This window comes from Ruegeria sp. C8, assembly GCF_056537565.1.
Genome location: NZ_JBQFRV010000009.1, coordinates 1 through 57,671 on the forward strand (window position 1 = coordinate 1; position 57,671 = coordinate 57,671).

Genomic DNA, 57,671 nt, shown 5'->3' on the forward strand with positions numbered 1-57,671 from the left:
ACAGACCTACGATGATGACGTAGAAGCTGTTGAAAACCTCCAGAATCTGAGAGTTCCAGCTGCCCAGAGTGCTGTTCGCGTTCGCCGGAAAAATCAGCGCCCAAAGCACTAGCGCAACCATCACGCCTTTACTAATCAGCGCAATCGGAACGCTGTTATTCTCATAAAAACCGCTATCCGCGGTCTTAATGTCCAAATCCGTAAACGGTTCTTTAATCGACATCAATTTCCTCCGTGTTGTCGATTTGATAGGGTGGAAGGCCGTTCTTTTTGCTGGCTCTTCTCTTATGTTATTGCGGTGATCGCACCGGTCGTTCAGGCGCGTGGCTTTAAATCCTGACCCACTCAGGTTCTGTCGCGCCTTGAATTTTTCCTTGTGATTTCGATGTTAAACGGACACTGAAAAGGCGTCTTTGGTTATGTGGGTTGGTTGGGAAGGCTAGACACTCTTTGCGTGTGTGGTGCTCCGGATTCCGACCTTTTCGGTCGCAATGACGACGGATTCTGCGAGCCTTATTGCCAAAAAGGGGCGTTTTGACTGATCGAATTCGTCGAAAACGACATAGTGGCACGTCACACTCAGCGTATGCGAGTGCTAGTTTGGCGGCATTACCCAACGGGACGCTGTTCAGGGCGCCGCCTGCGCTTATAGTCTTTGCCAATACACTCTGGTCGTCTTGAAGAGGAGTGAGGGCGTGGATCACAATGTCGATATGCTGATCATCGGGGCCGGGTTTTCCGGGCTGACCATGGCGCTTGAGGCGCGCAAACGTGGCCTCCGCAACATCGCTATTCTGGAAAAGGCTGGTGATATCGGTGGGACATGGCGCGAGAATACCTATCCCGGTGTTGCCTGTGATATCCCCTCGCACCTCTATTCGATGGCCACACACCTAAACCCGAACTGGAGCCGCGCCTATGCGGAAGGAGCCGAGATTCAGGCGTATCTACAGGATGTTGCGCGCAAGGAAGGCCTTTACGACCTCTGTCATTTTCAGCAGGAGTTGAAGTCGGCCAAATGGGATGGCGCGCGCTGGCAAGTCGAGACGGAGTCGGGGCAGAGCTGGTCGGCGCGGTTTCTGGTCTCGGCCATCGGTGCGTTGCATCATCCCAGTATTCCGGGCATCCAAGGGGCCGACAGTTTTCCGGGCCCGACGTTTCATTCTGCGCAATGGGATCACAACGTCTCGGTCGCGGGTAGACGCGTGGCAGTGGTCGGAACGGGTGCCTCGGCGGTGCAATTCGTACCAGAGATCACCAAGACGGCCCGCCATGTAACGATTTTCCAACGCAGCGCGCCTTATGTTCTGCCGCGTCCTGACGGCCCGATCGCGCCATGGGTTCGCAGGCTGTACGCGCGGATTCCGTTGTTGTCGCGACTGCGGCGCAAGCTGATCTTCGCGGTTTTTGAATACCGCCATCGAGTGTTCCGCGGCGATCCGAAGATGGTTCAATACGCCATGAAACTTTGGCGTAAAGAACTGGAGAGCGCAATTTCGGACCCTGCCGAAATCGAGAAGCTGACGCCAGATTACCGCATCGGCTGCAAGCGGATCCTCAGTTCGAACGATTGGTATCCGGCGCTTGCGCGCGACAATGTCGACGTCATATCGCAATCAGTCCGTTCGATTGAAGGAGACAGGATCATCGCAACCGATGGTGGCGAAACGCAGGCCGACGTTCTGATCTGGGGCACCGGATTTCACGTCACCGATATGGTCGAACGCCTCGATATCACCGGGACAGATGACCAGACTTTGCGGAATGCATGGGCGGAGGGTATGCAAGCCAATCTGGGCACTGCCATCGCAGGGTTTCCGAATTTCTTCATCCTGCTCGGGCCGCATACGGGCCTTGGCCACAACTCGGTCGTGCTGATGATTGAGGCTCAGGTCGGCCATATCGGTCGCGTTCTGGACGGGATGCAAAGCCAAGGGCTGGAGGTGGTTGTTCCCGACCCCGCACGGCAAGCCGCATTCACAAAAGAAATGCAGGACCGTCACACCGATAGTGTTTGGCAGGTCGGAGGGTGCTCGTCTTGGTATCAAGACGCCGAAGGGCGCAACACAACTCTGTGGCCCGGAACAGTTGCAGAATTTCAAAAACGCATGGCACAATCCGGGTTAGAGCAATACGCCCCGGTTCCAGCCGCAGGCAGCGAGGTTTGATATGACGACGCTTCTTATTCTATTGGCCGTCTTCGCGGTGTTTCTGCTGGCGATGAACCTGTGGACCCGCAGCCTGATGCGGGAGGGGCTGAAAACCGTTCCGCAGATGGGGCAAATCCTGCCGGTGCGCGGTGGGCGCATTCACTACGTCGAAAAAGGCGACCCGAATGCGCAAACCATCGTGATGATCCACGGACTCGCAGGGCAATTGCAGCACTATACCTACGCGCTGGTCGACAAACTGGCCGAGGAGTACCACGTGATCGCGCTTGATCGGCCGGGATGCGGGTATTCCACACGCGACAGCGCAGATCTGGCCCTTTTGCCAGAACAGGCGCGGATGATTGCCGAGTTTCTTGAGGCGAAAGAGGTCTCAGGCGCAGTTCTGGTTGGGCATTCGCTGGGCGGAGCGGTGTCGCTCGCGATGGCGCTCGACTTTCCCGAAAGGGTAGGCGGGCTGGCGCTGCTTGCCCCGTTGACTCAAAAACTGCCGGGAACGCCAGCGGTCTTCAAACCGTTGGAGATTCGCACGCAATGGCTGCGACGCTTGATTGGCAACACGCTGGCCGTTCCCATCGCAGCAAAAACTGCACCGCATACACTGGGCGCGGTGTTCGACCCGGAAACGCCTCCTTCGGATTTTCTGGATCGTGCAGGCGGCGCCCTTGGCCTGCGCCCCTCGGCCTTTGTCACGGCGTCCGAGGATGTGATCGGCGTTGATCTCAGCATCTCCGAGCAAGTCGCCCGCTATGATGCGCTCCGGACACCGGGCGCCATTCTCTATGGTACTGAGGATGCAATCCTGTCGGCGCCTCACCATGGCCCTCCAATGGAGCGCTTCGGGCTGGGATATAAGGTGATTGACGGAGCAGGGCACATGATCCTGATCACCGAGCCTGACCGCTGCGCCGCTTTCATCGCCGGTGTCGCCTCTGGCATTGCGGCGAGCGCTGCTCTGCCGCAGGAGGGGCAGCCGACGAACTGAAAGAATCCGCTAATTGGGGGTGTTTTCCCTCTTGACCCTCCCTGACCGCTCCCTTAAATCGCCTCTCACTCATGGCGGAGTAGCTCAGTTGGTTAGAGCAGCGGAATCATAATCCGCGTGTCGGGGGTTCAAGTCCCTCCTCCGCTACCAAATACCCCTCTCAATGCATTGTTTGTACTCAGGTATTTTGGGAGTTCCCTTAACCTTGCCATATTTTGCGCACACAGCGCTCTAAGTTGAACGTCGGAGCGTTTGCAACTTAATCGATTGTCTTTCTTCATCCAAAGCTGCCCAACTTCGACGAATGTTTGTATCTTTTCGAGTAGGTTGCCTCGAATGCGCTTCTAGTAAAGTGCCACAATACTGATCTTAAGTATTCTCTGCAGATCCCAAGGTGATTGTGGTGTCCGAACCCCGTTCGCTTAGCTGACAGGCATATTGGGGACCTCTGCGGCAATTGTGGGCTTTCCCTATTCGTAAGGCGGTGGAGCAAGTGGCCGCTGCAAACCCCTTTATTGATAGGGGCAGGCCCTTGCTGAACGGGCCGGTAATTCCGCGTACTACTGGGCCTCTTGAACGCAGATTTCGCGCTGCATAAGGTGCTACATGGGGTCTTCGTTAAAGTGCGAATGTAAATTTAGATTCCACTTTTTCGCCCACAAGTCCGCAAATTCCTTCATTAGTTCCGGCCTATCTTCAAGCAAAGCCATGAGTTGACAAGCGGCCCACATCGCCGCGTAGCCGTCGGCGTCTTCGCTTTCTATTTGAAATGCGTTCATTGCAGCGGTGTAAGGGGTTGAGGGCTCGTGCATCTGCCTAAAAGTTCCTTCAAGTCAATAAAAAAGAAAACCCTGACAAGAAACCAACGGCAACCCAAACTGAAGTAGCTGAAAAGGTCAAAGCAAGGTCCAACATCCATTCACCCCCTGAATTTCATTGCGTATCTCAGCCATCAGACTTTTCAGGCAAGGATTCACACAGGAGTATGAAAGAACACGGTTGAACACGCAGAAAACAGGCCGTTAACATTCGGTTCACGAATGTAGATCCGCAACCCAGCCGGGTCTGACCTTGCATCACCCTTGAGGCGATCCAGAACGACCCAGTTGTTTAGTGAGCAGCCTAATCTGACTGGTCCAAGTTGGTTGTTAGTGGATCATCGGCCTAAGATCCATCGGTATGATGGTTTCGGGCGCCGGTGGGCGATAGCCCAATGCACTGTGGGGGCGTTTTGTGTTTTAGTGTCTCCTTCATTGTTTTATCGGGATTTGTTCGTCGCGCAGGCTGTAGGAGATTCCACCGTTTAGTAGCTCGTCCCTGAACCGGCCATTTAAGCTTTCGAAGTGTTCGTTCTCCCACGGGCTCCCTGTTTCAATGTATGCCGTCTGGCCGCCAACGGCGGTAAAGGTGACATTGATCGCCCGAATTCGCTCTCAAAGGGTCTAAGGCCCTGGAGAACTTCGTGCTTTAGTTTGTCCATCCCGAGACAGACGCGTGGCCATTTAGCTATAGAAAACAGGTCGAGAGAACCCCGCCGCGGACGCGGCAGCAAGCGCGACGAAAATTTTTTAGAGAGGGCCCACTTTTTTATCTGAATCCTCTTGAACCCTGCCAGCAACAATCGTAGACAGCCGCTCACCGATGGGGTGTAGCCAAGTGGTAAGGCAGCGGTTTTTGGTACCGTGTATCGTAGGTTCGAATCCTACCACCCCAGCCACCATTCTCCGAAAGATCAACAAAATAAGGGGAATTCCGCCCCTTCAAGCAGACATGTATCTCATGCCTCCGAAGGTGGGATACAATGCGGGATACACGATCGCCACTCCAAGATCGGATTTTGACCCAAGCGACGCGCTCGCGTCGGCCCCTATCTCATACGTCGCGGTCGCACCTATTACTTCATGAAGCGTCTGCCGAAAAAAATCTTAGGCAGCGCATCAAACCGATTTCTGCGCTTTTATCTGCAGACCGACCTACCGCTCGACGCCGTAGTGCGGGCCGGATGCCTGCTCGCTGTTTACGAGCAGAGGGAACCGGAAATCATAAACGCAGTAATTAAAAACGAAATAACACCTGAACAGGCACTTGCCTTGCTGAGAGAGATGCTCCGCGCTGAACTCAATCGTATTTTGGTGGAACAAAATTCCGATTGCACGCTTTCGGATCAGGAAGCATACACCCGCATCGAAGCACTGGAAAACGAAAATAAAGCTCTCAAAGCAGCGATGCGGAAGCGCGACTGGTCCACCATCGAACCGGCGCTGCTTGCGGCAGGGAAACAATTTCCATCCCGGTACCAACGCCGGTTTCGACAGATATTGGACGACGGGCGGTCGCTCAACAGAGACAAATCAATGAAGTCGAAATCGATGTGCTTGATGGCGAAGATAACCGCTCCTTTGCTGGACGTGTCTGCGAAACTCGCGTCGACCAGTGTGCCGGTTGGGCAGATTACGGCTGCGCGGTTTGTGGTGCAATGCGCGTTAATGGCGCCTTTCATCTGGATAATGGGACTTTCGTTGCGCGTGGCGAAAGGTCAGGTGATGGTGCTGGTTTTTCGCTCATTGCTGTTGGTGTTCGCAACATTTTGCTTCATTGCCGCGATCCGGGTGATGCCCCTTGCCGATGCGCTGGCAATCGTGTTCGTTGCCCCTTTCATCGTCTTGTTGGTCGGCAAGTTCTATCTTGGTGAAGACGTCGGCCCGCGTCGCGTCGGCGCGGCGCTTGTGGGGTTTGTCGGGGTGTTGTTCGTCATCCAGCCCAGTTTCGCAGCTTTCGGCGCGGTTGCCATTATTCCGCTTGGCACGGCAGTTGCCTTTGCTTTCTACATTCTTTTGACCCGTGGGTTGTCGCGTCGGGTGCACCCCGTGACCCTGCAATTCCACACTGGCCTGATCGCCAGCCTGTTTTGCATTCCAGCTCTAATTGTTGCGCAAGGTTCCGGCTCTGATTTGTTTGATCCCGTGTGGCCGACAGACGTCGCGTTGTTGTGGCTGTTGGGCGCTGGCTTTTTTGCGACGGTGAGCCACATGATGATGACCTATGCGCTGTCCTTTGCGCCTTCCGCCACGCTGGCACCGCTGCTGTATTTTGAGCTGCCGGTCGCGACCTTGTTCGGCTATCTTGTCTTCAATGACTTCCCGAACACGCTTAGTCTGCTTGGCATTGCCATCATCATCGGTGCGGGGCTGTATATGATACATCGTGAAAGGGTGGCGGCCAGACAGTTGGTCGCCGTGCGTGCCGTGCCTCCAATCTAAGGCTATACGCCCGGCCCTTAGCGGACACCGGAAGTGTTCGACCTATGACAAACCATTTCCGCTCAAGTCGGACATTCACCGCGCATGGAGAACAGGGCAGCTGATTTCGTGCTTGCCATTTCTCCTCAGCCAGAAAAATGGCAGGTCCAGCGTCAGAACCAGTTTGAAACCGAAACTCAGAGACCGGTAGACGGTTCAAAGCTGTGCAGCTCGAAAGTTCTCTTTCCGTCGGCACTGAACTTATGGACCGTGTCCCCGACACGTAGAACTGTCATACAGCGATAGCGCCCCTTGTCGGCTGCCATGGAAACGCAAACCTTATCCGTATCGGTGATGGCAAATGCGCCGGCACCGTTCCATCCACCGTTCGTAAGTTCTCCGCTCACGATATTGTTGGGGTCATAGAAAAAGCGAAATCTCTTCTCTCCAGAGGTGGCTGTGACAGTATTTCCGATCAAGAGCTCTGCGATCTGATCGGCATTGAGGCGCTCGGCACCGTTATCCAACGCCGCCTCAAGATCCGTTTCAGCCAATGCAGTGCTCCCCGCCAGAGCGACCGAAGCCGCGATGCAAAGTTTTTTCAGTTGGGCCATATCCAATCTCCTTATTATTTTGAGTAATGCTACGGAACGCTAACCCCCGGAAACGTTACGCCGGGCGAACGCGCCGGGCTTGATCGGAATCTGATTTTTTCTGACATTCATCTGACAATCCGCAAACTTCGTTGAGCCAGGGACATGGCGGAGTGTAGGTTTCAGTATGTACCGTTTCATAGAGTTCCAACTTGAACCGACACAGGGATTGAACCGCAGTGGCAAACCGGTTGCTTTGGAACCTCAGGCCCTGCAATTGCTGGAATTTCTCGTCAGGAACCGAGACAGGATTGTCAGCAAGCAAGAGATCATTGACGAGATTTGGGGCGGCGCAGCGATCACGGATGCCGCGTTGAACACGCGCATTCGATCCGTGCGCAAGGCCTTGGGCGATACTGCGGCAAGCTCAGACTACATCAAGACCTTTCCAAAGCGCGGGTTCCAATTTGTGGCACCGGTTACATCGGATGAGCCGCCTGAGCGCATTACTCAAGCTCCCAAACGCGGCGTTCTTGTTGCGGGCGTTCTGTTGGCTTTGGCAATCGCTTTGTTGTCGCTCTCTATATTTGCTGAATGGCAGCGATTGCCGGACACCGGGAAACCCTCTTTGGCCGTTGTGCAGTTTGACAATCTCGGGGACGAAAGAACGGGTCAGTATTTCGTCGATGGTCTCACCGAAGACCTGATCGCGCATCTGTCGCGGAACCGGGAACTCTTCGTTGTGTCCAGCGCAACGATGTTCTCGTACGCGAAGGATCAGGCAACCCCGATCGAAGTCGCGCGCGACCTTGGGGTTGGCTTTGTGGTTCGCGGAAGTGTCCGCCGGGCCGATGGTCAAATGCGCATCAGCGGAGAGCTTATTGATGTCGACAGCGCCGAAACCATCTGGGCCGAGGTTTTTGATCGTCAGGTAACGGATGTCTTTGACGTTCAGGACGAGATCAGTCGAGCCATCGCGGGCCAGTTATTGCCTGAGATATATCAGTCCGGCGAAGAACGATCGCAGGAAAAACCGACCGAGGACATGGGTGCATGGGACCTGTATTTACGCGGTCGGGCGCGGCAGGCCGTGTTTTCGCAAGAGGCCCAGCAGGACGCGGTGACGTTTGCACAGTCCGCCATCGCTGCGGATCCGGAATTCGCGGCAGCGCACAGCCTGTTAGCCCGCGCGCTGGGAACGATATTCTTCTTTCAGTGGTCAGATACGCCTCAGCACACGTTGATTGCCGCGACTGAGGCGGCCAAGCGGGCAATTGAACTGGACGACCAGGACGCGCAGGCACATGCGGCGCTTGGTTATATTTACCGATTTACCGGAGAGGCCGATCCAGCCATCGCAAATCTCGAACGCGCTGTCACGCTCAATCCCAATGACGCGCGTATCCGGCTGGAATTGGCGCACACTTATGACTGGTTCCGTATGCAGGACCTTGCCCTGCCCGAGATAGAGATGGCAATCCGGCTAAGTCCACGCGATCCGATGTTGCAAAACATGTACTTCTACCAAGGGCACATCCTGTTTCATCTGGAGCGCTACGAAGAAGCGCTTGACGCAGCCCGGCAGTTGGGCACGGTGGCAACAAGCAATACTTGGCGGCTGTTTCATCACTTGTTGAGCGCGGCCACTCTTGCCGAGATGGGCAGGCAAGACGATGCCCAAGAGGCAGTTAACGATGCGCTCGGGATTAACCCTAAACTGTCAATCTCAGCGATGCGCAGGCAATTCGCAGGATCGAAGAACCATCCAGAAAACCGGCGGATCTGGTTGGCAAGTTTGCAAAAGGCGGGCGTGCCCGAATAAAAATCGGTGCCAGACTTGGCACTATTCTGTGCCGTACCGCGCCCCGTCGGTCAGCCTGCACTATCCTGAAGCGGGGCAAACCGCCCCTCGGGCATGTCCACAGCTCTGTAGGCTTCGACGAAAGGCAGGATGTGTTCATCCGGGCGCGCAAAGCGCCGATACATCCAGACAATGTCAGCAATTTTTATACCCGGACGGATTTTGTTCAGCCTGTCCCGTGCTGCAATGGCGGCGTCGCGCGGACCCAGTTCAGCCAGAATTGCGACTTCGATTGAGACCGACCACCAAATGTCCGGCTGTGCCCCCTTGCGATAAGTGCTCAGCGCTGTTTCATAATCCCCGTTCAGGAAATGATACTCGGCCAGCGCCTGATACCAGTTTGGGTCTGCTGCATTTGGGTCTAGCGCGATTGCATTTTCGACGAGCGCGGCCCCCAAATCCAGACGCCCGGACCAAATGAACTCATAGCCGATCTGCCCTTGCAGATACCGATCTGTCCCCAATGTCAGCGCCGTTTCAGCAGACGAGAAGAACCCGTCGAGATCGCGTTGAATCTGAAGCACAAGCGACAGAAGGAAGTGAGCGCGGGCAGAAAGCGGGTTCAGCGACACCGCATTCCGAGCCGCCTCTTCCGCGCGTTGGATTTTCTCATCCTGTGTCCCTGGATACAGCCCGGTGAAAAGCTTCACATCCGTTAGCAGTGCCTCGGCCAATTGCGCCCACCCGCGCCAATACTCGGGTTCGTCTTCGACAACCCGCAGGATACAGCCGCGGACGCGCTCTTGCACATCCCGTCGGTTCAGGAAACCAACGCGCAGCAGGGAACATTCATAAGACGAGAGATGTTCCGGAGGTTTCGCACGCGCATTACCTGCGTGAATGCGCTTGATTGCTCCGCCCGCGTCACCCACAGCCGAGGCCACTTTTTCGGTTATGTTCAGCTGTACGTCCAGAATATTTGAAGTCGTGAGGCTTTCGTCATACGCGTCCGACCAGACCTGGAACCCCGAGCTTGTGTCTATCAGTCGCGCTGTCACGCGCAGACGATCTGCAACCTGACGGACAGAACCTTCCAGCACATAGTCAGCGCCGAATTTCTGCCGGATACTGCGCGGGTCACTTTCGTCCGGTCCAACGGAATGGGTGGATTGGCGGGACAGTACGTTGAGGTCCTGGTAGCTCCCTAGCTCAACGATGATGTCTTCGCCAATACCAACAGCCAATAAATCGCGGGCGTCCGTATTGCTAAGGTTTTGAAATGGTAGAACCGCAACGGTCGGACCTGTTGGCTCTGACATCAGAGCAGATTCATCAAAGGTCATGGCATCGGGCGGCTCGTTATCAATGCCGATCCACCACGTTATTAGGCCGACAGCCCCAAGACCAACTAGCACCGATGCACCGGTTATCAATGGAAGCTTGTTCGATCGCCGTTTAGATGCGGGCGCTCTGCCGGACATGACGCGGAAAACCCGAACCGGTTCAGCGATGTTTTTCAGGTTTTTCAGGCCGAGATCCTCAAATTCGGCATCTACTTTGCCCATTGCCTGACGTGCGACACTCTCAGACACCGCGACGCCACCCGGGTCAGCCAGACCTTCAATGCGGGAGGCAATATTCACCCCGTCACCATAGAGGTCACCATCAGCGATCATGACATCACCGAGGTTTACACCGATCCGAAGCCGCAACTGCGATCCGTTGGCCAGGGTCGGAGTAGCCTCAGCCATTGCCCGCTGGATCTCGACGCCACAGGTTACGGCATCGACAACCGAAGCAAATGCGACAAGGGCACCATCCCCCATCACCTTGACGAGGCGCCCGTGATGTCTTGCGATTGCGGGATCAAAAATCTCTGAACGCAGAGCTTTGAGAGCGGACAATACCCCTGCCTCGTCGCTGCCCATCAACGACGAATACCCAACGACATCGGCAGCCATGATCGCGGCGAGTCGGCGCTGCATGGAACCCTCCTGCTCGCAGTCTAACGGATGTCACGAAATCTCGACAGTGCGTGCACTTCTGGTAGTCCAACCAATTTGGCTGTCATGGCACAAACTGGATGTCCGCTTCCCCGCGACGAATCCTACTCTTTGCAGGTGCTGCGAAAGTCCGCTTCCCGCCCGGACGTCCGAAAGAAGTAACGGCCTAAGGCCGTCGTTGGCTACCGCCTTTCGCGAACGATCTAAGCAAGTTTCTTCGCAAGAAAGCTCCCTTCGAAATCGGCTGCGAAGTTATCGACTAACTTCGCACTGTCGAGAGAAATACCCAAAATATTTTCACTGGTGAAACACTCAAAATGAGTAATGTTAGTCGGACGATCAAGGCAAGCGGGTGGGAATTCAGTGGTGGCTTTTCTTGCCTTAAATTGTCCAAGATAAACGCAAGACTCCAATTATTAATATAAATAACAAATCACTAAGAAGGTTTAGAAAGTTCGAAACCTGCACTATGTTTGCCGACTTCAAGGTCGGATCAGGCACCCAAACAATTCCTTATTCGCTCCAGGGAAAATACCTATTGACGCTTTGCCAATGCTTATGGTTTCGTATATGAAACCGTTTTTATGGTGAATCGTTTAGATCGGCGAAGGGAGGCGCTGGGATGGCGAAACAAGAATCCGCACTGCGTGCGCAACAAGGAACCGAAAGCCAGATCACAGTGTCCCTCAGCGGGATTGGCATGTCGTTTTCAGGCGTATCCGTTCTAAGGGATGTCGACCTCGTTTTCGACGGCGGCGAAATCCACACTTTGATGGGCGAGAATGGCGCAGGGAAAAGCACGCTGGTCAAAATCATCTCTGGTGTACAAAGACCCACGTTTGGGAAATTCCAGATTGATGGTGAAACCGTAGAATTCGATGCACCGCGCGATGCCGAAAAGCACGGTATCGTCATCATGCATCAGGAACTCAGCCTGATCCCGGAAATGACAGTGGCCGAAAACGTCCTGCTTGGGCATGAGCCCCGGAAATTTGGCACATTCATCGACCGCAAAGCGCTGCGGGAGAAGGCGAAGAAGGCGTTGGCTCGTTTTGGGTTCACTTTGGATATCGACACCCCGGTCAAAGACTTGCGCGTTGGCGAGCAGCAACTTGTCGAGATTGCTCGCGCTTTGCTGATGAACGCGCGGTTGCTGATTATGGACGAGCCCACCTCGGCCCTCTCGCAGGCCGAAGCTGACATTCTGATGGAAGTTGTGCGTGACCTGGCTCTGCAGGGGGTTGCCGTCGTCTACATCTCGCACCGAATGGATGAAGTGTTTGAAATCTCGGACCGGGTTACGGTTTTACGTGATGGTGACCTGATCGGCACGCGGTTGGCCTCCGAGACAACATCAGCCGAACTGATACGCATGATGGTCGGTCGCACGGTCGAGATAAACGCCGTTGAACGCCAGAACCCGGCGACAGATGAAACCGTATTGCAGGTCGCCAACCTGTCGGCCTGGGACGGCAAACGCAAAGTGCTGGACGACGTTTCATTTGATCTCAAGCGCGGAGAGATTCTGGGTATCGGCGGACTTTTGGGTGCGGGTCGGACTGAGTTGCTGGAGACATTGTTCGGCGCAAGAGGAGCCAGCTATCAGGGTGAAGTAACGCTGGAAGGCAATCAACTGCAGCCCATCAAACCTCAGGACGGGGTGCGCAACGGGTTGGCACTGATCACCGAAGATCGCAAGGGCAACGGCCTGATCCTTGATCGCTCAATCTCATCAAACGTGGCGTTGCCGTTGATGCCTTTGCAGTCCCGTTTTGGGCGATTTTCCGAGGCTGAACAACGCAAACAAGCACTTAAGGCCATCGAAACACTCAAGGTTGCGGCAACCGGCCCCGAGCATCCGGTTGGCAAGCTCAGCGGGGGCAATCAGCAAAAGGTGGTTCTGGGCAAATGGCTGGCAACGCAGCCCCATGTCCTTCTGCTGGATGAGCCCACACGTGGTATCGACATCGGCGCCAAGGACGAAATTTATGCCTTGGTCGGACGGCTGGCGGATCAGGGTATCTCGGTTTTGTTCGCAAGTTCTGAGCTTTCTGAGTTCATGGCCGTCTGTGACCGCATGATTGTGCTGTGCGAAGGCCAGATGGCCGGAGAGTTGTCTCGAAAAGAAATGTCCGTGGATTCAATCAAGGCCCTGGCGATGCAGTTCCGCTAACTGCCCCGGCCCACAAAAGAGAAAAGACATGACCGTTATGGAACCCAACAGCCCGACAGTGAAACAAGACCGCCCAGGTGCGGCAATGTTCATGCAGCTCTTGAACAAAACCAAACTGTATTGGGGACTGTTCGCCCTGATCCTGTTTGGTGCGCTGACCTCGCCCCTCTCCTCGAAGGGCAACAACATCTTTCTGTCATTGGGGAACCTGACGGACATCCTGCGTCAGGTTTCGGTCACCGGAATTGTCGCGGTTGGGATGACGATAGTGATTTTCATCGCTGGCATCGATCTGTCCGTGGGCTCTGTCATGGCTTTGGGTACGGTGATCTGCGCCATGCTGCTCACACAGGAAGGTTGGACCGCCGCAAGCTATTTCGGCGTTCCTGCGACCGGGATTGTCCTTTTTGTGACCATCGCGGCCCTGATTTTTTTCGTGCAAAGCAACCTGAACCGTACTTCTGAAACAGCAGCGACAACAAGCGCGCCGTCGCGGATGCTGAGCCGTCTGATCGCGGCTGCAATCGCAATTGGCGTGATGGTCTGGCTTGCCGGACAGGTCATGCCGAAATTCGGTGTTCTGGCCGTGCTGATCGTGGTGCCTTGCATCGGGGCCGTCATGGGCACGGTGAACGGAGCGCTGATCGTCTATGGCCGTCTGCAACCATTTATCGTGACGCTGGCGATGATGGTGGGTGCGCTGGGTCTGGCGCGCGTCATTGCCGGGCAAGATACGGCTGTTTACCCGGTCTACACCGGCAGCAATGCGACGGAAAGTTTCGAAGTGCTGCGTGAGTTGCTGTGGGGCGTCCTGCCCGTACCCGGGCTTTTCTTCCTTGGCGTCCTGTTGGTCTTTTTCCTGATCACACGGTTCACCACTTTTGGCAGCTACCTTATGGCCATCGGCGGCAATGAAGAGGCCGCACGTCTGGCTGGTATCAATGTGGGTCGCAACAAGATCATCACCTACGCGTTGGCCGGGGGCCTGTCGGCACTCGCTGGGGTGCTTTATGTGGCGCAATTCCGGCAGGGTAAACCGGATGCCGGATTGGGACTGGAACTGGATGCGATCGCAGCCGTTGTGATCGGTGGCACCAGCCTCATGGGCGGTCGTGGTGCCATCATGGGGACTTTTGTTGGGGTGCTGATCTTTGGTTTCCTCAGCAACATCCTGCAACTCAACAACATCGACAGCAACACGCAGCTGGTGCTCAAGGGCATCATTATCGTGGTCGCCGTCCTGCTTCAGGAAGGGCGATTTGAAGAGATCTTTGTCATGGCGAAAGAGCGCCTCGGCAGAGGGAGGAGGCTCTAACCTCAGATCTTGGCGGACCAAGGTTAGAGCAATCAGAACGCGGGAATTTGGAGAAACCCGCATCATGACTAAGGAGTAGACTATGAAAAGAAGAACATTTGGCAAGGGCCTGATGGTCGCCACCGCGCTCGTAACCTCGTTTTCGGCCTCGATGGTACTTGCGGCTGACAACTATGTGATCGGTTTTTCGCAGGTAACTACAGTTGAGCCCTGGCGTGTCCAGTTCAACAAAGACCTGCGTGCCGAAGCTGACCAGCACAACAACGTCGAACTGATCATCGCGGACGCCAACGACCGCACTGAAAAGCAGGTGGCGGATGTCGAAAACTTTATCCGTCAGGAAGTGGATGCGATCCTGATCTCGCCCAAGGAATCCGCTGGTCTGACCGGTGTGGTCGAACAGGCCTCCGACGCGGGTATCCCTGTTTTCGTTCTGGACCGCAACGTGGACACCGACAAGTTCGTCCAGTGGGTTGGCGGAGACAACGAACTGATCGGCCGCGAAGCCGGTAAGTTCGCGCTGGACCAACTGGGCGGCGCAGGTGTGGCCAAAGGCACCATTGTTGAAATCTGGGGTGGTCTGGGCACTCAGGCCGCGCATGACCGCGCCAACGGTTTCCACGAGGCCTTTGACGGCGAAGAAGGCGTGACCTTCCTGCTCGATCAGCAATCGGGCGATTGGAAACAAGATCAGGCGTACGACATCATGTCGACCGCCCTGCGCAACTATGAGGACATCACCATGGTCTATGGCCACAACGATCCGATGGCCTATGGCGCTTATCTGGCCGCCAAAGACGCGGGCCGCGCAGATGACATCATCTTCATTGGTGTTGACGCCCTGCCAGGTGAAGGCGTGACCTGGGTTGCCAACGGCGAACTGTCAGCCACATTCCTGTACCCGACCCCGGGCGCCGAAGGACTGCGTCAGGCCCTGAAGCACCTGAAAGGTGAAGAAGTGCCAAAGTCGGTCGTTATGGGCACCGAGGCAATCACTGCCGATAACGCAGGTGAAATCCTGAAGAAGAACGGACTGTAAAAAAACAATCAGACCGGTTTCCTTTCTCCTCCCTGTCGGGGTGGCCGGTCGGACACGCAGGGGCTTGCGCCCCTGCCGTCTTTTTTGAGAAAGCTTCGAAAAAAGGTGCCGCGAATGTCCGAGCAAAAAACGAAACTCCAAAAATACTCCGCTCCCGCTTTGGAGAAGGGATTGGATATTCTTGAGTTTCTTTCTCTGTCGGACACTGCCCCTACCCTGTCTCAGCTTGCTCAAGGTATTGGCCGTTCGAAAAACGAAATCTTCCGCATGATGATCGTGCTGGAGGAACGCGGTTACATCGATCGTCAGGAAGGTGACCTGTTCAAACTAACTGGAAAGCTCGCTTTGCTGGGTGGAGACCGCACAGATAACAGCAAACTCGCAGAATTGGCTGAACCTTACATGAACCGTTTGGCCGAAGAAATCGAACTGTCCAACCACCTTTGGGTGCCAAATGGCAAAGACGAGCTGATTGTGATCAACAGTGTCTCGTCGTCTCAAAACTATGGTGTCACGGTGCAAGTCGGTTACACAACGCCTGTGTTTCCGACATCCGCCGGGGCGTGTTTTCTTTCGGAAATTGCATCACGCGAAGATCGCTTGGCCTATCTTCGCAAAATAGCATCAGGTGAAAATCCGGTGTCGCTGCAAGAGTTTTCTGATCAAGCGGAAGTCTGCGCCGATCAGAACTACATCTCGCTCGGCAGCCCCGAGAGCAACGCCATAAGCGAGATTTCAACTCCCATTCGCCATGGAATGGGTCAATCGGTCATCGCGTCGCTGACGATTCCGCATTTTGCTTCCGCCCTGATCGACAACCGGCGCGAATTTGTCATTGATGCGCTGAAAACGACGGCGGCTCAGTTGCAAGCCAGCGTGGCGACCCGAATGCCCTTGCCCCGCACGCCTTGGTATCAATTCACCTGACAATCTGCAGATGAAACCATCCGGCCCACCCAAAGGGCAGGCCGGACTGCGTGAGTGGTTGTACTTAGTCGTACAGAACGGCCGAGATTTTCGAAGCGACGGCTCCTGCTCTTTGTAGGCGCAGCGAAAGTCAGCTTTACCGCCCAAACTCGTCAGTGCTGTGCCTGCTGCTCCTATTAACCGGAGTTTTGCCATGGCCCTGGGACTTCAAGCGTTCGCGCCGGCGTGCAAAGTCTTGCTCGAAGTGCAAAGCTATCCCTGAACCTACACCCGCTAAGCAGACCCTGATGCCGACAGCATTGAAGTTCCGCTGGCCTCCCAAATCCCGCGCAAGTCGTATGACCAGCGAACTCTCTAACATCTAAAAAGTCAAAAGCAGAGCAGTGAGGCACAATGCTGGACTCAAACCAATTTCCTAACACTACCCATTGACCCCATTTCCTTGATTTTGTTAATTTTCAATATGTTGACAAAAAATCCTACCACCCCAGCCATATTCCTCAGCAACAACTATCCCGTTTTGTCCAAGCCGACAGCATGTACCCAATCTGCGCTGTGTAAACGATAAATCCTTGCGATAGGTTCGACACAAACAACCGCGTTTAGCGAATTGTTGCCGCCGAAAGAGCTACGCGCCGATCGCAAAAGCCTCAATTTTCTTCTGCAAGCCGCGGATAGAATGATAGCCAGCTGACTGTTTGCCGCCTGTCACATGCTCTGCGACGCTCCGAGTCACCAGTATCTTTTCGTCCAGTTTCTTGCACAGTTCCTGAACGCGACTGGCCACGTTCACAGCCTGACCGACGACGGTGAAATCCAAGCGATCAGGGCTGCCGATGTTGCCAAAGGTGACGCAACCGAAATCAATGCCGACGACGAACTCGATTGGCTCGTGTCCCTTTTCGGCGGCCGTATGGTTGTAGTCGCGCAGGTTGGTCAGGGCGTGTTCTGCCGCCCGCACCGCAGATCTACACGAGGCTTCCGCGTCGTCATCAATGTTGAAAACGGCTAGTATGCCGTCCCCCATGAATTTGAGAACGTCACCGCCCTCTTCCTGGATGGGCGACACAACCATCTCGAAATACTCACCCATCATGGCAAGCAAATCGCCCTCGGACCAGGTTGAGGCCTTTTGGGTAAAGCCGCGCAGATCCGCAAACAGGATTGCGGCAGAAACTGTTCTGTGTTCTCCGCGCTTTATGTGCCCCTGATCAATTTCTTCGGCGGGGCCGTGCCCCAGATAGGTCTGAAGAAGGCTCTTTTGCGATTGGCGCATCGCAATGGGTTCCAAAGCCGCGGCAAGTGCGTATCGCGTGTCTTCGATGTAGCGGATATGCGCGTCTGAAAACCCAGTATCTGCGTTTGAAGTAAAGCTGGTGCCCTGAACCGAGCCATTGCCATGCTCCAGCGGGATGGCCAGAAAATCGGTGGCGCCTGCTTCGGCCAGCTCGGCATAGACCGGATGTTCCTCCAGAACTTCCGGATCGGTCAGGCGTTTGCGCAATGGGCGCCGCTGGGTGACAACATATTCGAACGGGCTGCCGTGCCACGCACTGGTCGACAAAACCGTCGTCGGCACGGTGTAGCGGCGGGTTTCCTCGGGTGTCCAGATGATCCCCCAAGCGCTGAGCAAAGGGTTCGAATAATTCTGCGCGATCCTTGCGCGGGCGAGGGGGACGCCAAGCGCGGTCAATCCTTCGCAATAGCCTTTGACGATAAGCCTCTCGTCGCCCAACAGTCGACCATCAGAAATCAACCAGTGGTTCAGGTGATCAGTCTCGGCCATCGTTGTCTCACACTCTTGTTCCGCGCTGATAGTCTACCTTTCATTGGGCATCGGAGAACCCGCGCCGACTGAAAACCTGTTCTTTTCTGCCGGGCGCAGGATAGGTCGACCTCAGCTTACCGCCGCTGCCAGTGAGGGGTCGTCTTCCAATTGTTTGAGCAAACGGGCCTGTCTCACCTTGGGGTCCAATTCGGGATCGCTCAAATAGGCCAGCATATGGGGCACGTTCTCTTCAATCTGCTCTCGAGTTGCTACGGCCATGCCATGGGCCACGAAAGGCCTTAGATACGTCATACCGGCCAGGTTCGCCGTCTGTTGGAACGGTTTCAGAAACTCTGCCATCGTAAAGTTGTTGTATCCGCCCGCGTGATAGCTGTGCTCGGGACCTCCGGTAGAAACAAGGATGAGGAACTCACGTCCTTTCAGTTGGTCACCGCCCGGCCCGTAGGCGAAACCATAGTTCAGCACCTGATCCATCCAGGCTTTCATGACCGGAGGTGCGGAATACCAGTAGAATGGAAACTGGAACACGATCCGGTCATGAGCCAGCAAGAGGGCCTGTTCGGCTTCGATGTCAAAGCGCATCTCGCCGCCGCCAATGGCGGTCAGATCGCGAGTCGTCACGTCGGCGGCTTCTGAAAGTGCGTCAAACCAGGCGCGGTTGATGCGCGATTTGCTCAGGTCCGGATGGGCGGTGAGGACGAGGGTTTTCATGTATCTGCCTCTTGCAGGAATGTTGCGGAATAATGGGTGATTAGCGGGCGGCCATCGGGTCGGGTTTCAAAGCGCCAGTTTTCCTTAACGCGGGCTTCAATGTGGTCCCCCGCAACGGTCGTGGCACGAAACAGAACTTCGAACTGGGCGGCACCGGCTGTGATCTCGATCTTGCTAACGTGATGTTCCGTTGGACGTTGCAAGGTTTCAAGCACACCACGATACCAAGCACGCACGCGATCATGCCCGTTGAGAATGGTATCGACGTCAGGCATGTCCCAGTCCACATCTGGGTGGAGGTCAGGCAGGAACGCGTCGATCGGATCCAGCCTGTCGAACCGGGCAAACCAGTCGGTGATGAAACCGCGGATTTCGGGGAAATCGGTCACTTGGATCACCTGTTGATGGTTTACTTGGCCAGTTGCTCCGGGACAGGAGCCAGCGAGTATTGGGACCAGAAAAACGTGTTTGCCGCGTCCTGATCGGCGGACAGGTTGGTTGCCTCGACGATCTTGCCATTCTCGATCCGATAGACGAGCGCCCAGGTCGTATCGACATTTGGTTTGCCATCGGCGTTCGACCAGCCACGGTGGATATCAACCACATGGGTCTCGTCGGCCCCGAAATAGATGGGTTCTGCCTGAAAACCAGCGGTGCCCAGTTGTTCGAAAAAGGCCAGAACTTCGTCCCGACCGGTCTTGGTTCCCGACAAGGGGTGGCGGCCCGGAATGTGCCATTTGACGTTCTCGTCCATCACGGCTGCGATACCGTCCAGATCACTGGCACCATAGGCTGCGAAGAAGTCCTGTACGACTTTAATATTGTCTTCGGGGGATGCGGCCATGGCGGCCTCTCCTGTGATCAGAGCGGCGGTGAGGGCAGCAACTTTGGTCAGAGTGTTCATCTTGTGTCCTCCTGAATACGATGACACGAAGATAATAATCCCGATAGAGCGTGATAATTCACCCTGTTGGCACTTCTTTCATGTATGATGTCGAATAATAAGTTTGTTCGGGAACTCTATGCGCCTGCCACTTGCCACGCTTGAAATCTTTACCGCCATCGCGCGCCACGGATCGCTGCGTGCTGCGGCCGAGGCGCTAGGTATCAAACCGTCGACCGTTAGCCATCAATTGAAAGCGTTGGAAGATCAGCTTGGCACCGCGCTCTTCATTCGGACAACACGCTCGATCAGCCTGACCGAGGCCGGGCGGGCCCTGATCCGCGGCGCGGGGCCTGCCTTTGATCAACTCTCCGAGGCGGTCGAAAGCGCGCGCAGCACCGGTCACGCCGCGCGGGGCACGTTGAAATTGGCGATGCCGGAGTTTGCCTACCACCTTTACGTGGGTCCGATCCTCAAGAGTTTTTGTGCCGCGTATCCCGAGATCGAACTGGAACTGTCGTTGACGGATGCGCTTTCAGACATACTCGGCGAGGAGCTGCATGCTGGATTCCGTCTGGGGGATCGTGTGGCGCAGGACATGGTGGCTGTGCGGTTGACGCCGCCGCTTCCAGTGACCGTCGTCGCCAGCCCGGATTACCTGACGGCACGTGGCATACCGGAAACGCCGCCTGACCTGCTGGGGCATACCTGTATCCGCTACAGGTTCCAATCCTCGGGCCAGATTGCCCCATGGAGCTTTCAATCGAGCGAGGAGGAATATGCCGTAGATGTGCAAGGTAACCTGATCGCGAACGCCCTTCCTGCAACCGTCGATCTGGCGAAAAGAGGGTTAGGGTTGGCCTATACCTTCAGGGCCTATGTTGCCCCACTGATTGATACCGGAGTATTGACACCAGTTCTTGAGGACCACTTGGGCCCCACCCCCGGTATTTTCATGTATTTCCCACGCGAGTATAAATCCATGATGCCCCTGAGGCTGTTCATCGACCACATAAAGCGCCAGCAAAGCGTTTGACCCTGCGCGCGCAGACCCCACATATCGAATATTGCCAGCAGGAGCCGTCCTTGCCCCTAAGATACGCTGATATCTACCCGTCAGAACCGTTGCTGAACAGCGATGCAATGCAGCGCCCTTCGGCGGCGGGACTGATGTCGGTGCGGTATTTTCGGGCCGAACCTGATCGGATGCCGGAAGAGGTCTTTTCGGAACACCACGTCCTTCTGAACCTGCAGGAGAAGGGACATCGCGTGCAAAACTGGCGGGACGGCACGCTGCGGGATTTCACCTTTTGCAAAGATGAAGTCATCGTGACCCCGGCAGGCATGCGGTCGGGGTGGCGATGGTACGGGCAGTCCGACGTGATTGTGATCACCTTGCATCCGGACAAGGTCCAGCACTTTGCGCAGTCTGAGCTGGGTATGCTGCTGGCACCTGAACAGTTTCGCGATCTGCCGCAGTTTTCCGATCCTGACCTATGCGCCGCAGGTGTCATTCTGCGCGATGCGCTGGCAACCGACGACATGTCCTCAGCCGTGATGTTCGAAGCCATGAGCCGGGTGTTTCTGGTCAAACTGCTGCAAAAATACGGCAAACGCCGCGCCGAAGAGGTCGAGCTGTCCGCACGCTTTTCCTCTCAGCATTATCAACGAGTGCTGGCCTATGTGCAGGACCGTTTGGACCAAACGATCACGGTCGATCAACTGGCCTCTGAGGCGGGCATGAGCCCCTCGCATTTTGCGCGGGTTTTCAAGGAAACGCTGGGCTCGACCCCAATGCAATATGTCATGGCCTACCGGGTCGAGCAGGCGATGAAGATGATCGAAGACCCCACGCGCCCTCTGGGTGATATCGCTTTGGCCTGTGGATTTTCGGATCAGGCGCATTTCACGCGCAGTTTCAAACAGGTGGTAGGGCAGACCCCGCGCGCGTTCCGCGCAGCAAATGCCGTCTAAAGCAGGATCTTTCAAAAACGGGGCAGTCCGGTGCAAGTATCCCTGCTGACCGCAGCATATCTCAGGTGTCATCGGGCTTGTGCCCATCCAGACAGATTTTGGGAGATATCGCTATGAATACCCTCGCTCTGAACACCGCCGCAGCGCTTATGGCTTCGACAGCCGCTGTTGCGCAGGTCGAAACCCGCACCGTTACCTTCGAGAACGAAGGCGCTATGCTGTCCGGCACGCTGTACCTGCCGGAAGAGCGCGGAGCCGAGCCTCTGCCGACTGTCGTCGTGACCGGGGCCTGGACCTCTGTTCAGGAACAGATGCCCGCAAACTATGCCCGAGAAATGGCCGAGCGCGGCTTTGCCGCCTTCACCTTTGATTTCCGCGGTTGGGGCAAATCGGGCGATCTGCCGAACAACGTGCGCTTCGTTGAAAGCCCCGAGGCCAAGACATCGGACATCAAAGCGGCCATCGCATTCGTTGCGACCCTACCCGAAGTAGATGCCGACCACATCAACGGTCTGGGGATCTGCGCCTCGGCCGGGTACATGGTCGATGCGGTCTCTGGCAATCCGCTGGTTCAGCGGCTGGGTCTGGTTGCACCGTGGTTGCAGAACAAAGAGATCGTCGAAGCGGTCTATGGCGGCGCAGAAGGTGTCGCCGGGCTGATTGAGGTGTCCCACGCTGCCGAGGCCGCTGGTGGCCAGATCATTCCTGCGGCAGGACCCGAGGGTGCCGAGGGCGTTCTGATGCCAATCGGCGGATACTACTATGAGGCCGACCGTGGCGGTATCCCGGAATATGACGACAAATGGAACAATGCGGGCTGGGAAGGCTGGCTGACCTATCATCCCGCCGACAAGCCGCAGCGTTTGGATAAGCCACTGGCAATTGTGCACTCGGAAAGCGCAGCGATCCCACAGGGCGTGCAGACCTTCCTTGCCGGTTTCGCAGGCGACGCGACAGCTCAATGGCTGGAGGATGTCACGCAGTTCGACTTCTACGACAACCCCGAGGATGTCACCCGCGCGGCCGATACCGTCGCTGACCACTTCCGCGCCGGTTCAACCAACTAAGCCCTGTCTGGACGCCGAGCAATCTTTCGGCGTCCACCCTCATCTATTCGGAGCATCCTCATGCGTAGAAAACTCACATCGACCCTTGCGGCCGTCTCTATGATCGGAACCGCAGCTTTTGCTGAACAACAGGCCGATATCTCGACCGCAATCACCGATATCGCGGCGGGCGCGGACCGCCACGACTGGACCCGTGTGCGCGACGCGTTTTCCGATACTGTTACAGCGGATTACACCAGCCTCTGGGGCGGAGACCCGGTCACACAACCCGCTGATGAGCTTGTGGCGGGATGGTCCGCCTTTCTTCCTGGTTTCGACGCGACGCACCATATGGTGACCAATCACACCATCACCTCTCTTTCCGAAACATCCGCCACGGCACAGGCTGATTTCACAGCGACCCATCGCCTTGATGACGGTCTGTGGGTGCTGGGAGGCCGCTATGATTATGAGCTTGAGAAATCAGACGACCGTTGGGTTGTCACATCCATGACCATGACGGCAATCTGGGAATCCGGTGACCGTGGGCTTGTGGCTCTTGCCGGCCAGCGCGCTGCCGAGGCGAATTGAAGGAGTAACCATGACCAGTCAGCGTATCGCACTCGTGACAGGCGCCAATCGCGGTATTGGTAAAGAAGTCTCTCGTCAATTGGCCCGAGACCATGGGATGAAGGTTCTGATGGGTGCGCGCGATCTAGCAAAAGGGCAGGCTGCTGCGGATGAGATCGGATATGGAGCGGAAGCGTTGCAACTGGATGTTTCTAGTCCGGATTCTGTCGCGGCTGCCTTCTTCTTGATGGTTGAATCGGCCTATGGCCGCCTTGATGTTTTGGTGAACAACGCTGGCGTGGACTACGACACCGACCAACAGGTCCACCTTGCCGATTTGGACCGGGTGCGTCGCGCGTTTGATACGAACCTTTTCGGCCCGTGGGAGACCACGATTGCGGCGGTGCCACTGTTAAAACGAGGAACGGATGCCCGGATCGTCAACGTGTCCTCTGGGGCAGGGTCGCTGACCAGCATGTCCGCCGGAACGCCTGGCTATGGCGTGTCCAAAGCGGCTCTGAACGCGCTGACCCTCAAGACCGCTGCCGCCTTGAAACCCCAGGGCATTCTCGTGAACGCCGTGTGTCCCGGCTGGGTTGCCACGGATATGGGCGGCGGGGGACGTCCGATTTCTGAGGGCGCCAGGGGCGTTGTCTGGGCGGCGACCTTACCGAATGGTGGCCCGACCGGAGGGTTCTTCCGGGATGGCGTCGCAATTGATTGGTAGGTTCAACCGGGTGTCATGAAATCAATAAGCTTCCTGACCCGCGCGGGCAACAGGCGGCGGCTGGGATAGACGGCGAACATGTCCCGCGTCATTGGTTGGGCATCCGTGACCTCAAGCCGTTGCAGTTCGCCGTTTACCATATCTGAAGGCAGCATCGCGACACCTAGGTTGCGACGGGCGGCCTGCGCAATGACATCAAGGTCGGTCAAACTGTGGGCGATGTGCTTCGGGTGCAGTGTTTCCCCGCTCTCCAGCACCCAGGGTTGACCAGCATTCAGGGCGGGCAAAGCAAGAAAGTCTGGTCTGGATATCGACCCGTCCAACCCATGCTCTCGAATGAAGCCCTGTCCTGCGCAAAAGCAGTAGGGAACGGACCAAAGCCGTTTCGCGACAAGGCTGGAATCCGTCAAGGGGCCGAGGCGGAAGGCCAGATCGATATTGTCGCGAAAGAAGTCCAGCATGACATTGGTTGTGGTCATCTCAAACGACACATCCGGGTTCTCTGCTGCGAAATCCAACAACCGAGGGCCAATGGTCGTGCGCGCGGCCAGCGGAGGCGCCGTGATGCGGATGCTTTGGCGTCTGGTATCGTCCTTAAAACCTGCGACACCTTGCAGAGCCTCGATCGGGTCCTGGCATCGATCCAGAAGGCGACGACCCTCCTCCGTCAAGCGCACCTGGCGCGTCGTTCGCTCAAACAGTTTGGTGCCCAGATGGTCCTCTAACTCTGCAATCCTTCGGCTGACACGGCTGAGCGGGATCCCCAGACGCTCCGCAGCTTTGGAAAAGCTGAGATGGTTTGCGACGACGGTAAACAGGGCAAGGTCGTTGTAGATCATTATTCTATTTTTGGGATTATTCCTTCCGATATCAACTATTATCATTCGATAGCGTGACTACTACCTTCTGCGCAACAGAAGGAGACAGATCATGCCTTTCGCTATTGAAATCACCCAGACCGGTAAACCAGATGTTTTGCGCGAAACCAACCGTGCGACCCCGACCCCGAATGCCGGGGAAATCCTGATCCGCAACAAAGCCGCGGCAGTCAATTTCATCGACACAATCATCCGTCGAGGTGAAATGCCCGAGGGGATGATGCCTGAGCTACCTCATGTGCCCGGGGTCGAGGGAGCCGGAGTGGTTGAGGCGCTGGGCGAGGGGGTCGAAGGATTCTCTGTCGGGGACCGCGTGGCGTGGATGGGGCCGATTGGTGCCGGTGGATACGGCACCCATTCCTTGATCGGTGCGCCCTATGTTTCCCGGTTGGCCGATACTGTCGAGTTCGAAACCGCAGCCGCAATTCCCGTCAATGGGATGACCGCCCACCACATGCTGGTCAATCTGGGCGGCGCGGCAGCTGGCAAATCTGTACTGGTTCACGCTGCGGCCGGGGGTGTTGGCACCATGGCGCTACACATTGCCAAGCAACTGGGCATGACAGTGATCGCTTCGACCAGCACCGACAAGGTTGGGTATGCAAAGGATCAAGGTGCCGATCACGTCATCGACTATCGCACCGAGGATGTCACCGAGCTGGTGATGGACCTCACCGAAGGGCGCGGCGTTGATCTGACGCTCAACCCGATCTCGGGTGAAACCCTCAAGTCAGACCTCGACGCTCTGGCGCCTTTGGGCACTGCAGTTCTGTTTGGTTTCCTTGCCGGTCCGCCCGCAGGCAGTTTTGCCGAGGATTTGGCGAAGCACTTTCAGAAGTCGGTCTCGGTCCGGGTTAGCGACATATACAGCTATTTCGTCAACCGCCCCGATCAGTTCAGCGCAGATATGGCCACGGTGTTTGAATTGTTGCAAGCGGGTGTTCTGCGCCCGCAGGTGAGCATCCTACCCATTGCCCAAGCCGCCGAGGCGCACCGTCGTTTGGAAGCCGGTGAAACCACCGGCAAACTGGTTCTAAGCATAGAGTGATCGAGCCCGGCAAGAACGAGGCACGGAAAGGCGTTTGGATCTAATTGAAAAAGACCTTTAGCCCCACATAGGGCCCTTGCTGCGTGACATCATAGGCGAACGGGCCGGTTGACGTTGAATCACTGTAGTCGACACTGAAATATCGATAGCCAAAGGTAATCGCGGTTCGATCCCACGGCTGATAGTCAAAGCCGATATTTGCGCCGACTTGCAGATCGTTGCCTCCGGCTCCGAACCCGCCAAGTTCCAGCGATGCGATGGTGGTCCACCGGTCGTTGAGACGCCACATGCCCCGGGCACCCACAACGGGCTCAATCCAGCCTTCGTCACCGCCTTGGGTGGGCGGGTTCGTCGGCCCCGGAGTCGTGAACCTGATTTCCTGCCGGATCGAGTTGTAGCGAATGCCGCCTTGCAGATCGACGGCGTATCGCTGGTTGTTGGCACCATAGGTCCCATCCGCCACGCGATAGGCACCCATGACCGCAAACCATTTTTGGCGCACATCTACATCCACTGCAGTGGCGGCGGGGCCGGGGAGAGTGGTGTCCTCTCCGATGCCTACATAGTTGGCGTCAACGATGATCCCAAAGTCTCCGTTCCAGGCCTCATACCGCCCGGCCGCTGCGAAATCGAGAACATCCAGCACGTCGCCAAGATCGAGGTCGATATCGGCTGAAACGCCCGAGACGGTTGACGTTCCATGCGTGCGGAGCGGGGTGAACAGGTAAAAGCCAAGAGTGTGTCGCCAGCCCTCTTCGGTCTGACCCGGTGCAGGCAGGGACTGAGCGTATGCTGCGCTCGACAATAGACAGGACAGGGCCGTGGCGCCCGCTATCGCGGCAGTGGATCTGATTGCCATAGGTGAATCTCCTTACTTTCAAATTTCGCGACGACCTTGCTTCAAGGCGTCAGTGTCCGGATATACGATCATCTGCCAACAGAAGACTGTTTGAGCAGAAAGGCCTCGACAGCGGCTTCGGTTTCAGGTCGCAGGTTTTCGATGCCTTCATAGGGAACACCACGGGCTGGTTCGATGTCTGGATACTTTTCCTTGCGTTTTAGATGACGCCCCAGAATGCGGACAAACTCTTGCCCGCCCCAAGCTCCAACCTCGGTCGACACCGGGTATTTTTCGTGGGTATCGCGGTAAACATCGAAGAAATCGGCTAGAATCGCGCTCTCTCCGGCTCCGGGAATGCGCAGCTTTAGTTGATCCTTGATGACCGCGCGGGGTGTGTGGACGGAATAGACGATCAGATGATCGCGCCGTCCTTTTGTCTCGCCCAACAGCAGCAGCGAGGATTGGTCGACCCCGTCCACCAACCGATCCCGAGGAATACCGCTCTCGGCCCCGGCGAACCGCGCGAGCGTGGTATAGAGATCCGAGACGTGTACGATATCTCCTACGATGCCGTCGGCCTCGATCATGCCGGGCCAGCGGATGAAGCTGTCGACCCGAATGCCGCCCTCGGACACATCACCTTTGCCACCGGCGAAAACCATCGGGGTGAAGCCTGATTGCGGCGAATACTTGGTGAAATGGCCGTTGTCGCCCATCACGATGACAATGGTGTTGTCGGCCAGGCCAAGCGCCTCCATCTCGTTGAAGATATCGCCGAGCCAGCTGTCGAGCTGCTGCATCTTGTCGACATAGAGCCCTCCGTTCGGCGATTGCGGCCCCGAACGACCTGCGCGCGTGTTGTCCAGCGGAATGAGTGGCCAATATTGCAGGAAGAAAGGCGCGTCCCCGCCAGCCAGCTCGCGCATTTTTTCAAGCGTCTGGTCCTGGTAGCGCTGGTTCATTTCGTCATATTTTTCGGCGGTCCAGCGCTCGCCCGCGGTCATGTCAACTTCGCGCGCAAGACCCCCGCGTTCAGCTTCAAGGCCGGTGACCATCGCGGCAGGGTCGGGGCGAAAGAAGTCGTCCAGAACGAAACGGTCATCGAAATCCGCGATCCCGACCGAGACCTGTTCCTTGATCGCATCGTCGTTGTAGATGGTCAGTTGGCCCTGCTGATGAACCGGGAACCCCGCCCAATCGAAGCCTTGGTTATGGGGCCAGGCCTCGGGGATATCGCCCATGTGCCACTTGCCCACATGCACAGTCGCATAGCCCGCATCTGACAGGATCTCGGCCAGCGTAACTTCGTCGGCGGGCAGGCCGAACCCGGCGATATCCACGGTGGTGTCGCCCATGCCCATCCGAACCGGAAGCCGCCCGGTCATCATCGCAACCCGTGTGGGTGTGCAGGAGGGTTCGGTATACATGCGCACCATGCGCATCGCTTCGTCCGAGAAGGCGTTGATATGAGGCGTGGAATACCCGCGAACTGCGTTGAGTTCAGGGATACCAAGATCGCCAAAGCCGATATCGTCAATCAGGATATTGATGATGTTGGGTGGCTTGCCGTCGTTCGAGCTTCGGAAGTCTTCGAGCAACTGGTCAACCTCGGCATTGTCCTCGGCCCATTGTTCGGCATTCTGCGCTTCGAGGATGTAGTACTCTGCATCATGGATGATCGGCGCGTCCTGAGCAGTTGAGATCGTGGCCGATAGACAGAGCAGCACCGACATTCTGGATAGGGTTTTCATTTCAACAATCCTCATTCGCTTTGGGCGGGGGTCTGGCGGGGGTCAGGTGTGGTGTGGGACGGGCCGGAGCGGTTGATATCCGTGCCGGGGAAGAACTCGACCCAGACATGCCAGAACATGCCCGATCGAAGGGTCTCAACGCGGGTCAGTTGACCGCAATCCGCGTTTCCGAAGAAATCGACATGGGTGATGGGCGCGCCGCTGTCATTGTACCAGACGCCAACGCTTTCATAGATTGGGTCGTAGGAAACCACGACGTCACGCCCGCCAACCGTGGCGTTGATCAGCCCTTTATTTTCGGCCAGGAAATCATCGGTCCAGCAAACTGCGTCGTCACCGATCGTGATGCCCCAGACATAGGTTTTGTTGGGCAGACGGTTGTCGCTGTGGCTCATGTTGTCCATGACGGGCGCTTCTTCTTGGTGCTGCTTGGCGATGCCCGAGGAGAAAACGGTTTCAGTAAAGGTGTCGAACAACCTGAGAAGCGGGTTCGAGGAGGGCTTGTTCAGAAAGACCTCACCATCTGGATAGGCCTTTTGAAATCCCCGAAAGCTCATCCGAAAGGTGGGCCATGGCTGCATTGCCGCTGTTCTCGAGGCGTCGCTGTCGAAGCGGCCATAGATCTGCTGGATCGGCTCTCCGGTGGTGTTGTCGCGCAGTATCAGGTTGTTGCCGTGCTGGGCCATCACCTCAAGATCCAGACGTTTGCCGCGGATCTCGGGTTTGTAGGCCTGCCCCAGATTGGCCATGGCACAATAGGTCATGACGATGTCATCGCCGCCCAACCCCTTATCGTTTCCGGCCAGATGAGGGCGCATCAGTTGGGCGTCGGAATGCGCCCGCGCGTGGCCGTTGTTTTCGATCACGAGAACACTGGCGGATGGGTTGATGAATTGTTGCGCTTCGGAGATCGGATAGTAGCGGGCGGTGTTTTGCTGGTTGCGCAGGCCGATATGGACCCAAACCCATGGAAACACGAACAGGAATACGATCACCAGAGTCACTGCAGGCACGCCGAGGAAAAACAGCCAGCCGGGACCGCCGCCAAAAAAATGCCCGACAAGCATCAGCGCAAGCCCGGCGAATCCGGCGGCAAGATAAGTGTTCTCATTCCGGATAAAGCGGATCATGTTATTGCGCTTGACCTTCAGCACCATCTGGCTGACGTCACCGAGATCGCGGAAATACATGAACCCGATGGTCAACGACATGATGAGCCCGACGTAGAATAGAAGATTGGCCAACATTTGAATCGCCTTTTTTGCGTCTTGATTAGCCCTCGGGCGGGGTCGAGTGGGACGAAAGGTAAGTTTTTATTTCGTCCTCGAGCCCTCGGAGGCTGTCGATGAGATCAGAATTTCTTGGGTCACTTGCATCGCAGGGAAGAAGAGCAGCCAGGCTTTCAAAGTCAGCGCAGATTTGCGCAAAGACCGTGTCCGCGCTTCGCAGGCGCCGGATGTCATTCGCCTGATCAGGAAAGTGTATCGACAAGCAAGCCATCATAAGCCTCACGGTGTCTGAACCCAGTTGTGCCCCCGCGATGAGGTCCGTTCCCCTCCTTTGCTAATCATTGTGTCCGAAATTCATTTACACATTCAGGTATCTTAACGTATGTTACGGGGTAACATGTTATTTTTCAAAGACTTGAAACCAGTCAGCGGTTAACGAAAGCGATGTCAGACGCCAGCGTAAAGTCAGAACCAGCCCAAAAAACGCTCTCGGATGAAGACATTCAGCGGGCACTGAAGGCGGTCCTGGACAGCCCGGAATTCGATGGGGCCGAGCGACTGCAGTCTTTCCTCAGTTACGTTGTCGACAAGCTTCTGGCAGGCCAGTCCGAGGATATCCGCGCCAAGTCGATCGCCGAGGATGTTTATGGAAGGGCGCTGGATTCTGGGGGTGACCCCATGGCCGTCGTGCGGGTCGATGCAGGGCGCATGCGTCGGCGATTGGCGAGCTTCTATTCGAACTCCGGCAAGGATCAGAGGCTGCGCATCCATGTAGATCCGGGTGGTTATGTCCCCCGGTTTGAGGTTTTGGACATCGATATACCCTCGGACCGAGCGCGTCCCTCCAAGATGGTCTGGGTCTCAGTGGCGGTTTTGGGCGCGTTGGCTATCGCAGGCGGCTTGATGCTCTTCTCCCGATCGCCCCAGTCACCGCCCAGCCCGGTCGCCGTCTCAGCAAATGCCAATCAGGAACAAGCCATCAGAGAGGCGCTGTTCTCGACAAACCCGACCAAGCTACAAGCCGTTAATCTGGCGACTGAGGCGCGCCTGCTGATGTTCCCGGTTCTGGACCGCGATAGGCTGCAAGCCGTGCGCGGCATGTTCGAACGCGCCATGGCGCTTGATGAGACGTATTTTGGCGGCTACGCCGGTTCGGCGCAGGCGATCAGCATCCTTGCCTTAACAACCCCGCCCGGAGCCGAAAAACAGGCGCTTTTGGTCCTTGCTAAAACTCGCGCGCAGCGGGCACTAGAACTGGCGCCAGACGAAGGTTGGAGCCATTCCGCCCTTGCCCTGGCTTCATTTTGCTCGCGCGAGCATGAGGCAGCACTTGCACAGTCCACGCGCGCAACACGGCTTGCCCCTGATGATATCCACGTCACGAATTTTGATGCCCTGTTCGCGCTGTTTGGTGGGGATTTCCAGCGCGCTATAGCGTCCGCCAATCGGGCGCGGGGTGCCAATACGACAAACGGTAGATTTCCCTATCGCAGCGTGTTGGCCTCCTCCAGCTATCACTTGGGGGATTACCAGGCGTCGGTAGACCAGTTCAACGAGGCGGTCAGGCTGGGTGATCCGGTCAGCGCGATCTCGATCGGTTATCTGGCGGCAAGCTATCAAAGGCTCGGAGACGATGAGCGCGCGCGGGCCACAATTCTGTTGTTGGACGAAGCCTGGCCCGGCTACCCTCTGGCGGCGCTGTTCCGGACTTTGTTTGCCGATCCGGATCATGCCGAAGACATCATCAGCGCGCTTGACGAAATAGCGGCTTTGCAATCCGACTAGGGTACGGGATTAGAGAAAGAGGCTATTCCCGGATTTCCGACGGATCGACGCCCCAGAGGTTGGCTTTCAGCGTCCACCCCTTGTAGCCCCCCGCCGAAATGCGACACCAGTCCAGCGAGCACGCGCCAAGACGGGCGACCACTCCGGTTTCGAAATGCGCGTTGACGGTCGAGTTCGGATCGGGTCGGGCATAAACGGGCAGCATCTCGGATTCGATCAGCACCGTGCGCACGCCAGACAGCAGGGCGTAGTGAACCCAACCTCCGGCCCCGTCGCGATCCTGTACCTTGCGCCAGTTGCCGTATTCCGCAGTGATTTGCAGCGGCATACCGCGCCGCTTGAAGACCCAATCGATTCGGTGGGTCAGGGACGGACCGCGGCGCACATTGCCTTCGGCTGCCTTCATCGAGACATAGCGCGGAAGGGGCAGGTTGGTGACCGGGCCGCGCACGTCTTGGGCTGCGACCGGCGCGGAGCCGAACGCAATGAGATACGCGGATAGGATCGCCAAACAAAGGCGTTTCACCGGTAGAAGACCACTCACTGACTGCCTGCTCTTGTGCCTGTTGATCTGCTTTCGAAAAAAGGTCGACTCAATGCCTTTGGGGTTCTTGTGCCCCGCCTTATCCTGCGCCACGATGCCATGACGCAAGCGCGTTTGCAAAGCAGTGGGAGGGCGGAAGTGCCAAGAGAACGTCTGAGTGTTGTTGTTACGCGACGGTTGCCGGAAGCAGTGGAAACGCGACTGAGTGAGCTGTTTGATGTTCGCCTGCGCGACGATGACACCCCCATGACTCGTGAGGAACTGGTCGCTGCGGTGCAAGAGGCCGACGTGCTGGTGCCGACGGTGACCGACACAATCGACGGTGGTTTGCTGGGGCAAGCTGGTGAAAAGCTGCGCTTGATAGCCAATTACGGGGCAGGGGTCGACAATATCGACGTCTCAACCGCGCGTCAGCGTGGCATCCTGGTCTCGAACACTCCGGGTGTTCTGACCGATGATACGGCCGACATGACCATGGCGCTGATCCTGGCGGTGACGCGTCGTTTCCCTGAGGGCGTTGCGCTGATGCAGCAGGGCGATTGGTCCGGCTGGGCTCCGACCGCTTTGCTTGGTGGCCGGATCGGAGGGCGCCGTCTGGGTATTCTGGGCATGGGCCGGATCGGTCAGGCTGTCGCGCGCCGTGCCAGCGCGTTCGGTATGCAGGTTCACTACAACAACCGCCGCCGGTTGCGCCCCGAGATTGAACAGGATCTGGATGCCACCTATTGGGAAAGCCTTGATCAGATGGTGGCACGGATGGATGTGATCTCGGTTCATTGCCCCTCGACCCCGTCGACTTTCCACCTGCTGAACGCGCGGCGGCTGAAGCTGCTGAAGCCCTCGGCTGTGGTCGTCAACACGTCGCGTGGTGAAGTGATCGACGAAAACGCGCTGACGCGGCTGATCCGGTCCGGGGATATCGCGGGTGCCGGGCTGGATGTGTATGAACACGGCACGCAGGTGAACCCACGCCTTCGCAAGCTGCCAAACGTGGTGCTGCTTCCGCATATGGGATCGGCTACACTGGAGGGGCGGATCGAGATGGGTGAGAAAGTTATTATCAATATCAAGACCTTCGAGGATGGGCACAGACCGCCGGATCAGGTGGTCCCATCCATGCTGTAACCTTTCCCAGGAGCACATTATGCGTATCAACCGGGTTTCAGGACTACTTCTGTCTGTCATGGCCTTTACTGTTCCGGGTTTTGCCCAGGAAACAGCGGACTCCGTGGCCCCCGAAGGCGCGAGCGAAGGTCAGGTGCAGGCTCTGACCGATGAGTTAATCGCGGCGCTTGAGGCCAAAACAAATGGCGTGCCCGTACAGTCCGAGAATTGGATGGTCGCTGCGGCCAACCCCTTGGCAGTTGAGGCCGGGGCGAAGATCCTTCGGGCGGGTGGGTCCGCTGCGGACGCCATGGTCGCCGTGCAGGTTGTTCTGGGCTTGGTCGAGCCGCAATCCTCGGGCCTTGGGGGCGGGGCGTTTTTGGTCTGGTACGATGCCGCCACCGGACAGCTCACGACACTGGATGGGCGCGAAACGGCCCCATTGGACGCCACGCCGATCCTGTTTCAGGATGAAAACGGCGAACCTTTGCAGTTCTTTGATGCCGTCGTCGGAGGGTTGTCCGTTGGCACGCCCGGCACGCCTGCATTGCTGGAAGAGGCGCACCGCCGCTGGGGCCGCTCGCCGTGGCCCGGTCTTTTCACCGATGGTATCCGGCTGGCGGATGACGGGTTTTTGGTCTCGCCTCGTCTGGCCAGTTTGGTCGCAAACGACGCCGAGCGCCTGTCGCGATTCCCTGCAACGGCTGAATATTTCCTGCCTGAAGGTGAGCCACTGCAACAGGGTCAACGCCTGATGAACCCGGCCTATGCGGATACACTGCGCGCTCTGGCCGAGGACGGTGCCGCCGGGTTCTACGGCGGGCAAATCGCGTCAGATATCGTTCGGACCGTCCGCACCGCGCCGGGCAACCCCGGCGTATTGTCGGGAACCGATCTGGCCCTTTATCAGGTCATTGAGCGCGATCCGGTCTGTGCGGCTTACCGCGTCTATGAGGTCTGCGGAATGGGTCCGCCTTCGTCCGGGGCACTGACCGTTGGGCAGATTCTGGGTATGCTGAACAGCTATGATCTGGCCGCGATGGGGCCTGAGAGCATGGAGGCATGGCGCCTGATCGGCGAAGCGTCACGCCTCGCCTTTGCGGATCGGGGGCGGTACATGGCCGATAGTGATTTCGTGCCGATGCCGACCATCGGGCTGGTCGACCCGGACTATCTCGCGCAGCGTGCGGAGCTTTTGAATGCCGAGGGCGCACTGACCGAGGTCGCTCCGGGCAATCCCGAGTTTGATCATGCGATGCACTGGGCTGATGACGAGTCATTGGAGCTGCCTTCGACCTCGCATATCTCGATCGTCGACAGCTACGGCAATGTCTTGTCGATGACGACGACGATTGAAAACGGCTTTGGCTCGCGCCTGATGACGAACGGGTTTTTGCTGAACAACGAACTGACTGATTTTTCGTTCCGCACCCATCGCGACGGTGTGCCCATCGCCAACCGTTTGGAGCCTGGCAAGCGCCCGCGTTCGTCCATGAGCCCGACCATCGTCATGCAGGACGGCGCGCCGGTTTTAGCCATCGGGTCACCCGGAGGCAGCCGTATCATTGGCTACGTTGCCAAGTCGATCATCGCTTGGGCGGATTGGGATATGGACGTACAGCAGGCGATCTCGCTGCCGCATCTGGTCAACCGGTTCGGGACCTATGATGTAGAGGTGGACACTGCGGCCGAAGGCTACGCAGACGCGCTAATCGAGATCGGGTTCGAGGTGAACCCCCGCGATCTGACCTCGGGCCTGCATGCGATTGAGATTGGCGAAACTCTCAGCGGTGGAGCGGACCATCGGCGTGAAGGGATCGCGCTGGGCGAATAAAATCTGGGTCTTGCCCGGCTCGGGCGGGTCTATTCGACACATTGGGAAGGGCCCGTGCAACTGGCGGGCAGAAAAGGGGTAGCATGGTTCAGGCGACGGCTTTGCCGAGAAATGAGGCCGGGATTGGAACGGCGCTCGGCATCTTGAAGCAACAGTTTGGGGATCGTCTCCAAACCGGTGCAGCCATCCGCGAACAGCATGGCCACACCACAACTTGGATCACCAATCAAAGCCCCGACGCGGTGGTGTTTCCCCACACCACTCAGGAGGTCGCAGAGGTCATCAAAACCTGTGCCGCGCATAAGGTGCCGGTGATCGCGTTTGGCACGGGCACTTCGCTTGAAGGGCATGTGAACGCGCCTGCCGGTGGGGTGTCGGTCGATCTGACCCAGATGAACAAGGTGCTGGCGGTGCATGCCGAGGATCTTGATTGCGTCGTGCAACCCGGTGTCACACGGGAAGATCTGAACAGCCACCTACGCGATCAGGGCCTGTTCTTTCCGATCGATCCCGGTGCAAATGCCTCACTCGGCGGGATGGCTGCGACCCGCGCGTCCGGAACCAATGCGGTGCGCTATGGCACCATGCGGGACAATGTATTGAGCCTTGAGGCGGTGATGCCCGATGGGCAGATCATCCGGACCGGCAATCGCGCCAAGAAATCCTCGGCAGGGTACGATTTGGCGCGGCTGTTGATCGGGGCCGAAGGCACGCTGGGCATCATCACCGAATTGACCCTGCGCCTGCATGGTATCCCCGAGGCGGTTAGTTCGGCCCGCTGCTCTTTCCCAACCGTCGATGCCGCCTGCCGGGCGGTGATGATGACGATCCAATACGGCGTACCTGTCGCGCGGATCGAATTGCTGGATGAACTATCCGTCAAAGCCGCCAATGCTTATTCCGGCCTGACCTTGCCCGAAACGCCACTGCTCCTGTTAGAGTTCCACGGCTCGGACGCAAGCGCAGCCGAACAGGCCGAGACCTTTGGTCAGATCGCAGAAGAGTTTGGCGGCACAGACTTCGCCGCAACCTCAACCACGGAGGAACGCAACAAGCTCTGGCAGGCGCGTCACGACATGTACTGGGCCAGCCTTCAGTTGCGACCGGGCGCCAAGGGGATCTCGACCGATGTCTGCGTACCAATATCCCGTCTGGCGGAGGCCGTAGGGGCCGCTCAGGACAAAGCGGCCGAGCTTGACCTACTTGCGCCTATCGTTGGGCATGTCGGCGACGGGAACTTTCACACGCTGCCCCTGATCGACATGGACGACGCCGAAGAAGTCCACCGGGCCGATGAGTTCGTCGGTTGGCTCAACGATCTGGCCATTTCGATGGAGGGCACTTGCACAGGCGAGCACGGCATCGGGCAGGGCAAGCGCCCCTATCTTGAGAAAGAACTGGGGCAGGCAACACACTACATGGCCGCGATCAAGGCGGCGCTGGATCCCGACAACATCATGAATCCGGGAAAAATACTGGCCGATCACACCTAGCAGTTTCCGCGATCTTGTCCGCTTTGTGCCCACAAAACGTCTAGGTGATGTGGTGTCATGCGGCGAAAGACGAACAGGTGATCGACATGAGTGCAAAATATCTGGCGGGCTTTGTTGCGGTGGCCGGGCTGGCGGTTGCGGGGCTGGACTACTATCAGAAAGCCAAAGCCTCGGGTGACGGGCTCAGCGCAAGCGACTATATCGCAGCCTTCACTGGCGGGTCCGAGGATGAACCCGCAAGCGTTGACAGCACACCGAAAGCTCAGGAACCCGAAGCCACTGAACCGCCCGGCAAGCTGGTCTGCAAGACTGTCGGAAACACCAAGCGGTGTCGCTCGGAAGGCTGACGGCTGTTTCTAAGTCGCCATTTAACGACCTGCATCTCCCGTGCGGGTCGTTTTTCTTATATCACTGGTCGGATGGCTTCCGCGATTGATTTCGGAATCAAGCCATATGGTGGCAACAGATTCCAAGGGGAGACACCCGGTTATGAAAACCCAAGTCAAAGCACTGGTCGTTGGCGGCGGCGCCGTCGGAACCTCGATTGCCTATCACCTGGCCAAAGCGGGCTGGGATGATGTGATGTTGATCGAGCGGGACGAGCTGACCTCGGGCTCGACCTGGCACGCGGCTGGCCTGCTGCCGCTGTTCAACATGTCTTACGCGACAACCCACATCCACAAGTATTCGGTCGACTTCTACAAGCAGCTTGAAGAAGAGACCGGCCTCAACGCGGGCTTCGCCGTGGTCGGCAACCTGCGCATGGCGCAGACGCAAGAGCGTATGGACGAATACATGCTCTATGCGTCTACAGCTGAGACCTGCGATGTGGCTTACGAATGGCTGACACCCGAGCAGATCAAGGAACGCTGGCCGCTGATCGAAACCGGCGACCTGAAAGGTGCGATCTATCACACCGAAGATGGCTATATTAACCCTGCTGACGTGACCCAAGCGATGGCCAAAGGTGCCCGTCAGCGCGGCGTCGACATCGTTCGCAAGATGCAGGCGGATGCCTTCCACTGGAACGGCACTCATTGGGAAGTCACCTGCACCAAGATGATCGAGCAGGGCGGCAACCTTGTTCCCTCCGACGAGCAGGTGGTGATCACCGCCGAGCATGTCGTGACCGCATCGGGCAACCACGCGCAGCGCACCGCCAAGATGTTGGGCATCAAGATGCCCGCGATCCCGGTTGAGCACACGTTCATCGTCATGGACAAAGACCCTGAGCTGGTCAAATGGCGTGAAGCCGGTAACCCCGAGCACCCTGTTGTGCGTGACGCCGACAACGAGTCTTATGCACGTGAAGAACGCGGTGGCTGGATTCTGGGCATCTACGAACACGGCGCGCCAGCACGCTTTGAACATGGCGTGCCGGACAGCTTCCGGGCTGACCTGTTCCCGCTGGATATTGACCGGATCGCAGACCAGTACATGGCGATGGCTGAGCGCGTGCCCTCCTGCGCCGAATCTGGCCTGAAAGACGATTTCAACGGCCCGATCTGCTACACCCCAGACGGCAACCCGCTGGTCGGCCCCGCACCGGGGCTGCGCAATATGTGGCTGGCCGAAGGCTTCTCGTTCGGGATCACCGCCGCGGGCGGCACCGGCTATTACCTGGCGCAGATGATGGTCGATGGCGAAGCCGAGATCGATATGGCCTCGCTGGACCCCAAGCGCTACAGCAGCAACTGGATGACCACCGAATTTGCAGCGCGCAAGAACGAAGAGTGCTATGAACACGTCTACATCCTGCACCACCCGGATGAAGAGCGTGAAGCCTGCCGTCCGCTGCGGACTGTTCCGGCCTATGACCGTCAGAAAGCGCGTGGCGCGCAGTTCGGTTGGGTGAACGGTTGGGAACGTCCGAACTATTTCGGCCCTGTCGATGCGCCGGACAATTTCGACAAGGAAAGCCGTTCGTTCCGCCGTGGTGGCTGGTGGCAATATGCAGTCGAAGAAGCCAAAGCGGTCCGTGAAGGCGTTGGCCTGATCGACGCGTCGGCCTTCACCAAGCATGTCGTCAAAGGTCCCGGTGCGACCCAGTTCCTGGATTGGTTTACGTGCAACAAGCTGCCCAAGGTCGGTCGTATCAACCTGACCTACGCGCTGACCTCGCATGGCACCACCCGCACCGAGTACACCATCGTCCGCAACGGCGAGAACAACTACTACATCGTCTCTGCCGGTGCCTGGACCGAGTACGACGCCGACTATCTGCGCAAGGCGGCCGAGGACAAGATGGAGGAGTTCGGCTACATCGAAATCCAAGACGTGACCACTCAGTGGGGCGTCTTTGCCATCGCCGGACCCAAGTCGCGTGACGTTCTGAAAGAGGTCATCAAAGACGCCGATCCGGAAACCGCGCTGTCCAACAAGCGCTTCCCGTGGCTGTCGGCCCGCCAGATCGAACTGGGCATGTGCCCGGTCAACGCGATCCGCGTGGCCTATACTGGTGAGTTGGGTTGGGAATTGCACCACCCGATCGAAATGCAGAACTACCTGTTCGACCTGCTGGAAAAAGCCGGTGAGAAACACGGTATGAAGCTGGTCGGCGCCCGCGCCCAGAACTGGCTGCGTCAGGAGAAATCCTATCGCGCCTTCGGTACCGAACTGGGCCGCGACGCGACCCCGCTGGAAGCCGACCTACCGCGCTTTGTCGACCTGTCGAAAGACTTCCACGGCAAGGCCAAGCTGGAAGAGACCGGTGTGCGCTTCAAGTGCTGCACCCTACTGATCGACGGACCAGACGATTCCGACCCGTGGGGCCGCGAGGCGCTGTACACGCCGGCAGGCGCACGCGTGGGTCGTCTCACCTCGGGCGGTTACTCGGTGGCGTTCGAGAAATCCATCGGCATGGGCTATGTGACGCCTGATCTCGCGGTTGAAGGCACCAAGCTGAAGGTCAAGATTCAGGACAAGCTGTGGGATGCGGTCGTCACCTGCGACAGCCCCTACGACCCGAAGAACGAAACCATCCGCAAGGACGGCTGACATCTTGGGGAACTCCGGCGGCGCGAGTGAATGCGCCGCCTGCGGCGACACATGCCTCCGGCGGAGGTATTTTCAAACAGAAGAAGCGGGGGCTGGTGCAAGATCCAGCCCCCCTGCTTTTGGCAAGGGGGGCCTTCTCCTGTTGCGGTCATCGGCGCCTCCGCCTGTACCGCAAATCGACAGTCGCATATCAGAGTTAACGGTCGGTTACTTCTTCTGTTCAAAAATACCTCCGCCGGAGGCAAGCCTGCGCCAGCAGGCTTTGATCGACCCAATCGCTGGTCAGGTTTTCGGTCTTTGAGCAACAAACGCCAGATTGTTGGAGGGCATTTCGACCAAGTGAAGCAGTTGCAGACCGTAGCGCTGTAGGCAGGCTTTGATCTCTGTGTCGTTCTTGTACCCGATCTCTGGATCTTGTGAGACCAGAGCTTCGTGAAATTTCTCGTCACCTGGGCTGGTCAAAGCGCCGTCTCGCTTGAAGGGGCCGTAAATGATGAAGCGACCTGCCGGACTCAGAGCCTTTGAGGCCTCGCTGAGAAACGTGTCAGCTTCTGGCCAAGAGATCAGGTGCAGCAGGTTAATCAGAATGATCAGGTCCTGCTCTTGGAATGCCGCGCGCCAGCCTGCGGAGGTTACATCCAGATCGGTGGCGGGACGGATATTGGACAGGTCCGTTGCATAGGCGTCGATGCTGGCGCGGCGTTCGGGGTCGATTTCTGTGGGTTGCCAGACCAGGTTGGGCAGTGTCTGCGCAAAGGCGGCAACATGCTGGCCGGTGCCGCTGGCGATTTCCAGTGCGCGGCCCGTGGCAGGCGCCATCTTTGCCAGCAAGGCGCATAGCGCGTCCGAGTTGCGGCTGGCGGCTGGGGCGATCATACGGTCTCCATCGCCTTGCGTCGCGACGCTGGCATTCGAAGGCAGAGCGCGTTTGGTCATGATCGAAACCTTTCCACATGCAACTGATTGACGATGCCTTCAGGTAGTTCAGACGGCGCCCCCGTCACAAGACTGGCGAGATGGGACGAGGCAGCCGGCGATGTCTGGAACCCGTATCCACCCTGACCCGCGCACCAGATGAACGAGCGGTCCTGCGGGTCTGGCCCCAGCACCAACGTGCCATCCGCCACGAAGCTACGCAGACCGGCCCAGTTCGCCTCGAGCCGCGTGACAGGGGTTGTCACCATCGCCTCATACCGCGCCAGACCTTCTGCAAGAACCATATCGTCGGCATAGGCGTCATGAGGCGTTGTCGGCTCGGCTTCGGAGGGCGAGACCAGATACTTCCCCGCATCAGGCTTGGCGTACCAACCTTCCCCCGGACCCATCAGCATGGGCCAGTTGGATACGTCATGCCCTCCGGGTGCGGGAATGCGCGCGATGGAGCGGCGTTTCGGCACGATGCCAATAGGCGGCAGACCAGCCATGGCGGCGACCTCATCCACCCAAGCGCCGGCTGCGTTGACAAAGTTTCGGGCCTCGAACACGTCGCCCGCCATAACGACCCAATGGCCGGATTTGCGGATATCGGTGACGGCCTGGCGGGTCAGGACCGCGCCGCCATTGCGTCGGATCACGCGCGCGAAGTCCTGCATCAGGCGGTTGGTGTCAATGTCGAAGGCGTCGACGCTGATAGCGGCGTGGGCCAGGACGTCCGGGTTCAGGATCGGGACTTTGTCGATGGCTTGCTGCGGCGAAATGGAGCGTACGTTCAGCTCTTCGACGTCTTTGGCAAACAGGTCGGCCTGATCGTGGCCTGCAACCAGCATGAGGCCTCGGGGGGTAAGATAGCCTTCGTTCGCTGATCGCAGGTAATCGACCCCGGCCTGATTGAGCGCAACCACCGAGGGCGGGCCGTAGTTTTCCTCGAACATCGCAGCCGAGCGACCCGATGAGTGATAGCCCAGAGCGTCCTCGGCCTCGAGAACTGTGACAGAGCCATGAGCAGACAAACGCGCGCCCGCGCTGAGGCCCGCGATGCCGCCGCCGATGATTAGAAAGTCGATCATCGCAGGGTGACCGGGATGGATTGTGATGAAGCAGATGTCATAAGGGTCTTGGTGCTTGTTATAAGAATATGCTTGGATTTCGGGAGACTATAAGCAGGCTTGAATTTGGCGATCAACCCGGCCAAAGACGCATCATAGAAAAGAAGGAGATTAAGGTGACTGCAGCGGACCTCCATCCTATGGCCACGGGACATATCCCAAAATATGTCGTTGCAGCCGATGGGAGCGACTACCTCTTTTCGGCAATGGTCGTGTTTTTTGTCGTTCTGGTTGTATTGATTGGTGTCGGATATCTGACGCTGCATTCGGTGCCCGAGAAAATGGCGCATGAGAACAATCACCCTCAGTTCCAGTTGGTGGGCATTTTGGCGCTGTTGGCGCTGTTTACTCATAACGGCATTTTCTGGGTTGCCGCCGTTCTGGTTGCCGGGTTCCAATTCCCCGATTTTGCAACACCGATGCGAAACATAGCGGATGCCATTCGCTCCCTTGGACAGTCTCTTGCGCCTCAGGAACCTGCTGAACCGACCCCTCCGGCACCGCAAACCTCTACGACGTCGGAGCAGTAAGCCATGATCGAAACGATGCTCTGCGCCCTGATTACGGTGCTGCCGGATTTCCTGTTCCGACGCTTTGTCCAAGGCAAGCGGATCGGGCATGAGATCACCCTATTCACCATGTGGTACGAGCTACGCTGGGGCCTGACCACCTGTGCCATTCTGGCGCTGTCCGTGATCACCACGCTGTTCTACTTCCACCCGGCCTCCAGCACAGCGGCCTCGTATTTCCGGACGGTCACGATCCTGCCGCAACTGGGCGGGCGGGTGTCCGAGGTCTATGTCAGCAACAACGATACGGTGACCGCGGGCCAGCCGATTTTCCGGATCGAGGATTTCACCCAACAGGCGCAGGTTCAGGCCGCCCATGCACAAATCGCGCAGGTTCAGGCCTCACTAAAAGTGGCCGAGACGGATCTGGCGCAGGCGGATGCAGGGATCGCCGGTGCGCGCGCTGCTTTGGCGCAATCGGTCGAAGACCTAGAGCGTAACACCACGTTGCGCGACGAAGGCTCCAGCGCGGTGCGTCTGGCCGAAATTGAGCGGTTAGAGAATTTGGTGGCCGAGCGCGAAGCACAGGTCACCGCCGCCCAGTCGCAGCGCGCTGCCGTGGTGCAGCAGATCGAGGAGCTTATCCCAGCCCAATTGGCCAGTGCCAATGCGCAGCTGGATGCGGCCCTGACCGAGCTGGACAAGACCGTAATCAGCGCGGGCGTTACCGGTCGGATCGAACAGTTCGGCCTGCAGGTTGGAGACTATGTCAGCCCGCTTTTGCGCCCGGCGGGTATTCTGGTGCCGTCGCACTCGGGCCATGATCGTTTTCAGGCTGCGTTCAACCAGATGTCTGCTCAGGTCATCAAACCGGGCATGATTGGAGAGCTGGGCTGCATGACCAAACCCTTCACGGTGATCCCGATGGTTGTGGTCGAGGTGCAGGACGTCATCCCCTCGGGTCAGATCCGACCCACGGACGAGTTGCGGGACGTCCAGCACAACAAAGTGCCCGGCTCAATTCTGGTGTATATGGAGCCGCTGTATAAGGGCATGGCGGATGACATCCCTCCGGGCAGCAACTGTCTAGCGAATGTCTATACCGATAACCACCACAAGCTAGAGGATGAAAGCCTTGGATTCTGGAACAAGGCGTTCCTGCATGTGGTCGACACGATTGGAGTGGTTCATGCGGCCGGCCTTCGGTTACGTCTGATCCTGATGCCGGTGAACACCTTGGTGCTGACGGGGCACTGACGGTTCAGACCTTGATCTGGGCAATTTAGCCCCAACAAAAAAGGCCCGCTAAATGCGGGCCTTTGGTTTTTCGATACGCCCTGCAGCTTATTGCGGGATCTCGCCTTCCAGGCCTTCGATGTAGAAGTTCATGCCGGCCAGCGTGCCGTCATCTGCGACCTCACCTTCGGCCAGCCAGTCGCTGCCGTCCTGCTTTTTGATTGGGCCGGTGAAGGGGTGGTATTCACCCCCGGCCATGGCTGCTTTCAGCGCCAGAGCCTCTTCTTTGACATCTGCGGGAACCGCGTCCGAGATCTCGCCGATTGCAACCATGCCTTCGCGGATGCCGTCCCAAGTGTTGGCGCTTTCCCAGGTGCCATCCATGACAGCTTTGGTCCGTGCGATGTAGTAGGGTGCCCAGTCATCGATGATCGAAGATACGCGCGGGAATGGGGCGTATTCGCTCATGTCCGAGGCTTGGCCGAACGTGACAACATTGCCCGCCTCTTGCGCAGCCGCCTGAGGCGCGGTCGAGTCGGTGTGCTGCAGGATCACGTCTGCGCCCTGTTCGATCAGAACGGTCGCGGCGTCAGCCTCTTTTGCAGGGTCGAACCAAGTGTAGGCCCAGACGATCTTGAACTCGACATCCGGGTTCACCTTCTTGGCATGCAGATAGGCCGAGTTGATGCCACGGATCACCTCAGGGATCGGATAGGAACCGATATAGCCGATGATGTTCGACTTGGTCATCTTACCCGCGATGTGGCCCTGAACGGCTCGGCCTTCATAGAAACGGGCCGAGTAGACAGCGACGTTGTCGGCGGTTTTGTAGCCGGTGGCGTGTTCGAATTTCACATTCGGGAATTTCTTCGCCACGTTAATGGTCGGGTCCATGTAGCCGAACGAGGTGGTGAAGATCAGGTCAGCGCCTTCCAACGCCATTTGCGTCATGACGCGCTCGGCATCCGGGCCTTCGGGAACGGATTCGACAAAGACGGTTTCAACCTTGTCGCCGAACTCTTCCTCAACCGCCAGGCGGCCTTTGTTGTGTTCATAGGTCCAGCCGCCGTCGCCCACCGGGCCGACATAGACGAAGCCGACCTTGGTCTTGTCGTCGGCAGCCATGGCCCCCGAGGCCAGACCCAGCGCCATGGCGGCGCTTGCCAGAAGTGTCGTGAATTTCATGTGTTACTCCCCAAGTTGGTTCAGTTGGCCCCTAGTGCGAGGCGTGGAAAATCCGGCCCAGTGAGGCAGGTGCGCTGCTCTTGTCGGCCGAAAGGATCACAAGCACAAGGATCGTGATGATGTAGGGCGACATTGCCAGATACTCGACAGGAATGGCAACGCCCGCTGCCTGCAAATTAAGCTGCAACACGGTGATGCCGCCAAACAAATAGGCACCCAGCAAGGCACGCCATGGCTTCCAGCTGGCGAACACCACTAGCGCCAGAGCGATCCAGCCGACACCGGCGGTCATACCCTCGGTCCACTGCGGGACCCGGATCAGGCTGATATAGGCGCCGCCCAGCCCGGCGCATGCCCCACCGAACAGGATCGCCATGATGCGAATTTTGATGACTTTGTAGCCCAACGCATGCGCCGCATCGTGGTTTTCACCCACCGCGCGCAGGATCAGACCGACGCGCGTGTATTTCAGTGTGGCCCAGACACCCGCCGTCAAAGCGATGCCGACATAGAGGATCGGGTCATGCTGGAAGAAGATCGGCCCGATAACAGGGATATCGCTGATCAGAGGGATATGAATATCCCCCATGCTCGGCGGTTTGACCCCCACATAGCTTTGGCCCAAAAGGGCACTGAACCCAAGGCCGAAGAGCGTTAGTGCAAGGCCACTGGCCACCTGGTTGGCCAAGGCAACCTGCGTCAGCAGTACGAACAGCAGAGACAGTACAGCCCCACCGATCGCTGACGCGATAAAGCCAAGCCAAGGCGAGCCGGTCTCGACTGAGATCGCAAAGCCGCTGATTGCGCCCACGATCATCATGCCCTCAACGCCGAGGTTCAGAACGCCTGCTTTCTCGACAACAAGCTCTCCGATCGCGGCCAGCAGCAAGGGGGTCGCGGCAACCATGAGCGAGGCGACCAGAAGGACGGGATTGATTTCACCAAGATCCATTACGCTACCTCGCTACGGGCCGCACGGATGCGGTAGTTTGTCAGAAGATCGAATGCCAGCAGGAAGAACAGGAGCATCCCCTGGAACACCTGAATGGCAGCGGCAGGCAGGCCGAGCTGAGACTGCGCGATTTCACCGCCGATATAGGTCAGCGCCATCAAGCCACCGGCCAGCAGGATACCCACCGGGTGCAGGCGGCCAAGGAAGGCCACAATGATCGCGGTGAAGCCATAGCCCACGTTAAAGTCGATGCTGACCACGCCCGAGGGGCCCGAGACTTCGAACATCCCCGCCAGACCGGCCAGAGCGCCGGACAGGCCCAGACAAAACAGGATCAGGCGGGCAGGGTTCACACCGGCAAACTTTGCAGCACGCGGAGCTTCACCGGTCAAACGGATGTGAAAGCCCAGCATGTGCCGGTTCAAAAGAACATAGGAAAAGATCACCGCAATGAGGGCCGTCACGACACCCCAGTGCATCCCCGATCCGGCTATCAGTTCGGCATTATGCGCGCTGTCATAGGATTGCAGGTTACGCGAACCGGGAAAGCCAAACCCCTCGGGGTTCTTGAGCAAGCCCAAAGACACCGAGGCCAGCATCTGCTCGGCCACATAAACCAGCATCAGCGAGACAAGGATTTCGTTTGTGCCAAAACGAACCTTCAGAAAGGCCGGGATCATCGCCCAAAGCCAGCCGCCAAAGGCCCCTGCGATCACCATGATCGGAAAGATGTAAAAGGCGTCCAGAGGATAAAAGGCCAGCCCGGCCCCGGCCCCGAAGATGGCACCCATGATGTACTGCCCTTCGGCCCCGATATTCCAGATGCCGGCGCGGAAACCCAACGCCAGGCCGATCGCAATCAGCACCAATGGCGCGCCTTTCACCAGCAGTTGCGGGCGGTAGTAAAATGCGAACTCGCCGAACAAGGGCTCCCAAAAGATGGTGCCGATGGCCTCAATCGGGTTTTTGCCCAGAATGGCGAACAAGATGCCGCCGAAGACCATCGTGGCAATCACCGCCACCACGGGGGTCGCATAGGACCACGCTTTCGACGGTTGCGGCCGTTTCTCCAACACAATCATGTACTTATTCCCCGCCCGTCTTCGTCTTTTTCCAATACTCTCGCCGTAGGCGACGCGATAGATCACACATGCGCCACCTCCATGCCATGGGCACCGCCCATCATCAGGCCGATCTCATCAACGGTCAGGCCTGTTGTCTCCCGAGGCGCGCTCAACCGCCCTTCGTTCAGGGCCGCAAAACTGTCTGAGATCTCCATCAACTCGTCCAAGTCCTGACTGATGCAGATCACCGCCGTTCCCTTGGCCGCCAGATCCAGAATGGCCTGCCGGATCGACGCAGCCGCCGCCGCATCCACACCCCATGTCGGTTGGTTCACCACCAGCACCTCAGGGTTCTGCAAGACTTCCCGACCAATCACGAATTTCTGCAGGTTCCCGCCTGACAGCGACCGTGCCGCGTTTTCAGGGCCGGGCGTTCTGACGTCAAACGCGCTGATGATCTTTTCAGCGAAGCTTTTGGTTTCGGACCATTTGAGGAACCCTTTGTTCTCCAAACCTTCGCGCACCGACCCGGTCAGCAGAGCATTCTCGGTCAAGCTCATATCCGGCGCAGCGGCATGGCCCAAACGCTCCTCAGGCGCGGTCAGCACACCCAGTTTCCGGCGGGCGGTCGGGCCGAGTTTGCCGATCTGCTGACCATTGAATTTGATCGCATCGGCAGGGGTTTGAATCTCACCGGACAGCACGCCCAGCAACTCATCCTGACCGTTGCCAGCGACACCGCCGATGCCAAGAACCTCACCCTTGCGGACCGTCATATGGACGTTCTTCAGCGCCGTTCCAAACTCCGAAGGTGATGGCACCGACAGACCGCTGACATCCAACGCAACCTCGCCGAACTCACGACCTGAGCGTTCCGGCGTTTGCAACGTTGATCCCACCATCATTTCGGCCATATCGCGTGCGGACGTCTCGGCCGGAATGCACTCGCCGACATTCTTGCCCAGGCGCAGGATCGTGGCGTGGTCACACAGCGTGCGAATTTCTTCGAGTTTATGCGAGATATAGAGGATCGAGGTGCCCTCAGACCGCAATTTGTTCAGCGTCTCGAACAGGATTTCGACCTCTTGCGGGGTCAGCACGCTGGTTGGTTCGTCCATGATCAGCAGCTTGGGGTCTTGCAGTAGGCAGCGGATGATCTCGACGCGCTGACGCTCTCCCGCAGACAGATCGCCGACCGTGCGGTACGGGTCCAAAGGCAAGCCGTAGGTCTCGGACACTTCGCGAATCCGCGAGGCCAGATCGCCCATCGGCGGTGGGTTTTCCATCCCCAACGCAATATTCTCAGCCACGTTCAGCGCGTCGAACAGTGAGAAGTGCTGGAACACCATCGCAATCCCATCCGCCCGAGCCGCGCGGGGTTCCGCTGGGGCAAAGGGTTGGTCGCGCAACATCATGGTGCCGCTGTCCGGCTTCACCAGCCCATAGATCATCTTGACCAGCGTGGATTTCCCTGCGCCGTTTTCGCCCAACAGCGCATGTACTTCGCCTTCGCCGATGTCGAACGACACCTGATCATTGGCCACGACGCCGGGATAGGCCTTGGTCAGCCCTTGCAGGCTTAAGAGTGGAGTGGTCACGCGCTCAGGTCCTTCTTCAACTCAGTCTGTTGGGCCGGACGCAGAAGCTGCGCGGCGACGCCAACGGCGATCATTTGCGGGTGTTTGCCCAGAGCGGGATCGCCGATTGGGCAGGTGATCCGGCTGATCTGTTCAGGCGCATGCCCCAGAGCTGCCAGCCGCGACCGGAATCGCGCCCATTTCGTAGCCGAGCCGATCAGCCCCGCAAAGCGGAAATCATGCGAAAGCAGCTGGTTGCATAGTTCCAAGTCCAGATTGTGTGAATAAGTCAGCACAAGATGCTCGGCATTGGGCGGTGCATGGCGAACCAGCTTGGCTGGTTTGGTCGCTGGAACTGTGGTGACACCTGCTGGGACCGAGGCCGGGAAGCGTTCAGGCCCGGTGTCGACCCAGGTGATCGCGATGTCGGGCAGGGGAGACAGCACGTCCACCAGTGCTCGACCTACATGTCCCGCACCCCAGATCCACAGGTTTCGGGTTGGCTTGTGAACCGGCTCAACCATCCAGCCGTCGATCAGCTGCGGTTCGGGGGCGATCCCCTGACCGCGCGCAGTTGTCAGCAACCGTTTCACGGAGAGAGGCATTTCGCCTGCAGAAGCGGACCGCGCTATGACCGTGTCGTCGAGTGCTTCAACCGCCTTTTGATCAAAGACCTCGCTGAACAGTGAAACTGCACCGCCGCAGCATTGGCCCAACTCGGGGCCAAGCGCGTGATGGGTCAGGCGGGTGGGGGCGGATTGGGACCGCGCGGCTTCGGCGGCCTGAAACTCCAACGTGCCACCGCCGATCGTTCCGCTTTGCCCGTTTTTCCAGACCAACATCGCGGCACCAACCTCACGTGGGGACGAGCCCTTGATTGCGGCGATGACCACGCGAGTCACCTGTTCGTGGGATTTGACCGCCTCCCTCAAAGCATCCAGGTCGAAGCCCATCAGATGCCTCCTTTCATCCGCTGGACGCCGCGCCAGACTTCTTCGGCCGTAGCGGGTGCATCCAGCGCCGGATAGCTTTCACCACAGGCTGCGACCGCGTTCGATAGGGCCAACCACGCCGATATACCCAGCATGAAGGGCGGCTCACCCACCGCTTTCGAGCGATAGATCGTATCCTCGCGGTTCTCGCCATCCCAAAGTGATACGTTGAAGATGTCGGGCCGGTCCGAGCAGGCAGGGATCTTGTAGGTCGAGGGCGCGTGTGTCCGCAAATTGCCCTTACCATCCCAGACCAGCTCCTCGGTCGTCAGCCAGCCTGCGCCTTGAACGTAGCCGCCTTCGACCTGTCCGATATCGAGCGCCGGGTTCAGCGAGGCCCCTGCGTCATGCAGGATATCGGTGCGCAGTATGCGGTTCTCGCCGGTCAGCGTGTCCACGGCCACCTCGGTCACCGAGGCCCCATAGGCGAAGTAAAAGAACGGACGCCCCCGGCCTGCGATCCGGTCCCATTCGATCTTGGGCGTTTTGTAGAAACCCGTTGCCGACAGGCTTATGCGGCCCTGATAGGCCAGTGCTGCGGCTTCGGCGAAGGTGTAACGTTCTTCGCCGATCGACACATACCCATCCGCGAAGGTGACTGCCGAGGGGTCGGCCTGATGACGCTCGGCCAGATAGTCGGCCATGCGGTCGCGGATCGTGTCGCAGGCGGCTTTGACCGCCATGCCGTTCAGGTCGCTGCCCGAAGACGCCGCCGTGGCCGAGGTGTTGGGCACTTTGGCCGTATCAGTCGCGGTGATCTTGACCATCTCCAGCGGAATGCCAAAGCGCGACGCAGCGACCTGTGCGACTTTCTGGAACAGGCCCTGTCCCATCTCGGTGCCGCCATGGTTCAGATGGACCGAGCCGTCCTGATACACATGCACCAACGCACCTGCTTGATTGAGGTGGGTCAGCGTGAATGAAATCCCGAACTTGACCGGAGAGAAGGCGATACCCTTCTTGATCACGCTATTCTCTGCATTCCACTTTTCGACAGCCGCTTTACGCGCGGCATAGTCGCTGGATTTTAGCAGAGCTTCGGTGATGCCATGCAGTTCGAAATCGCTTACCTCCATACCGTAGGGCGTGGTGTTTCCGCCTGCAGGCAGAGGGCGCATGGGCGCATCGCCCATCTCAACTGCGCCCCGGCTTGTCAGGTCTTCATGCGGGTCAGGGTGCCCCAATGGTTTTTCCGCCGGTGCCGCCTCAGCAACCTTGTGGGCGGGTTCGTAGTAGTTACGGCGGCGCAGTTCGACCGGGTCCAGACCCAGCGCATGCGCGGCGTGGTCCATCACGCGTTCGACCCCGACCATACCCTGAGGGCCCCCGAACCCGCGATAGGCGGTAGCGGATTGGGTGTTGGTCTTCAGCCGGTGGCTTTCGATCCGCGCATTGGGCAGCAGGTAGGCGTTGTCCGAATGCAGCATCGCACGGTCGGCGACGGGCAGAGACAGGTCCTGCGCCCAGCCGCAAATCGCGTGGTGCAGGAACGAGACGCCCTGAATGTGGCCGTTTTCATCGAACCCGGCCTTGTAGGAAATGCGGAACGCGTGGCGTTTGCCGGTGATGATCATGTCATCATCGCGGTCATAGCGCATCCTGCAGGCCTTGCCGGTTACGCGCGCGGCGATAGCACAAGCCACGGCCAAAGCGTTGCCCTGACTTTCCTTGCCACCGAACCCGCCGCCCATCCGACGAGTCTCAACCCGAACCGCGTGCATGGGAACGCCCAGTGCATCGGCCACCTTGTGCTGGATCTCAGTCGGGTGCTGAGTTGAACTGTGGACCAGCATATCCGCGCCTTCATTCGGCACGGCCAAGGCCGCCTGACCTTCAAGGTAGAAATGCTCTTGCCCGCCAAGCTCGAAGCTTCCTTCAATGATATGGCGCGCGCTAGCGATTGCGGCGTCTGCGTCGCCCTTGGCGTAGATGCGGGGGCCATCCTCGAACCGGCTGTCGGCGGCCAGAGCGTCTTCGATGGTCAGGATCGGGGTGTCTTCGACATAGTCGATTTTGCCCCACCGCGCGGCCTTGCGAGCGGCGAGATGGCTGGTGGCGACGACCAGAAACACCGGCTGACCGATATAGTGCACCGTACCATCCGACAGCAGCGGTTCATCATGTATCGAAGGAGAGACATCGTTGGCAAAAGGCAGATCCTCGGCCGTCATCACCTGCACCACGCCATCCGCAGCTTTCACTGCCGACAGGTCCATCGCACTGATTGTACCTTTGGCAATCGGGCTCAGACCAAAGGCCAGATGCAGGGTGCCCTTTGGCGTCGGGATGTCATCCACATAACGTGCGGCACCGGCCACATGCAGCGGGGCCGCGTCGTGGGGGAGGGGTTTGGTCACGCTCATGCCGTCACCTTCAGCACGTCTGTCACTTCGCCCTGATCTTCCAGGAAATACCGTTCCAGCATCGCTTTGGCGGTCTCCAACCGATAAGTTGCCGAGGCGCGCATGTCCGTGAGTGGTGAATAATCCTCGGCAAAGCTGGGCAGCGCGGCGTCGATCACCTCGCGCGTCCAGGGTTTGCCGATCAGTGCGGCCTCGACATGGGTTGCCCGTTTCGGAGTGCCCGCCATACCACCAAACGCAATGCGCGCTGCGGTGACGGTGCCGTCCGACACGGTGATATTGAAACACCCGCACACGGCCGAGATATCCTGATCGAACCGTTTGCTGAGTTTGTAAGCCTTCAGTCGATCCGCCTGACGCGGGAAACTGACGGCCTCGACAAACTCGCCGGGCGCGCGGTCTTGTTTGCCGTAGTCGATGAAGAACTCTTCCAAAGGAAGGGACCTGCGGGCGTCGCCTTTGCGAAGGTGTAGAGTTGCACCCAAAGCGATCAGCGCAGGCGGGTTGTCCCCGATGGGCGAGCCGTTGGCGATGTTGCCTCCGACGGTGGCTGCATGGCGCACTTGGACACTGGCATAGCGACGGATCATTTCGGCGTAGGAGGGGTGGAGATCAGCAATAGCCTCGCCCATCCGGTTCATGTCGACCATTGCCCCGAAGCGGATTTCGTCGTCGGTGATTGTGATCTGTTTGAGGTCTTCGCAGCCGTTGAGGAAGATCACCGGGTCAAGCTCACGCAGTTGCTTGGTGACCCAAAGGCCGACATCGGTTGCACCGGCGATGAGTGTCGCGTTGGGGTGCCGTGCATAGACTTCCGCCAATTCGTCGGATGACGTGGGGAGGAAGGGGGGCTCTGCCCCCTGGCCTGTGGCCTCCCCCCGAGGTATTTTTGAACAAGAGAAGGAATGGTCGTCGGTGATCCATTGCGGGACGGGCTGCGCTTCGGCGGCTTTCGCGGCGCGGATGATCGGGGCGTAGCCGGTGCAGCGGCACAGGTTGCCGGCCAGTTGGGTGTCGTGGTCGGTTGCACCATTTGCGTGACCGGCAACCATCGACATCACAAAGCCGGGGGTGCAGAAGCCGCATTGTGAGCCGTGCAGGTCAACCATTGCGCTCTGGACCGGATGAGGTTCATCGTTTGGGCCGCTTGCGCCCTCGACGGTGCGGACGGCTTTGCCGTGCAGTTGGGGCAAGAACAGGATGCATGCGTTCAGGGCCTTGGCGCTGCCCTCTTCGGTGACCATCACGGTGCAGGCGCCGCAATCGCCTTCGTTGCAGCCTTCTTTGGTGCCGGTCAGGCCGCGATCTTCGCGCAGCCAGTCCAGCAGGGTGACCGTCGGACTAACATCCGACAGCTGCACTGTCTCTCCGTTCAGAAGAAACGTGATGTCCATTCGTGAAACCCGTCGCCTTACCCGGTTGCGCCCGTTGGGCCCTCCTTCGATGCGACGTAGAAAGAGTGGCGGGCGAAGTGCTTGCCGTCAGATGTTAGAAACAGCGCACCTTATCTGGCAAGAAAAACTGCCTATATGATGCACCATTGGACCGGAACGACCTGTGAATATTGCAGTTGTTTAGAAGTCAGGCACTTGTAAATAAAGACCATTTTTGAAGCGGTGCTGAGTCTGACCCGAAGCACCTTCTAAAAAATCAGAATAATCGCTGCTGATTTTTTAAGCAGTCCACAGAGTCGGTTCCCGCTTTTTCGTCGCTGCTGACTGGGATAGCGTGCGGGGTATGAGCAGTACCCCTCGATTCATTCACCTTCGCGTTCACACTGAATATTCCCTGCTGGAAGGCGCTGTGCGGCTGAAAAAACTGCCCGGCCTTTGCGAGAAGGCAGAGATGCCCGCCGTTGCGGTGACCGACACCAACTCGATGTTCTCGGCGCTGGAGTTTTCAGTCACCGCCAGCGGGGCCGGGATTCAGCCGATCATGGGGTGTCAGGTCGATCTGACCTATGTGCAGCCGCAACCCGGTGAGAAGCCGAAAGCGCCTGCGCCTCTGGTGCTGCTGGCGCAGTCCGAGGTTGGGTATGAGAACCTTATGAAGCTGAGCTCCTGCCTCTATGTGGACAAAGGCGGGCAGTTGCCGCAGGTCACGTTGGAGGAGCTGGCGGATCGGTCGGAGGGTCTGATCTGTTTGACTGGTGGACCAGAAGGCCCAGTGGGAATGTTGCTGCAGCAAGGTCAGCGCCCTGCGGCTGAGGCTCTGGTCGACCGGTTGGCGGGGATGTTCCCGGATCGTTTGTATATCGAACTGCAACGCCATCCGGGCGAGGACGGCCAGCCTGAGGCCGAGCGCCTGACCGAGCGCGGTCATGTCGAGATGGCCTATGCGAAGAACCTGCCTCTGGTCGCCACCAATGACGTCTATTTTCCAACCTCGGATATGTATGAGGCGCATGATGCGCTGATCTGTATCGCCGAGGGGGCCTATGTCGATCAGCAAGCCGGTCGCCGCCGTCTGACCGCGCAGCATTTTTTCAAGTCGCAGCAGGAAATGGTGACCCTGTTTGCAGATTTGCCCGAGGCCATCGAGAACACGGTCGAGATCGCGCGCCGTTGCGCCTTTATGGCCTATCGTCGTGATCCCATACTGCCCAAATTTGCCGATGATGAAGTGGCCGAACTGCGCCGCATTGCGAATGAGGGTCTGCAGAAACGTCTGGCCGTGATCCCTCATGCGGTGACGCCCGAGGAATATCAGGAACGTCTGGATTTTGAGCTGGGGATCATCGAAGGCATGGGATTCCCCGGCTACTTCCTGATCGTTGCCGACTTTATCCAATGGTCCAAGGATCATGATATTCCGGTAGGACCGGGTCGAGGCTCGGGTGCGGGGTCTCTGGTAGCCTATGCCCTAACGATCACTGACCTTGATCCGTTGCGCTACAGCTTGCTGTTCGAACGGTTCTTGAACCCCGAGCGGGTCTCGATGCCCGACTTCGACATCGATTTCTGTATGGACCGCCGGGAAGAGGTGATCCGCTACGTGCAGCAGAAATATGGGCGTGACAAGGTGGGGCAGATCATCACCTTTGGTGCGTTGCTGTCAAAGGCTGCCGTGCGTGACATCGGGCGGGTTTTGCAGATGCCTTATGGGCAAGTCGACCGGCTGTCCAAGATGATCCCGGTTGAGGGGGTTAAACCCGTCTCAATCGAAAAGGCCCTGAAGGATGAGCCGCGCCTGCGCGAAGAAGCGCGGAATGAAGAGGTGGTGGAGCGTTTGCTCAACTATGGCCAACAGGTTGAAGGGCTGTTGCGGAACGCCTCGACCCACGCGGCGGGTGTGGTGATCGGCGACCGGCCGTTGGATGCGCTAGTGCCGCTCTATCAGGACCCTCGGTCCGACATGCCTGCGACCCAGTTCAATATGAAATGGGTGGAACAGGCCGGGTTGGTGAAGTTCGACTTTCTGGGTCTGAAAACGCTGACCGTGATCCAGAACGCGATGGATCTGATCTTCAAATCCGGGCGGCCTCTGCATGTCGCGGCGGACGGGACCGAGCTCTATGAACCAGCTGAAGGGGCCGAGAACCAGATCAACGCCATCCCGCTGGATGATGAGCCGACATACAAGCTCTATTCCGCGGCCAAGACAGTGGCGGTGTTCCAGGTGGAATCCTCGGGCATGATGGACGCGCTCAAGCGCATGAAACCTACCTGTATCGAGGATATCGTGGCCCTTGTGGCGCTCTATCGCCCCGGTCCGATGGAGAACATCCCGACCTATTGTGAGGTCAAAAACGGGTTGCGGAAAATCGAATCCGTGCATCCGCTGATCGATTATATCCTTGAGGAAACGCAGGGCATCATCGTCTACCAGGAACAGGTGATGCAAATCGCTCAGGTGATGGCCGGGTATTCCCTCGGCGGCGCTGACCTGCTGCGCCGCGCTATGGGTAAGAAGATCAAAGAGGCGATGGATGCCGAACGCCCGAAATTCGAAAAGGGCGCCGCAGAGAATGGTGTGGATGCCAAGAAAGCCTCCGAGGTGTTCGACCTGCTGGAGAAATTCGCCAACTACGGCTTCAACAAATCCCACGCGGCCGCCTATGCGGTGGTCAGCTATCAGACCGGCTGGTTGAAGGCGAACCATCCGGTTGAGTTCATGGCGGGCGTCATGAACTGCGATATCCACCTGACCGATAAACTGGCCGTTTACTTTGAAGAGGTCCGCAAGGGGCTGGACCTGCCTTACATCCCGCCTTGTGTGAACCGCTCTCAGGCCACGTTTGATGTGGACAATGGGCATCTTGTCTATGCGCTGGGCGCGTTGAAAAACGTGGGTGTCGAGGCGATGAGCCTTGTGGTTGATGGTCGGGGTGATAAACCCTTTGTCAACCTGTTCAACTTCGCGCGCCGGGTTGATCTGAAAAAGGTCGGCAAGCGCCCGTTGGAGATGCTGGCACGGGCCGGGGCCTTTGATGAACTAGACAAGAACCGCCGCCGCGTGTTCGAAAGCCTCGATCCGCTAGTGCAGTATTCGGCGGCGATCCACGAACAGAAGAACTCGAACCAGGTGTCATTGTTTGGCGAGGCGGGGGACGACCTACCCGAACCGCGCCTGTCGCCGACGCCGGATTGGCTGCCTGCTGAACGCCTGAGCGAAGAGTTCAAAGCCATCGGTTTCTACCTGTCGGGCCATCCGCTGGACGACTACATGCCTGCACTGAAACGCAAACAGGTGCTGACCTTGGATGAGGTGACGGAAAAGGCGCGCTCTGGCCCTCTGATCGCGAAGATGGCCGGGGTTGTTGCCGGCCGGCAGGAACGGAAATCGGCCCGCGGCAACCGCTTTGCCTTTGCGCAGCTTTCGGACCCGACTGGTGCGTATGAGGTCACGCTGTTCTCGGAAACGCTGGAGAAATCGCGCGAATATCTTGAGACGGGCGCGCAGGTGGTTCTGACCGCCGAGGCGACGATGGAGGCAGATCAGCTGAAACTTCTGGGTCGTTCGGTTGGTCCGGTAGATTCGGTTGTGGCCGAGGCGGGTGCGACCGGCCTGCGCATATTCGTCGATCAGCCGCAGGTGCTGCCCACAGTGGCAAGCGTGCTGGCGGATGCCGCCAGCGCTGCGAAGGGGGCTGCAAAAGGGCCGATCCAGCTGTGCCTGATGGACCCAGGACTGCCGGGCGATGTCGAGATGGATCTGGGGCAGGACTTCCCGATCAACCCGCAGATCAAAGGCGCGATCAAGTCGCTGGATGGCGTTCTGTCAGTGGAAGAGGTCTGATCCCGGCTTTATTGCCACAGCGATGTCCCCCGGCTAGGCTGTAACTGCACATTCTGTGACAAATGAAACAGGAGGGTTAGGGTTTGGCTCTTTCAGCTATGGGCTCCAAAGCGTTGGTATTGGCGGGGGCGATCTCGCTTTCCGTGGCGACTGCGGCTTTTGCGGACGACAAAAAGAAGAAGCAGACAATCGAAGGTGCGTTGATCGGCGCCGGAGTTGGGGCCCTGATCGGTGACGGCAAGGGCGCGGCAATCGGCGGTGTGGCCGGTGCGATTATCGGACACAACTGGAAGTGATTGCGATGCGGATGAAAACTCTCAAGCCTGTTGTGTTGGTATCACTTTTGGTGACTCCGGTGTTTGCTTTGGCCGACGAAGCCGCTCAGCAGATGGTGCAGGATGCCTTGCCTGTCATGCACTACACCTGCGCCTCAATCGCCGAAGAGGCGGACGGGGATGAGGCCTTTGTTGTTGAGGTCGTGGGCAAGATGACGGCCCTGTCGCTCTATAATCGTCAGATCAATATCGAAGACCACGCCGCCACGGATGAAGACAAAGCGCAACTACGCGAAGCGTTCATCGCCGCTCTGTCTGAGGGCTGTGCTGCGGATAAAAACGCCCTTCTAGGCGGGGTCGTCGACAACGCGGTGAAAGCGTCGCTGGGGTTGTGAGCCTGGATACTCTATTTAGCGTCCCGACGCGGGCAAATCGTGGCCGAATTTCAGTTGCTTGATCTTAGAGCCGGTAAACCCACGCCAGTGCTTTCGAACCCGCCATCGGACGCGATCACCTGACCCGTGACGTAGCTGGCTTTGTCCGAACAAAGGAAATAGATCACTTGCGCGATCTCATCCTCCGAACCGTATCTGTTCAGTGGGATAGCGTCATGATATGCGGCGATGATTTCGGGCGAGTGGACTGCCATCGCAAGCTTGGTACGGACCGGGCCTGGACACACACAATTGGCGCGTATACCGAATTCTCCTAGTTCGGCGGCTTGTTGCTTGGTCAGGTGGATGACGCCCGCCTTAGACGTTCCGTATGCTATCCGAAGTGTGCTGGCC

General features: G+C 58.0%; 46 protein-coding genes, 2 tRNA genes and 2 pseudogenes (1 of these 50 running past the window's edge). 27 read left to right on the forward strand and 23 right to left on the reverse strand.

Annotated elements, in window-relative coordinates:
- Positions 1 to 223 (reverse strand): annotated as a pseudogene (locus ACR0KL_RS12910) (BCCT family transporter); the annotation flags it as partial.
- A 472-nt stretch (positions 224 to 695) separates the two neighbouring features.
- Between ACR0KL_RS12910 and ACR0KL_RS12915 the strand changes: the two are divergent.
- The 3 genes from ACR0KL_RS12915 to ACR0KL_RS12925 all read left to right on the forward strand — a co-directional run bounded on the left by ACR0KL_RS12915 (position 696) and on the right by ACR0KL_RS12925 (position 3,303).
- Entirely contained in the window at positions 696 to 2,168 is a 1,473-nt protein-coding gene (locus tag ACR0KL_RS12915) for a flavin-containing monooxygenase (protein WP_170681767.1), read from the forward strand.
- A gap of 1 nt (position 2,169) precedes the next feature.
- Positions 2,170 to 3,153, forward strand: coding sequence for an alpha/beta fold hydrolase (locus ACR0KL_RS12920; protein WP_170681765.1), 984 nt, complete (start codon positions 2,170 to 2,172; stop codon positions 3,151 to 3,153).
- A 73-nt stretch (positions 3,154 to 3,226) separates the two neighbouring features.
- A tRNA-Met gene (locus ACR0KL_RS12925) sits at positions 3,227 to 3,303 on the forward strand.
- Positions 3,304 to 4,301: 998 nt separating this feature from the next.
- Here ACR0KL_RS12925 and ACR0KL_RS12930 read toward each other — a convergent pair.
- Positions 4,302 to 4,556 (reverse strand): annotated as a pseudogene (locus tag ACR0KL_RS12930) (integrase core domain-containing protein); the annotation flags it as partial.
- Between the two features lie 239 nt (positions 4,557 to 4,795).
- Here ACR0KL_RS12930 and ACR0KL_RS12935 point away from each other — a divergent pair.
- Positions 4,796 to 4,870: transfer RNA gene (locus ACR0KL_RS12935), tRNA-Gln, on the forward strand.
- Positions 4,871 to 5,507: 637 nt separating this feature from the next.
- Positions 5,508 to 6,413 (forward strand): DMT family transporter, encoded by a 906-nt coding sequence (locus tag ACR0KL_RS12940; RefSeq protein WP_480777163.1) that lies wholly within the window; start codon positions 5,508 to 5,510, stop codon positions 6,411 to 6,413.
- Positions 6,414 to 6,589: 176 nt separating this feature from the next.
- Here the strand turns inward: ACR0KL_RS12940 and ACR0KL_RS12945 are convergent, their stop codons facing one another.
- Complete coding sequence (locus tag ACR0KL_RS12945; RefSeq protein WP_170643200.1) at positions 6,590 to 7,006, reverse strand: hypothetical protein; 417 nt, start codon at positions 7,004 to 7,006, stop codon at positions 6,590 to 6,592.
- Positions 7,007 to 7,172: 166 nt separating this feature from the next.
- On the opposite strand from ACR0KL_RS12945, the gene ACR0KL_RS12950 reads away from it, so the two are divergent.
- Complete coding sequence (locus tag ACR0KL_RS12950) at positions 7,173 to 8,807, forward strand: winged helix-turn-helix domain-containing tetratricopeptide repeat protein (RefSeq protein ID WP_480777118.1); 1,635 nt, start codon at positions 7,173 to 7,175, stop codon at positions 8,805 to 8,807.
- A gap of 50 nt (positions 8,808 to 8,857) precedes the next feature.
- Here the strand turns inward: ACR0KL_RS12950 and ACR0KL_RS12955 are convergent, their stop codons facing one another.
- Positions 8,858 to 10,771, reverse strand: coding sequence for an adenylate/guanylate cyclase domain-containing protein (locus tag ACR0KL_RS12955; protein ID WP_480777119.1), 1,914 nt, complete (start codon positions 10,769 to 10,771; stop codon positions 8,858 to 8,860).
- 640 nt (positions 10,772 to 11,411) lie between these two features.
- On the opposite strand from ACR0KL_RS12955, the gene ACR0KL_RS12960 reads away from it, so the two are divergent.
- From ACR0KL_RS12960 to ACR0KL_RS12975, 4 genes are all read left to right on the forward strand, one after another.
- Entirely contained in the window at positions 11,412 to 12,962 is a 1,551-nt protein-coding gene (locus ACR0KL_RS12960) for a sugar ABC transporter ATP-binding protein (RefSeq protein ID WP_170680229.1), read from the forward strand.
- Positions 12,963 to 12,990: 28 nt separating this feature from the next.
- A complete protein-coding gene (locus ACR0KL_RS12965) occupies positions 12,991 to 14,277 on the forward strand; it encodes an ABC transporter permease (protein ID WP_480777120.1) in 1,287 nt (428 codons plus the stop codon).
- Between the two features lie 82 nt (positions 14,278 to 14,359).
- The gene (locus ACR0KL_RS12970) at positions 14,360 to 15,316 is read left to right on the forward strand and encodes a substrate-binding domain-containing protein (RefSeq protein ID WP_170680231.1); all 957 of its coding nucleotides are present in this window, start codon (positions 14,360 to 14,362) and stop codon (positions 15,314 to 15,316) included.
- Between the two features lie 114 nt (positions 15,317 to 15,430).
- Positions 15,431 to 16,243, forward strand: a complete 813-nt coding sequence (locus tag ACR0KL_RS12975) for a helix-turn-helix domain-containing protein (protein ID WP_170680233.1) — start codon at positions 15,431 to 15,433, stop codon at positions 16,241 to 16,243.
- Between the two features lie 628 nt (positions 16,244 to 16,871).
- Here the strand turns inward: ACR0KL_RS12975 and ACR0KL_RS12980 are convergent.
- The 4 genes from ACR0KL_RS12980 to ACR0KL_RS12995 all read right to left on the reverse strand — a co-directional run bounded on the left by ACR0KL_RS12980 (position 16,872) and on the right by ACR0KL_RS12995 (position 19,647).
- Entirely contained in the window at positions 16,872 to 18,029 is a 1,158-nt protein-coding gene (locus tag ACR0KL_RS12980) for an adenylate/guanylate cyclase domain-containing protein (RefSeq protein ID WP_480777121.1), read from the reverse strand.
- Positions 18,030 to 18,140: 111 nt separating this feature from the next.
- Positions 18,141 to 18,743, reverse strand: coding sequence for an NAD(P)H-dependent oxidoreductase (locus ACR0KL_RS12985; protein WP_170680237.1), 603 nt, complete (start codon positions 18,741 to 18,743; stop codon positions 18,141 to 18,143).
- On the reverse strand, positions 18,740 to 19,132 hold the full coding sequence (locus tag ACR0KL_RS12990; protein WP_170680239.1) for a nuclear transport factor 2 family protein: 393 nt from the start codon (positions 19,130 to 19,132) through the stop codon (positions 18,740 to 18,742). Before ACR0KL_RS12990 ends, ACR0KL_RS12985 begins: the two co-directional genes overlap by 4 nt.
- A 20-nt stretch (positions 19,133 to 19,152) precedes the next feature.
- Entirely contained in the window at positions 19,153 to 19,647 is a 495-nt protein-coding gene (locus ACR0KL_RS12995; RefSeq protein WP_170680241.1) for a nuclear transport factor 2 family protein, read from the reverse strand.
- A 118-nt stretch (positions 19,648 to 19,765) separates the two neighbouring features.
- On the opposite strand from ACR0KL_RS12995, the gene ACR0KL_RS13000 reads away from it, so the two are divergent.
- The 5 genes from ACR0KL_RS13000 (at position 19,766) to ACR0KL_RS13020 (ending at position 23,943) form a co-directional block, all read left to right on the forward strand.
- The gene (locus ACR0KL_RS13000) at positions 19,766 to 20,662 is read left to right on the forward strand and encodes a LysR family transcriptional regulator (protein ID WP_170374409.1); all 897 of its coding nucleotides are present in this window, start codon (positions 19,766 to 19,768) and stop codon (positions 20,660 to 20,662) included.
- Positions 20,663 to 20,712: 50 nt separating this feature from the next.
- Positions 20,713 to 21,600 carry a helix-turn-helix domain-containing protein gene (locus tag ACR0KL_RS13005; protein WP_480777122.1) on the forward strand — a complete coding sequence of 296 codons (888 nt, stop codon included), beginning with the start codon at positions 20,713 to 20,715 and terminating at the stop codon, positions 21,598 to 21,600.
- Between the two features lie 113 nt (positions 21,601 to 21,713).
- On the forward strand, positions 21,714 to 22,667 hold the full coding sequence (locus tag ACR0KL_RS13010) for an alpha/beta hydrolase (RefSeq protein WP_170680245.1): 954 nt from the start codon (positions 21,714 to 21,716) through the stop codon (positions 22,665 to 22,667).
- A gap of 60 nt (positions 22,668 to 22,727) precedes the next feature.
- Positions 22,728 to 23,237: a nuclear transport factor 2 family protein gene (locus ACR0KL_RS13015; RefSeq protein WP_480777123.1), complete on the forward strand. Its 510-nt coding sequence runs from the start codon at positions 22,728 to 22,730 to the stop codon at positions 23,235 to 23,237.
- A gap of 10 nt (positions 23,238 to 23,247) precedes the next feature.
- Entirely contained in the window at positions 23,248 to 23,943 is a 696-nt protein-coding gene (locus ACR0KL_RS13020) for an SDR family oxidoreductase (protein WP_480777124.1), read from the forward strand.
- Between the two features lie 2 nt (positions 23,944 to 23,945).
- On the opposite strand, the gene ACR0KL_RS13025 is transcribed toward ACR0KL_RS13020, so the two are convergent.
- The gene (locus ACR0KL_RS13025) at positions 23,946 to 24,782 is read right to left on the reverse strand and encodes a LysR family transcriptional regulator (RefSeq protein ID WP_480555322.1); all 837 of its coding nucleotides are present in this window, start codon (positions 24,780 to 24,782) and stop codon (positions 23,946 to 23,948) included.
- 91 nt (positions 24,783 to 24,873) lie between these two features.
- Between ACR0KL_RS13025 and ACR0KL_RS13030 the strand changes: the two genes are divergently transcribed.
- Positions 24,874 to 25,869, forward strand: a complete 996-nt coding sequence (locus tag ACR0KL_RS13030) for a zinc-binding dehydrogenase (RefSeq protein WP_170680253.1) — start codon at positions 24,874 to 24,876, stop codon at positions 25,867 to 25,869.
- 40 nt (positions 25,870 to 25,909) lie between these two features.
- On the opposite strand, the gene ACR0KL_RS13035 is transcribed toward ACR0KL_RS13030, so the two are convergent.
- From ACR0KL_RS13035 to ACR0KL_RS13045, 3 genes are all read right to left on the reverse strand, one after another.
- Positions 25,910 to 26,728: a hypothetical protein gene (locus ACR0KL_RS13035; RefSeq protein WP_170680255.1), complete on the reverse strand. Its 819-nt coding sequence runs from the start codon at positions 26,726 to 26,728 to the stop codon at positions 25,910 to 25,912.
- 68 nt (positions 26,729 to 26,796) lie between these two features.
- Positions 26,797 to 28,461: a sulfatase-like hydrolase/transferase gene (locus ACR0KL_RS13040; RefSeq protein WP_480777125.1), complete on the reverse strand. Its 1,665-nt coding sequence runs from the start codon at positions 28,459 to 28,461 to the stop codon at positions 26,797 to 26,799.
- Positions 28,462 to 28,472: 11 nt separating this feature from the next.
- Positions 28,473 to 29,708 (reverse strand): DUF3179 domain-containing (seleno)protein, encoded by a 1,236-nt coding sequence (locus ACR0KL_RS13045; protein WP_170680259.1) that lies wholly within the window; start codon positions 29,706 to 29,708, stop codon positions 28,473 to 28,475.
- 426 nt (positions 29,709 to 30,134) lie between these two features.
- On the opposite strand from ACR0KL_RS13045, the gene ACR0KL_RS13050 reads away from it, so the two are divergent.
- Positions 30,135 to 31,475 carry a tetratricopeptide repeat protein gene (locus ACR0KL_RS13050; RefSeq protein WP_480777126.1) on the forward strand — a complete coding sequence of 447 codons (1,341 nt, stop codon included), beginning with the start codon at positions 30,135 to 30,137 and terminating at the stop codon, positions 31,473 to 31,475.
- Positions 31,476 to 31,497: 22 nt separating this feature from the next.
- Here the strand turns inward: ACR0KL_RS13050 and ACR0KL_RS13055 are convergent, their stop codons facing one another.
- A complete protein-coding gene (locus tag ACR0KL_RS13055) occupies positions 31,498 to 31,986 on the reverse strand; it encodes an SH3 domain-containing protein (protein ID WP_425085188.1) in 489 nt (162 codons plus the stop codon).
- A 171-nt stretch (positions 31,987 to 32,157) separates the two neighbouring features.
- Here ACR0KL_RS13055 and ACR0KL_RS13060 point away from each other — a divergent pair, with 171 nt between their 5' ends.
- The 5 genes from ACR0KL_RS13060 to ACR0KL_RS13080 all read left to right on the forward strand — a co-directional run bounded on the left by ACR0KL_RS13060 (position 32,158) and on the right by ACR0KL_RS13080 (position 39,447).
- Complete coding sequence (locus tag ACR0KL_RS13060) at positions 32,158 to 33,144, forward strand: 2-hydroxyacid dehydrogenase (RefSeq protein WP_170680264.1); 987 nt, start codon at positions 32,158 to 32,160, stop codon at positions 33,142 to 33,144.
- A 19-nt stretch (positions 33,145 to 33,163) separates the two neighbouring features.
- Positions 33,164 to 34,957: a gamma-glutamyltransferase gene (gene ggt, locus ACR0KL_RS13065; protein ID WP_170680266.1), complete on the forward strand. Its 1,794-nt coding sequence runs from the start codon at positions 33,164 to 33,166 to the stop codon at positions 34,955 to 34,957.
- An 83-nt stretch (positions 34,958 to 35,040) separates the two neighbouring features.
- The gene (locus tag ACR0KL_RS13070; protein ID WP_170680268.1) at positions 35,041 to 36,450 is read left to right on the forward strand and encodes an FAD-linked oxidase C-terminal domain-containing protein; all 1,410 of its coding nucleotides are present in this window, start codon (positions 35,041 to 35,043) and stop codon (positions 36,448 to 36,450) included.
- An 86-nt stretch (positions 36,451 to 36,536) separates the two neighbouring features.
- Positions 36,537 to 36,797, forward strand: a complete 261-nt coding sequence (locus ACR0KL_RS13075) for a hypothetical protein (RefSeq protein WP_170637614.1) — start codon at positions 36,537 to 36,539, stop codon at positions 36,795 to 36,797.
- 142 nt (positions 36,798 to 36,939) lie between these two features.
- Positions 36,940 to 39,447, forward strand: a complete 2,508-nt coding sequence (locus ACR0KL_RS13080) for a GcvT family protein (protein WP_170680270.1) — start codon at positions 36,940 to 36,942, stop codon at positions 39,445 to 39,447.
- A 282-nt stretch (positions 39,448 to 39,729) separates the two neighbouring features.
- Here ACR0KL_RS13080 and ACR0KL_RS13085 read toward each other — a convergent pair whose 3' ends face one another.
- Both ACR0KL_RS13085 and ACR0KL_RS13090 read right to left on the reverse strand, forming a co-directional pair.
- Positions 39,730 to 40,383, reverse strand: a complete 654-nt coding sequence (locus ACR0KL_RS13085; protein WP_480777127.1) for a DUF938 domain-containing protein — start codon at positions 40,381 to 40,383, stop codon at positions 39,730 to 39,732.
- Entirely contained in the window at positions 40,380 to 41,453 is a 1,074-nt protein-coding gene (locus tag ACR0KL_RS13090; protein WP_480777128.1) for an NAD(P)/FAD-dependent oxidoreductase, read from the reverse strand. Before ACR0KL_RS13090 ends, ACR0KL_RS13085 begins: the two co-directional genes overlap by 4 nt.
- Positions 41,454 to 41,608: 155 nt before the next feature.
- Between ACR0KL_RS13090 and ACR0KL_RS13095 the strand changes: the two genes are divergently transcribed.
- A complete protein-coding gene (locus ACR0KL_RS13095; RefSeq protein ID WP_480777129.1) occupies positions 41,609 to 42,022 on the forward strand; it encodes a hypothetical protein in 414 nt (137 codons plus the stop codon).
- A 3-nt stretch (positions 42,023 to 42,025) separates the two neighbouring features.
- Entirely contained in the window at positions 42,026 to 43,258 is a 1,233-nt protein-coding gene (locus ACR0KL_RS13100) for an HlyD family secretion protein (protein WP_170374469.1), read from the forward strand.
- 87 nt (positions 43,259 to 43,345) lie between these two features.
- Here the strand turns inward: ACR0KL_RS13100 and ACR0KL_RS13105 are convergent, their stop codons facing one another.
- The 7 genes from ACR0KL_RS13105 to xdhA all read right to left on the reverse strand — a co-directional run bounded on the left by ACR0KL_RS13105 (position 43,346) and on the right by xdhA (position 52,764).
- Positions 43,346 to 44,422, reverse strand: a complete 1,077-nt coding sequence (locus ACR0KL_RS13105; protein ID WP_170722408.1) for a BMP family ABC transporter substrate-binding protein — start codon at positions 44,420 to 44,422, stop codon at positions 43,346 to 43,348.
- 31 nt (positions 44,423 to 44,453) lie between these two features.
- Entirely contained in the window at positions 44,454 to 45,374 is a 921-nt protein-coding gene (locus ACR0KL_RS13110) for an ABC transporter permease (protein ID WP_170374475.1), read from the reverse strand.
- Positions 45,374 to 46,456, reverse strand: a complete 1,083-nt coding sequence (locus tag ACR0KL_RS13115; protein WP_170374478.1) for an ABC transporter permease — start codon at positions 46,454 to 46,456, stop codon at positions 45,374 to 45,376. Before ACR0KL_RS13115 ends, ACR0KL_RS13110 begins: the two co-directional genes overlap by 1 nt.
- A gap of 62 nt (positions 46,457 to 46,518) precedes the next feature.
- Positions 46,519 to 48,036, reverse strand: a complete 1,518-nt coding sequence (locus ACR0KL_RS13120; RefSeq protein ID WP_170680276.1) for an ABC transporter ATP-binding protein — start codon at positions 48,034 to 48,036, stop codon at positions 46,519 to 46,521.
- Positions 48,033 to 48,968: a xanthine dehydrogenase accessory protein XdhC gene (gene xdhC, locus ACR0KL_RS13125; protein WP_170680278.1), complete on the reverse strand. Its 936-nt coding sequence runs from the start codon at positions 48,966 to 48,968 to the stop codon at positions 48,033 to 48,035. The genes ACR0KL_RS13120 and xdhC overlap by 4 nt, the downstream gene beginning before the upstream one ends.
- Entirely contained in the window at positions 48,968 to 51,370 is a 2,403-nt protein-coding gene (gene xdhB, locus ACR0KL_RS13130; protein ID WP_170680280.1) for a xanthine dehydrogenase molybdopterin binding subunit, read from the reverse strand. The genes xdhC and xdhB overlap by 1 nt, the downstream gene beginning before the upstream one ends.
- A complete protein-coding gene (gene xdhA / locus ACR0KL_RS13135) occupies positions 51,367 to 52,764 on the reverse strand; it encodes a xanthine dehydrogenase small subunit (protein ID WP_170680282.1) in 1,398 nt (465 codons plus the stop codon). Before xdhA ends, xdhB begins: the two co-directional genes overlap by 4 nt.
- A 343-nt stretch (positions 52,765 to 53,107) precedes the next feature.
- Between xdhA and dnaE the strand changes: the two genes are divergently transcribed.
- From dnaE to ACR0KL_RS13150, 3 genes are all read left to right on the forward strand, one after another.
- Positions 53,108 to 56,608 (forward strand): DNA polymerase III subunit alpha, encoded by a 3,501-nt coding sequence (gene dnaE, locus ACR0KL_RS13140; RefSeq protein ID WP_480777130.1) that lies wholly within the window; start codon positions 53,108 to 53,110, stop codon positions 56,606 to 56,608.
- An 83-nt stretch (positions 56,609 to 56,691) separates the two neighbouring features.
- Entirely contained in the window at positions 56,692 to 56,904 is a 213-nt protein-coding gene (locus ACR0KL_RS13145) for a YMGG-like glycine zipper-containing protein (protein WP_419738497.1), read from the forward strand.
- 11 nt (positions 56,905 to 56,915) lie between these two features.
- Positions 56,916 to 57,278, forward strand: a complete 363-nt coding sequence (locus ACR0KL_RS13150; RefSeq protein ID WP_480777131.1) for a hypothetical protein — start codon at positions 56,916 to 56,918, stop codon at positions 57,276 to 57,278.
- 50 nt (positions 57,279 to 57,328) lie between these two features.
- Here ACR0KL_RS13150 and ACR0KL_RS13155 read toward each other — a convergent pair whose 3' ends face one another.
- On the reverse strand, positions 57,329 to 57,671 hold the 3' portion of the coding sequence (locus ACR0KL_RS13155; RefSeq protein WP_170680288.1) for an SDR family NAD(P)-dependent oxidoreductase. The gene runs 416 nt beyond the window's last position; the window shows 343 of its 759 coding nt (coding positions 417-759); its start codon lies off the right edge, out of view — the gene reads right to left on this strand; the stop codon is at positions 57,329 to 57,331.

What these genes read in the sequence shown, in the direction of transcription:
- ACR0KL_RS12920 (WP_170681765.1), top strand. Translation starts at nt 2,170, where the DNA reads ATGACGACGCTTCTTATTCTATTGGCCGTCTTCGCGGTGTTTCTGCTG.
- ACR0KL_RS12940 (WP_480777163.1), top strand. Translation starts at nt 5,508, where the DNA reads ATGAAGTCGAAATCGATGTGCTTGATGGCGAAGATAACCGCTCCTTTG.
- ACR0KL_RS12945 (WP_170643200.1), bottom strand. Translation starts at nt 7,006, where the DNA reads ATGGCCCAACTGAAAAAACTTTGCATCGCGGCTTCGGTCGCTCTGGCG.
- ACR0KL_RS12950 (WP_480777118.1), top strand. Translation starts at nt 7,173, where the DNA reads ATGTACCGTTTCATAGAGTTCCAACTTGAACCGACACAGGGATTGAAC.
- ACR0KL_RS12955 (WP_480777119.1), bottom strand. Translation starts at nt 10,771, where the DNA reads ATGCAGCGCCGACTCGCCGCGATCATGGCTGCCGATGTCGTTGGGTAT.
- ACR0KL_RS12960 (WP_170680229.1), top strand. Translation starts at nt 11,412, where the DNA reads ATGGCGAAACAAGAATCCGCACTGCGTGCGCAACAAGGAACCGAAAGC.
- ACR0KL_RS12965 (WP_480777120.1), top strand. Translation starts at nt 12,991, where the DNA reads ATGACCGTTATGGAACCCAACAGCCCGACAGTGAAACAAGACCGCCCA.
- ACR0KL_RS12970 (WP_170680231.1), top strand. Translation starts at nt 14,360, where the DNA reads ATGAAAAGAAGAACATTTGGCAAGGGCCTGATGGTCGCCACCGCGCTC.
- ACR0KL_RS12975 (WP_170680233.1), top strand. Translation starts at nt 15,431, where the DNA reads ATGTCCGAGCAAAAAACGAAACTCCAAAAATACTCCGCTCCCGCTTTG.
- ACR0KL_RS12980 (WP_480777121.1), bottom strand. Translation starts at nt 18,029, where the DNA reads ATGGCCGAGACTGATCACCTGAACCACTGGTTGATTTCTGATGGTCGA.
- ACR0KL_RS12985 (WP_170680237.1), bottom strand. Translation starts at nt 18,743, where the DNA reads ATGAAAACCCTCGTCCTCACCGCCCATCCGGACCTGAGCAAATCGCGC.
- ACR0KL_RS12995 (WP_170680241.1), bottom strand. Translation starts at nt 19,647, where the DNA reads ATGAACACTCTGACCAAAGTTGCTGCCCTCACCGCCGCTCTGATCACA.
- ACR0KL_RS13000 (WP_170374409.1), top strand. Translation starts at nt 19,766, where the DNA reads ATGCGCCTGCCACTTGCCACGCTTGAAATCTTTACCGCCATCGCGCGC.
- ACR0KL_RS13010 (WP_170680245.1), top strand. Translation starts at nt 21,714, where the DNA reads ATGAATACCCTCGCTCTGAACACCGCCGCAGCGCTTATGGCTTCGACA.
- ACR0KL_RS13015 (WP_480777123.1), top strand. Translation starts at nt 22,728, where the DNA reads ATGCGTAGAAAACTCACATCGACCCTTGCGGCCGTCTCTATGATCGGA.
- ACR0KL_RS13020 (WP_480777124.1), top strand. Translation starts at nt 23,248, where the DNA reads ATGACCAGTCAGCGTATCGCACTCGTGACAGGCGCCAATCGCGGTATT.
- ACR0KL_RS13025 (WP_480555322.1), bottom strand. Translation starts at nt 24,782, where the DNA reads ATGATCTACAACGACCTTGCCCTGTTTACCGTCGTCGCAAACCATCTC.
- ACR0KL_RS13030 (WP_170680253.1), top strand. Translation starts at nt 24,874, where the DNA reads ATGCCTTTCGCTATTGAAATCACCCAGACCGGTAAACCAGATGTTTTG.
- ACR0KL_RS13035 (WP_170680255.1), bottom strand. Translation starts at nt 26,728, where the DNA reads ATGGCAATCAGATCCACTGCCGCGATAGCGGGCGCCACGGCCCTGTCC.
- ACR0KL_RS13040 (WP_480777125.1), bottom strand. Translation starts at nt 28,461, where the DNA reads ATGAAAACCCTATCCAGAATGTCGGTGCTGCTCTGTCTATCGGCCACG.
- ACR0KL_RS13045 (WP_170680259.1), bottom strand. Translation starts at nt 29,708, where the DNA reads ATGTTGGCCAATCTTCTATTCTACGTCGGGCTCATCATGTCGTTGACC.
- ACR0KL_RS13050 (WP_480777126.1), top strand. Translation starts at nt 30,135, where the DNA reads ATGTCAGACGCCAGCGTAAAGTCAGAACCAGCCCAAAAAACGCTCTCG.
- ggt (WP_170680266.1), top strand. Translation starts at nt 33,164, where the DNA reads ATGCGTATCAACCGGGTTTCAGGACTACTTCTGTCTGTCATGGCCTTT.
- ACR0KL_RS13070 (WP_170680268.1), top strand. Translation starts at nt 35,041, where the DNA reads ATGGTTCAGGCGACGGCTTTGCCGAGAAATGAGGCCGGGATTGGAACG.
- ACR0KL_RS13075 (WP_170637614.1), top strand. Translation starts at nt 36,537, where the DNA reads ATGAGTGCAAAATATCTGGCGGGCTTTGTTGCGGTGGCCGGGCTGGCG.
- ACR0KL_RS13080 (WP_170680270.1), top strand. Translation starts at nt 36,940, where the DNA reads ATGAAAACCCAAGTCAAAGCACTGGTCGTTGGCGGCGGCGCCGTCGGA.
- ACR0KL_RS13085 (WP_480777127.1), bottom strand. Translation starts at nt 40,383, where the DNA reads ATGACCAAACGCGCTCTGCCTTCGAATGCCAGCGTCGCGACGCAAGGC.
- ACR0KL_RS13090 (WP_480777128.1), bottom strand. Translation starts at nt 41,453, where the DNA reads ATGATCGACTTTCTAATCATCGGCGGCGGCATCGCGGGCCTCAGCGCG.
- ACR0KL_RS13100 (WP_170374469.1), top strand. Translation starts at nt 42,026, where the DNA reads ATGATCGAAACGATGCTCTGCGCCCTGATTACGGTGCTGCCGGATTTC.
- ACR0KL_RS13105 (WP_170722408.1), bottom strand. Translation starts at nt 44,422, where the DNA reads ATGAAATTCACGACACTTCTGGCAAGCGCCGCCATGGCGCTGGGTCTG.
- ACR0KL_RS13110 (WP_170374475.1), bottom strand. Translation starts at nt 45,374, where the DNA reads ATGGATCTTGGTGAAATCAATCCCGTCCTTCTGGTCGCCTCGCTCATG.
- ACR0KL_RS13115 (WP_170374478.1), bottom strand. Translation starts at nt 46,456, where the DNA reads ATGATTGTGTTGGAGAAACGGCCGCAACCGTCGAAAGCGTGGTCCTAT.
- xdhC (WP_170680278.1), bottom strand. Translation starts at nt 48,968, where the DNA reads ATGGGCTTCGACCTGGATGCTTTGAGGGAGGCGGTCAAATCCCACGAA.
- xdhB (WP_170680280.1), bottom strand. Translation starts at nt 51,370, where the DNA reads ATGAGCGTGACCAAACCCCTCCCCCACGACGCGGCCCCGCTGCATGTG.
- xdhA (WP_170680282.1), bottom strand. Translation starts at nt 52,764, where the DNA reads ATGGACATCACGTTTCTTCTGAACGGAGAGACAGTGCAGCTGTCGGAT.
- dnaE (WP_480777130.1), top strand. Translation starts at nt 53,108, where the DNA reads ATGAGCAGTACCCCTCGATTCATTCACCTTCGCGTTCACACTGAATAT.
- ACR0KL_RS13150 (WP_480777131.1), top strand. Translation starts at nt 56,916, where the DNA reads ATGAAAACTCTCAAGCCTGTTGTGTTGGTATCACTTTTGGTGACTCCG.